The organism is Noviherbaspirillum malthae, from assembly GCF_015352985.1.
In the GTDB taxonomy this organism is placed as follows: domain Bacteria; phylum Pseudomonadota; class Gammaproteobacteria; order Burkholderiales; family Burkholderiaceae_D; genus Noviherbaspirillum; species Noviherbaspirillum malthae.
This window is the reverse complement of the sequence record NZ_JACYXF010000055.1, coordinates 1-44,198: the sequence shown is the minus strand read 5'-3', so window position 1 is coordinate 44,198 and position 44,198 is coordinate 1. Positions and strand designations below refer to the sequence as shown.

At 62.6% G+C, this 44,198-nt stretch carries 40 protein-coding genes and 1 pseudogene; 12 read left to right on the top strand and 29 right to left on the bottom strand.

The window, feature by feature from the left end; genetic code table 11:
- The first annotated feature begins 299 nt into the window (after window positions 1-299).
- Complete coding sequence (gene infA / locus IGW03_RS29530; protein WP_194726080.1) at window positions 300-518, top strand: translation initiation factor IF-1; 219 nt, start codon at window positions 300-302, stop codon at window positions 516-518.
- 141 nt (window positions 519-659) lie between these two features.
- Window positions 660-1,490: an NAD(+) synthase gene (gene nadE, locus IGW03_RS29525; RefSeq protein WP_194726073.1), complete on the top strand. Its 831-nt coding sequence runs from the start codon at window positions 660-662 to the stop codon at window positions 1,488-1,490.
- Between the two features lie 24 nt (window positions 1,491-1,514).
- On the opposite strand, the gene IGW03_RS29520 is transcribed toward nadE, so the two are convergent.
- The 5 genes from IGW03_RS29520 to IGW03_RS29500 are packed head-to-tail and all read right to left on the bottom strand — an operon-like array spanning window position 1,515 to window position 7,675.
- Window positions 1,515-2,327, bottom strand: a complete 813-nt coding sequence (locus IGW03_RS29520) for an enoyl-CoA hydratase (RefSeq protein ID WP_194726072.1) — start codon at window positions 2,325-2,327, stop codon at window positions 1,515-1,517.
- Between the two features lie 30 nt (window positions 2,328-2,357).
- Window positions 2,358-3,791, bottom strand: coding sequence for an aldehyde dehydrogenase family protein (locus IGW03_RS29515; protein WP_194726071.1), 1,434 nt, complete (start codon window positions 3,789-3,791; stop codon window positions 2,358-2,360).
- A gap of 42 nt (window positions 3,792-3,833) precedes the next feature.
- Window positions 3,834-4,595 (bottom strand): enoyl-CoA hydratase/isomerase family protein, encoded by a 762-nt coding sequence (locus tag IGW03_RS29510; RefSeq protein WP_194726070.1) that lies wholly within the window; start codon window positions 4,593-4,595, stop codon window positions 3,834-3,836.
- Complete coding sequence (locus IGW03_RS29505) at window positions 4,588-6,681, bottom strand: acetate--CoA ligase family protein (protein ID WP_228536184.1); 2,094 nt, start codon at window positions 6,679-6,681, stop codon at window positions 4,588-4,590. The genes IGW03_RS29510 and IGW03_RS29505 overlap by 8 nt, the downstream gene beginning before the upstream one ends.
- Window positions 6,682-6,691: 10 nt before the next feature.
- The gene (locus IGW03_RS29500; protein ID WP_194726068.1) at window positions 6,692-7,675 is read right to left on the bottom strand and encodes a Bug family tripartite tricarboxylate transporter substrate binding protein; all 984 of its coding nucleotides are present in this window, start codon (window positions 7,673-7,675) and stop codon (window positions 6,692-6,694) included.
- Window positions 7,676-7,813: 138 nt separating this feature from the next.
- On the opposite strand from IGW03_RS29500, the gene IGW03_RS29495 reads away from it, so the two are divergent.
- The gene (locus IGW03_RS29495) at window positions 7,814-8,731 is read left to right on the top strand and encodes a LysR family transcriptional regulator (RefSeq protein ID WP_194726067.1); all 918 of its coding nucleotides are present in this window, start codon (window positions 7,814-7,816) and stop codon (window positions 8,729-8,731) included.
- Here IGW03_RS29495 and IGW03_RS29490 read toward each other — a convergent pair.
- The gene (locus IGW03_RS29490; protein ID WP_194726066.1) at window positions 8,725-8,997 is read right to left on the bottom strand and encodes a nickel-binding protein; all 273 of its coding nucleotides are present in this window, start codon (window positions 8,995-8,997) and stop codon (window positions 8,725-8,727) included. The genes IGW03_RS29495 and IGW03_RS29490 overlap by 7 nt on opposite strands.
- A gap of 406 nt (window positions 8,998-9,403) precedes the next feature.
- On the opposite strand from IGW03_RS29490, the gene IGW03_RS29485 reads away from it, so the two are divergent.
- A complete protein-coding gene (locus IGW03_RS29485; protein ID WP_194726065.1) occupies window positions 9,404-9,688 on the top strand; it encodes a hypothetical protein in 285 nt (94 codons plus the stop codon).
- 84 nt (window positions 9,689-9,772) lie between these two features.
- Window positions 9,773-9,994 (top strand): hypothetical protein, encoded by a 222-nt coding sequence (locus IGW03_RS29480; protein ID WP_194726064.1) that lies wholly within the window; start codon window positions 9,773-9,775, stop codon window positions 9,992-9,994.
- Window positions 9,995-10,018: 24 nt separating this feature from the next.
- On the opposite strand, the gene IGW03_RS29475 is transcribed toward IGW03_RS29480, so the two are convergent.
- The gene (locus tag IGW03_RS29475) at window positions 10,019-11,137 is read right to left on the bottom strand and encodes a PepSY-associated TM helix domain-containing protein (protein ID WP_194726063.1); all 1,119 of its coding nucleotides are present in this window, start codon (window positions 11,135-11,137) and stop codon (window positions 10,019-10,021) included.
- A gap of 139 nt (window positions 11,138-11,276) precedes the next feature.
- Between IGW03_RS29475 and IGW03_RS29470 the strand changes: the two genes are divergently transcribed.
- The 4 genes from IGW03_RS29470 to IGW03_RS29455 all read left to right on the top strand — a co-directional run bounded on the left by IGW03_RS29470 (window position 11,277) and on the right by IGW03_RS29455 (window position 17,767).
- Window positions 11,277-13,370 carry a TonB-dependent siderophore receptor gene (locus IGW03_RS29470; RefSeq protein ID WP_194726062.1) on the top strand — a complete coding sequence of 698 codons (2,094 nt, stop codon included), beginning with the start codon at window positions 11,277-11,279 and terminating at the stop codon, window positions 13,368-13,370.
- Between the two features lie 399 nt (window positions 13,371-13,769).
- On the top strand, window positions 13,770-14,750 hold the full coding sequence (locus IGW03_RS29465; protein WP_194726061.1) for a Bug family tripartite tricarboxylate transporter substrate binding protein: 981 nt from the start codon (window positions 13,770-13,772) through the stop codon (window positions 14,748-14,750).
- On the top strand, window positions 14,747-16,264 hold the full coding sequence (locus IGW03_RS29460) for a class I adenylate-forming enzyme family protein (RefSeq protein ID WP_194726060.1): 1,518 nt from the start codon (window positions 14,747-14,749) through the stop codon (window positions 16,262-16,264). The genes IGW03_RS29465 and IGW03_RS29460 overlap by 4 nt, the downstream gene beginning before the upstream one ends.
- Before the next feature lie 249 nt (window positions 16,265-16,513).
- The gene (locus IGW03_RS29455; protein ID WP_194726059.1) at window positions 16,514-17,767 is read left to right on the top strand and encodes an MFS transporter; all 1,254 of its coding nucleotides are present in this window, start codon (window positions 16,514-16,516) and stop codon (window positions 17,765-17,767) included.
- A gap of 87 nt (window positions 17,768-17,854) precedes the next feature.
- Here the strand turns inward: IGW03_RS29455 and IGW03_RS29450 are convergent, their stop codons facing one another.
- The 6 genes from IGW03_RS29450 to IGW03_RS29425 all read right to left on the bottom strand — a co-directional run bounded on the left by IGW03_RS29450 (window position 17,855) and on the right by IGW03_RS29425 (window position 24,342).
- Window positions 17,855-18,871, bottom strand: a complete 1,017-nt coding sequence (locus IGW03_RS29450) for a tripartite tricarboxylate transporter substrate binding protein (protein ID WP_228536183.1) — start codon at window positions 18,869-18,871, stop codon at window positions 17,855-17,857.
- Window positions 18,872-18,944: 73 nt separating this feature from the next.
- Window positions 18,945-20,552 (bottom strand): class I adenylate-forming enzyme family protein, encoded by a 1,608-nt coding sequence (locus tag IGW03_RS29445; RefSeq protein ID WP_194726058.1) that lies wholly within the window; start codon window positions 20,550-20,552, stop codon window positions 18,945-18,947.
- Window positions 20,553-20,609: 57 nt separating this feature from the next.
- Window positions 20,610-21,065 (bottom strand): PaaI family thioesterase, encoded by a 456-nt coding sequence (locus IGW03_RS29440; protein ID WP_194726057.1) that lies wholly within the window; start codon window positions 21,063-21,065, stop codon window positions 20,610-20,612.
- A gap of 72 nt (window positions 21,066-21,137) precedes the next feature.
- Complete coding sequence (locus IGW03_RS29435) at window positions 21,138-22,277, bottom strand: acyl-CoA dehydrogenase family protein (RefSeq protein ID WP_194726056.1); 1,140 nt, start codon at window positions 22,275-22,277, stop codon at window positions 21,138-21,140.
- Window positions 22,278-22,297: 20 nt separating this feature from the next.
- Window positions 22,298-23,299 carry a Bug family tripartite tricarboxylate transporter substrate binding protein gene (locus tag IGW03_RS29430; RefSeq protein WP_194726055.1) on the bottom strand — a complete coding sequence of 334 codons (1,002 nt, stop codon included), beginning with the start codon at window positions 23,297-23,299 and terminating at the stop codon, window positions 22,298-22,300.
- A gap of 74 nt (window positions 23,300-23,373) precedes the next feature.
- Window positions 23,374-24,342, bottom strand: coding sequence for an NAD(P)H-dependent flavin oxidoreductase (locus IGW03_RS29425; RefSeq protein WP_194726054.1), 969 nt, complete (start codon window positions 24,340-24,342; stop codon window positions 23,374-23,376).
- Window positions 24,343-24,614: 272 nt separating this feature from the next.
- On the opposite strand from IGW03_RS29425, the gene IGW03_RS29420 reads away from it, so the two are divergent.
- Window positions 24,615-25,796: a CaiB/BaiF CoA transferase family protein gene (locus tag IGW03_RS29420; RefSeq protein ID WP_194726053.1), complete on the top strand. Its 1,182-nt coding sequence runs from the start codon at window positions 24,615-24,617 to the stop codon at window positions 25,794-25,796.
- Window positions 25,797-25,884: 88 nt separating this feature from the next.
- On the top strand, window positions 25,885-26,799 hold the full coding sequence (locus IGW03_RS29415) for a LysR substrate-binding domain-containing protein (protein WP_194726078.1): 915 nt from the start codon (window positions 25,885-25,887) through the stop codon (window positions 26,797-26,799).
- Window positions 26,800-27,127: 328 nt separating this feature from the next.
- On the opposite strand, the gene IGW03_RS29410 is transcribed toward IGW03_RS29415, so the two are convergent.
- The 14 genes from IGW03_RS29410 to IGW03_RS29345 all read right to left on the bottom strand — a co-directional run bounded on the left by IGW03_RS29410 (window position 27,128) and on the right by IGW03_RS29345 (window position 41,109).
- Window positions 27,128-27,568, bottom strand: coding sequence for a PaaI family thioesterase (locus IGW03_RS29410; protein WP_228536181.1), 441 nt, complete (start codon window positions 27,566-27,568; stop codon window positions 27,128-27,130).
- The gene (locus IGW03_RS29405; protein ID WP_194726052.1) at window positions 27,568-28,719 is read right to left on the bottom strand and encodes an acyl-CoA dehydrogenase family protein; all 1,152 of its coding nucleotides are present in this window, start codon (window positions 28,717-28,719) and stop codon (window positions 27,568-27,570) included. Before IGW03_RS29405 ends, IGW03_RS29410 begins: the two co-directional genes overlap by 1 nt.
- 40 nt (window positions 28,720-28,759) lie before the next feature.
- Window positions 28,760-29,938: a thiolase family protein gene (locus IGW03_RS29400; protein WP_194726051.1), complete on the bottom strand. Its 1,179-nt coding sequence runs from the start codon at window positions 29,936-29,938 to the stop codon at window positions 28,760-28,762.
- Complete coding sequence (locus tag IGW03_RS29395) at window positions 29,935-30,345, bottom strand: Zn-ribbon domain-containing OB-fold protein (protein WP_438943685.1); 411 nt, start codon at window positions 30,343-30,345, stop codon at window positions 29,935-29,937. The genes IGW03_RS29400 and IGW03_RS29395 overlap by 4 nt, the downstream gene beginning before the upstream one ends.
- Window positions 30,335-31,177, bottom strand: a complete 843-nt coding sequence (locus IGW03_RS29390; RefSeq protein ID WP_194726050.1) for an SDR family oxidoreductase — start codon at window positions 31,175-31,177, stop codon at window positions 30,335-30,337. The genes IGW03_RS29395 and IGW03_RS29390 overlap by 11 nt, the downstream gene beginning before the upstream one ends.
- Window positions 31,178-31,201: 24 nt before the next feature.
- The gene (locus IGW03_RS29385) at window positions 31,202-32,191 is read right to left on the bottom strand and encodes a Bug family tripartite tricarboxylate transporter substrate binding protein (protein ID WP_228536180.1); all 990 of its coding nucleotides are present in this window, start codon (window positions 32,189-32,191) and stop codon (window positions 31,202-31,204) included.
- 130 nt (window positions 32,192-32,321) lie between these two features.
- Window positions 32,322-33,989, bottom strand: a complete 1,668-nt coding sequence (locus IGW03_RS29380; protein WP_194726074.1) for a long-chain fatty acid--CoA ligase — start codon at window positions 33,987-33,989, stop codon at window positions 32,322-32,324.
- A gap of 131 nt (window positions 33,990-34,120) precedes the next feature.
- Window positions 34,121-35,278, bottom strand: coding sequence for an acyl-CoA dehydrogenase family protein (locus tag IGW03_RS29375; protein WP_194726049.1), 1,158 nt, complete (start codon window positions 35,276-35,278; stop codon window positions 34,121-34,123).
- 72 nt (window positions 35,279-35,350) lie between these two features.
- Window positions 35,351-36,175, bottom strand: coding sequence for an SDR family NAD(P)-dependent oxidoreductase (locus IGW03_RS29370; RefSeq protein ID WP_194726048.1), 825 nt, complete (start codon window positions 36,173-36,175; stop codon window positions 35,351-35,353).
- A gap of 32 nt (window positions 36,176-36,207) precedes the next feature.
- Window positions 36,208-36,627: a MaoC family dehydratase gene (locus IGW03_RS29365; protein WP_194726047.1), complete on the bottom strand. Its 420-nt coding sequence runs from the start codon at window positions 36,625-36,627 to the stop codon at window positions 36,208-36,210.
- Between the two features lie 19 nt (window positions 36,628-36,646).
- Complete coding sequence (locus tag IGW03_RS29360) at window positions 36,647-37,090, bottom strand: MaoC family dehydratase N-terminal domain-containing protein (protein ID WP_194726046.1); 444 nt, start codon at window positions 37,088-37,090, stop codon at window positions 36,647-36,649.
- A gap of 21 nt (window positions 37,091-37,111) precedes the next feature.
- The gene (locus tag IGW03_RS29355) at window positions 37,112-38,296 is read right to left on the bottom strand and encodes a lipid-transfer protein (RefSeq protein ID WP_194726045.1); all 1,185 of its coding nucleotides are present in this window, start codon (window positions 38,294-38,296) and stop codon (window positions 37,112-37,114) included.
- 282 nt (window positions 38,297-38,578) lie between these two features.
- Window positions 38,579-39,634, bottom strand: coding sequence for an AraC family transcriptional regulator (locus IGW03_RS29350; protein ID WP_194726044.1), 1,056 nt, complete (start codon window positions 39,632-39,634; stop codon window positions 38,579-38,581).
- 311 nt (window positions 39,635-39,945) lie between these two features.
- Window positions 39,946-41,109, bottom strand: coding sequence for a CaiB/BaiF CoA transferase family protein (locus IGW03_RS29345; RefSeq protein WP_194726043.1), 1,164 nt, complete (start codon window positions 41,107-41,109; stop codon window positions 39,946-39,948).
- Between the two features lie 245 nt (window positions 41,110-41,354).
- On the opposite strand from IGW03_RS29345, the gene IGW03_RS29340 reads away from it, so the two are divergent.
- Window positions 41,355-42,911 (top strand): acyl-CoA synthetase, encoded by a 1,557-nt coding sequence (locus tag IGW03_RS29340; protein WP_194726042.1) that lies wholly within the window; start codon window positions 41,355-41,357, stop codon window positions 42,909-42,911.
- A 63-nt stretch (window positions 42,912-42,974) separates the two neighbouring features.
- Here IGW03_RS29340 and IGW03_RS29335 read toward each other — a convergent pair whose 3' ends face one another.
- Both IGW03_RS29335 and IGW03_RS29330 read right to left on the bottom strand, forming a co-directional pair.
- Window positions 42,975-43,904, bottom strand: coding sequence for an electron transfer flavoprotein subunit alpha/FixB family protein (locus tag IGW03_RS29335; RefSeq protein ID WP_194726041.1), 930 nt, complete (start codon window positions 43,902-43,904; stop codon window positions 42,975-42,977).
- 168 nt (window positions 43,905-44,072) lie between these two features.
- Window positions 44,073-44,198, bottom strand: a pseudogene (locus IGW03_RS29330) (electron transfer flavoprotein subunit beta/FixA family protein); the annotation flags it as partial.

Here is a 44,198-nt window from a genome sequence, read left to right as displayed (position 1 = left end):
CCGCTGCCCGAGCCAACACTGCCGCCGCAGGCGAGTAAGACCGCAGTCGTGCGGTTGCCGATGAAAGCGGCCGCATGACATGCAATGATGTGACCAAGCCCGCAGCGCAATGCTGCGGGCTTTTTTGCCGGCTGAATGCCGAGCCATTCAAGGCGTTCACTTCGCAGGTACTGTCTTGCCGGAAGCAGCGGATGATTGATAAATCCCTTTCCGACCCCATCTCCCACACTGTAGATTCATTCGATTCACCATCGGAACGCAGGCTTTCTTCACTGCAATCCGCTCATCAAAGGACATCAATGGCAAAAGACGACGTTATTCAAATGCAAGGCAAAGTCCTCGAAAACCTTCCCAGCACAACCTTCAAGGTAGAACTGGAAAACGGGCACAAGGTGCTCGGTCACATCTCCGGAAAGATGCGCAAGAACTACATCAAGATCTTGCCCGGCGACAAAGTGACGGTGGAAATGACACCGTACGACCTCACCAAGGCCCGCATTGTCTTCCGAACGAAGTAGGAGGCCCGAATAGCTGTTGATGCTATTCAAATAAAGATGAATTAAGGCCGGCAAACCCCTCACCTTCCGGCACCACGCAGCACCCACGCCTGTCTCTGCAAATACCGTCATCGCTTATGTCTTACCTAGTGGAGGTTTTGCATGGACCAGGCTGGCTATACGCAGCAGCAGCGGCAAATCATAGCCGCCCTTGAAGTTTCCCATCAGTTCGACGTTCAATCGGAGATTGCCCGCCGCGTGGCCTTTCTGCGCGAACGATTGCAGTCCAGCGGCATGCGCACCCTGGTCCTCGGCATCAGCGGCGGAGTCGATTCCCTGACTGCGGGCCTGCTTGCCCAGCATGCGGCGCGCCAGGCCCGTGAACAGGGTCAGCAGGCGGAATTCATTGCGATGCGCCTGCCATACGGGGTGCAGCGCGACGAAGACGATGCGCAGCGCTCGCTTGACGTGATCGGTCCCGACAAGGTGCTCACCGTCGATATCAAACCCGCCAGCGATGCCATGCTCAATGCCATCAAGGCTTCAGGCCATGTATTTGAAAGCGCCGCCCAGGAAGACTTCGTGCTCGGCAATATCAAGGCGCGCCAGCGTATGATCGCCCAGTATGCGGTGGCAGGCGCCACGCGCGGTCTGGTGATCGGCACGGACCAGGCGGCCGAAGCCCTTATGGGATTTTTCACCAAGCACGGCGACGGCGCCGCAGACCTGACGCCCCTGACGGGCCTTACCAAGCGCCGGGTTCGCGCGGTGGCTGCCGCAATGGGAGCGCCCGATCCGCTAGTCTTCAAGGTGCCCACAGCCGATCTGGAAAATCTCGCGCCGCTTAAGCCGGATGAGGATGCCTTCGGCGTGAGTTACGAGACCATCGATGACTTCCTGGAGGGCAAGACGATTTCCGAGTCTGATGCCGAGATCATTCTTCGGCAATACCAGGCCACGGCTCACAAGCGCGCCTTGCCGGCGACTCCCTGAGTTTCAACGTGACGCCGAGTCCTTCTATTCCCCGGTGAACTCCGCCGGGCGCTTCTCCATGAAGTGCTGCACGCCTTCCTTGAAATCGGCGCTCAGGATGCTCAGGAACATCTCCTTGTTGGCATCGGCCACAGCTTCGCCAAGCGTCTGGTATGGAGCCTCCCACAGCTGACGCTTCATCACACGAATCGACCTCGGCGACACATTGTCTGCCAGGTCACGTGCATAGGCGAGAGCTTCATCGAGCAGCGCTTCAGGTTCGACGAGGCGGTTCACAAGCTGCATGCGCAGCGCCTCCTCGGCGGATACCTTGCGCGATGACATGAGCAGGTCGGCGGCATGGCCGGGGCCCACGACGCGCGGCAGTATCCAGGCAATGCCGTGTTCGGCGATCAGCCCGCGCTTGGCGAAGGCGGTACTGAATACGGCGCTGGAGCTGGCAAACCGGATGTCGCTGTAAAGAGCCATGATCAGTCCGAGGCCTGCGGCAGCGCCGTTGATGGCTGCGATGATCGGCTTGTGCACGGCGGGAAAGTAGGAGTAGCGCGTCTGGTAATCTGCTCGCCGGTTCATGTCGTAGGGCCGCATCCACTTTTGCGCACGGATATCGTCGGGAGGCAGCACCTCCAGCTCTTCCAGGTCCATGCCGGCGCAGAACGCGCGGCCCGCGCCTGTCAGTACGATGGCCCGCACCTGCGGGTCCTGCCCGGCCTGTTCCATCGCATCGCGAATCTCACGCTCCATGACCTTGGTCAGCGCATTCATGCGCTCCGGGCGGTTGAAGGTAATAAGGGCGACACGGTCGCGCACGGTATAAGTCAGCTGTTCGAAATTCATTGCAGTTTCCACTCGTGTTGGATGGACGGATCACGCGGCCAGTTGAATTGCGCGCGGTTCCAGGAATTCTTCGAATCCGAAGATGCCGTTCTCGCGTCCGATGCCGGACATGCCGAATCCGCCGAAGGGCGCCTCCGGATTGAACGGCGCACCGTTGATGTCCACCTGCCCGGCTCGCAGACGGCGCGCCACGGCAAGCGCATGCGCCTGATCGGTCGACCAGACCGCCGCGGCAAGCCCGTAAGGGGTGCCGTTAGCGATACGCACGGCCTCATCCTCGGTTTCGTAGGCGAGCACGCACAGGACCGGCCCGAAGACTTCTTCCTGCGCAATTCTGCTGTGCGCCTGCACGTTCCCGAGTATGGTGGGCGCCACAAACCAGCCATGGGTCGGAACGGCCTCATCGCCCGCAATGATTTCTGCGCCTTCTTCCAGCGCCGCAGCGATATGGTCCTTTACCCTCTGGCGCTGCTCCATGGATACCAGCGGACCGATACGGGTGGCCGGATCAAACGGGTCTCCCATGGCGAATGCACCGATGCCGTGCTTGAGCAGCGCGACGCATTCCGGATAGACCGCCGCAGGAACCAGCAGGCGCGAGATGGCGGTGCAGGTCTGGCCGCTGTTGAGAAAGCATGCGCTCAAGGCATGGCGCATCGCCAGTTTCAGATCCGCGTCCGGCAGCACGATGGAAGCCGACTTGCCGCCGAGCTCCAGCGCCAGCCGCTTGATGCCGTTCCCGGCCAGGCTCGCGACCCGCCGGCCCGCGGCAGTCGAACCGGTGAACGACACCATGTCGACCTCGGGATGATTGACGATCACCTCGCCGGTAATCCTTCCCTCTCCCATGACCATATTGAATACGCCGGGCGGAATGCCGGCCCGTTGGACGGCCTGTGCCAGCGCATAGGCGGCGGCCGGCGCCAGTTCCGAGGGCTTCAGTACCACCGTGCATCCTGCCGCGAGCGCGGGCGCCACCTTGGCGGTGATCTGGTGCAGCGGATAATTCCAAGGCGTAATGCAGGCGACGACGCCGACCGGCTCATGGGTCACGATGGAATGGCCGATCCGCTTTTCGAAATCGAAACGTTCAGCCATGTCCGCATAGGCGGACCATGCCGCCACCGGTGCCTGTACCTGGATGCGCTTCGACAGCTTGAGCGGCATGCCGACTTCGCGCGTGATGGCTTCCGCCAATCCGTCGATGTCCTTTGCCAATGCATCGCCCACTTTTCGGAGCAGTTGCGCGCGTTCGGCGGCGGGCATGCCGGACCAGGCCGGAAATGCATCTCTCGCCGCAAGTACTGCATCGCATGCCTCTTTCGTTCCCGCCAGGGCGACTTCGGCAAGCGGCTCGCCGCTGTACGAATCGGGAAGCGAAATGCCTGATACCGGATCGACGTCCTGCCACTTGCCCCGGATGTAAGCTTGTTTGTACTGTTTGTACTGTTTGTACTGTTGCATCGTCTTGTGATTTCTTTTGAAAGATAAGCGGAAATGAAAGGCTCAGGCCTTGCTGCGCGCATCGAGAAAGCGGCGCATGGCCTGCTGCGGCTCGCCCTGCGCATAACACTCCAGCTGCGCGCGGATGCCTGCGACGCAGGCTTCGTCGAACTGCGCCTGCGTCATGGCACGAAAGCGCTGCTTGGAAAGACGGACAGCCGTCGCAGGGAGTTGCGCCAGCTTGCTGGCCCGCTCAAAAGCGGCAGGGAATACATCGGCAGGCTCGGCCAGTTCCGTGACCAGTCCGATTTCATGGGCTCGCCTCCCGGTGATCAGCTCGCCGGACATGGAGAGCTGAACGTTATGCGTCATCCCGACATGCAAGGTCATCAGGTAGGAGCCGACGATGCTGGCCAGACCCGCCTTGACCTCCGGCTGCCCGATTCTCGTATCCGGCGCGATGATCCGCCAGTCCGCGCACAGCGCCACCTGGAAACCGGCGCCGGCGGCAACGCCGTTGATGGCGGCGACGCAGGGCTTGTCGAGATCGCGTACCGCCTGATACATCGCACGCTGCGCATTCAGCCAGGGCACCAGCGTCTGCCACTCGATCGTGCTGGCTTCATCCAGGTCCTGCCCGGCGCAGAAGGCCCTGTCGCCAGCGCCGGTAATGACGATGGCGCGCACGGCATCGCTGCGGTTGAGCGCGTCCAGCGCAGAGGACAACTGTTCCCGCAGCGCCTGGTTGACGGCATTCATGCGTTCCGGGCGATGCAGGGTGACGATGGCGACATCGTCGCGCCGCTCGGTCTGAATTTCATTCATGCTTGTTCTCCTCATCAAGTTCGACGACGGCATCCACCGCAAGCACGCCCTCGCCTCGGGCCAGCACCATCACCGGGTTGATGTCGATGGAGCGGATGCGCTCACGGTAACGGCAGGCGAAATCACCCAGTTTCACCGCCGCATCGGCAAAGGCAGCGAGATCGAGCGCCGGCCTGTCGCGATAGCCATCGAATAGCGGGGCAATGCGAAGCCGCTGCAAGCCTTCGAGCACCTCGTCGGCGGAAAACGGCGCAAGCAGGGAAATCACGTCGCGGCGCACCTCCACCAGCGTGCCGCCTTCGCCCAGCATGACAACAGGGCCGAAGACCGGATCGATCGATACGCCCAGCATGAGCTCATGCACGCCGCGCACCATCGGCGCGACCAGCACCTTGCCGCCCCTGCATCCCATTGCCTCGAATGCGCCCAGGCATGCACGCGCGGCGCGGCGCACATCCTGCGAAGTCTTCAGGTTCAGATGCACCAGGCCGTGTTCGCTCTTGTGGGGAACATCCGCCGCACATCCCTTGACCACGACAGGCCGGTCGAAATTCAGGAAAGCCGCCTCGGCCTCGTTTTCGTCAGCGCAGACCGCGTGGCTGATGACCGGTATGCCGGCCTGGCGCAGCAGAGAGAGGCTTTCGGCTTCTCCCAGCGTTCCGGCACCGCCGGGAATGCGGATGTCCGGAGCCTCAGCTTGCCTGTGCACCTCGGGCCTTCCATCCATCATTGCCTGATGCGTGGCGTACTGGTGGAGCGCCTTCACCGCATCGCTTTCGGTGCGGAAGACCGGTATGCCGTGCGCCTGGAATGCCTGCCGGACGGATTGCTGGGGCGCGCTGAGCGCCACTGGCTTGCTGTATTCCCGTGCGAATTCCGCGGTCGCCTTGGCCAATGCGGGCACATCGTATCCGGGGCCGGCCACCGGAATGCCGACCATGAGCATGTCGGCCTGCTCTTCCTGCGCAAGGATGTCGAGCACGCGCGGGAACATGCCGTCGTTGCCCATCAATGCGGCAGTCAGGTCGAGCGGGTTGCTCGGCGTGGCGAATCCGGGCAAGGCATCGCGCAGGCGTTCGCGTGTTTGTGCGGCCAATTCCGCCAACGGCAGGCCGACCTGTTCCGCCGCGTCGGCCGACATCACGCCGACCGCGCCGCTATGGCTGAGCACGACGGTGCGGCGCTCTCCGCACTTGGCGTCGCGCAGGTAGAGCGGTGCGGCCGTGACCATTTCCTGCAGGCTGTTGGCGCGCCATATGCCGCAACGGGCAAGGAAGGCATCGAGCGCGCCGTCATGGCCGATCATGGCACCGGTATGGGACGCGGCGGCGGCTGCACCCTTCTGGCTGGAGCCGCCTTTCAGCAGCACGATGCCGGCGCCGCGCGAACGGGCGATCTCCGCCGCTTCGGCAAGCATCTCTGGCCGGACCAGGGATTCGATATAGACGAGAATGAGCTTGATGGCGGGATCGGCGGCAATGGCCCTGGTCAGCTCGGGCACATCCATGTCGGCATCGTTGCCAGTGGCGCACAGGTAGCGCACGCCGAGGCCCATCTCGCGCAGCAATGCATATGGCATGACACTGGCGGCGCCGCTCTGGCTGACGATCGCGATCGGGCCGTCTTCCGGTTCGACTTCCATGAACATCGTGCTGAAGTTGAGCACCGCCCCGTTGGAGAAATTGGCGATGCCCTGGGCATTCGGCCCGATGATGCGCATGCCGCGCGCATTGGCATATTCCACCATGCGCTGCTGTGCGGCGCGGCCCTCGTCTCCGGTTTCGGCAAAGCCGGACGCCATGACGACCGCATTGGCGATGCCGGCATCGGCGCATTCCTTCACGGCCCGCACGGCATCGTCCCCGGCAACCGCGATGATGGCCGCATCGGGCACGCGGCCGATGCTGTCCAGCGTCGGATAGGCGCGGCGGCCCTGTATCTCGGTGCGTGCAGGATTCACCGGAAAGACCTCGCCCGTGAAACCGAACTTCGTCATGTAATGGATCGGGCGTCCGCCGACCTTGTTGGGATTGTCGGAAGCGCCGATGACGGCCACCGAAGCGGGTTGAAGCAGTGATGAGTTCATGTTCATGCGATCAGTCGATGGTGGCGCCGGATGCCTTGACGACCTTGCTCCATTTGGCGGTGTCCTGCTGGATCATGGCGGCGAATGCCTGCGATGTGCCTGGCAGCGGCTCGGCGCCGAGGGCGGCAAGCCTGGATTTGACGTCGGGGTCGGCAAGCATCTTGTTCAGCTGCGCATGGATGCGGCTGACGATGTCCGGCGGCGTGCCCTTGGGTGCCGCCACTCCGAACCAGATGGTGACCTCGTAGCCGCTGAGGCCAGATTCTGCGATGGTCGGAACGTTGGGCAAGGCGGTCGAGCGCGAGCGGCCCGTTACGCCGAGCGGCTTGACCTTGCCGGTGGAAATCTGCGGCACCTGGTTCGAGACCGTATCGAACATCATCGAAATCTGCCCGCCCAGCATGTCGGTAAAGGCGGCCGCCGATCCCTTGTACGGCACATGGGTGATATCGATGCCGGCAAGCGACTTGAACAATTCGCCCGAGATGTGATTGGAACTGCCGTTGCCGGCCGATCCATAGGTCAGCGTGCCCGGCTTCTGCTTGGCGAGGGTGATCAGATCCTTCACCGAATTGGCCGGAAAGGAGGACGAGACCACCAGTACGTTGGTCGTGGCGGCGACGGAACCGACAGGCTCGAAGGCCTTGACGGGATCAACCTTGAAACTCCGGTACAGGCTCGGATTGATCGCCATGGTGCCGGTCGTGGCAAAGAACAGGGTATAGCCGTCGGGCGCCGAGTTGGCCGCCGCTTCGGTGGCGATGGTGCCTCCCGCGCCGCCGCGGTTGTCGATCACGACCGCCTGGCCGAGCGACTGGGACAGATGCTGTCCCACCAGGCGCGCCATGCCGTCGGTAGGACCGCCGGCAGGGAACGGCACGACGAGCTTGATCGGCTTGTCGGGATAGGCGGCCCAAACGGGATTTACCGCAGCAAAGGAAAGAGCGGCCGCCAGCACCGCAAACATCGAATAGGACTTGGAACGCAGCTTCATGCTTGTCTCCTGAGTAGTTGTAATGGCGCATTACGGTTATCGCATTCTAGTTATTGGCGAAGCCATCCGATAGAGTAAAATCTGCGAAACCAGATATCACTTTCCTGGATAGCTTGCGAGGTCGTAGCCGGCATGACGATGGATCTGAAAAAACTTGAACTTTTCATGCTCGTCGCGGAACTGGGCTCGCTGTCGAGAGCGGCGAAGGCCGCCGACATGGCCCAGTCGCTGGTGAGCCGCAACATTGCGCAGCTGGAGCAGGAATGGGGAGACCGGCTGTTCCAGCGCACCGGGCGCGGCGTGGTCCTGTCGGATTTCGGCAGATTCGTGCAGCCCGAGGTGCGCGTGCTGCTGGACCAGGCCAGCCGCCTGCAAAGCGCGGTGAAGGAGGCGGCCGGCGTGCCGACCGGCACGGTCCATGTCGGCGTGCTGCCGTCGATGTCGCGCCGGCTGGTGACCCAGCTGTTCGAAGCCATGCAAAAGGCCGCGCCGGCGGTGCGGCTGCATTTCATCGAGGGTTTCAGCGGCTACCTCGATGAGCAGCTGCTGTCCGGGCGGCTCGATTTTGCGGTGATCAATCGCTACGGCCCGTCGCCGGACCGCGGCGAAGATGTGCTGGGGTATGTGGACACCTGCCTCATCGGCAGCAAGGACAGGCTGCCCTTCCAGGAAGCAGTGACCTTCCAGGAACTTTCCGACATGCCTCTCGTGCTGCCCGCCGCGCCGAACGGCTTGCGATCGATTCTCGACCAGACGAGCCGGCAGAAAGGCGTCGCGCTCAACATCGCACTCGAAGTCGATACCCTGTCGGCAATGAAGGATGTCGCGCTGAGCGGCGTCGCCTGCACGGTGCTGCCCCTGTTCGCCGTGAGCGACGAGGTCGCGGCCGGCAGGCTGTGCGCGGCGAAGATCGTCGATCCCGGAATACGGCGCACCATCACCTTAAGCATTACCAGGCAACGCCCCCTGTCGAGCGCGGCGAGGCTGGCGGTGTCGAAGATGCGTGCGCTTGCCACCGCCATGCTGAACCAGACGTCAGCCTCGATGCATCAGTGATGTGGATTCGGCAGGTCCAGCACTTCCTCGACCTTGTCGAAAGGCAGCGATGCCGCCCGGTTAACCCCTTCCACGGCCTGCCGGTCCTCTGCATCGAACAGGCAGGTGCAGCGCTGGTCCGCAGGATAGAAATTGCTGCGCAGGTAGGTCACCGGCGTGCCGTTTTCGGTCGCCTGCCGGCTCGCTTCGATGGCAGCCGCTTGTGCCGCGGCAAGCTGTTCCATGCTGATGCCGCTCAAGTGTCTTTGTACCGCAAAGGTGGTCATGGTGTCCTCCGTTTCGCAGGTGCGATGCGCGCGGAATGCTTCAGCGGCATCGGGATTTCATGCTTGCGCAGGCCGGAAATGCGGCATTGAGCGGGCTCAAGCGGAACGCAACACAGCAGATCATTGAGTACTGATCGCCAGCGCAGCCGGGATGTCGTTTTCCGGCTCACATTCGGCTGCGATCCGACAGGTCAATGTCGGCCTGAAACCGTCATTCAGCTGCCGGCATCATCTGCCGTTCTCGACAAGCCAATTCATCAATATCGCAAAACTCCCTTGTATTTCAAGGCTTTGCCGTGATTTCACCGGATGCCATCCTGCCTGGCACAGCCCCTGCTATATCTCCTTCAAGCGCGATGCAGCGCCCATCACCCAACCAAGCCATCACACTTTTAGGAGAATCACCATGAAAGCACTGACCATCAAAGACCTGTCCGTTTCCAAAGACCTCGGCGCCAAAGACATGAGCTCCGTGCGCGGCGGCCACGGTTTCCACCGGATGCCTGCCCTGTTCGCCAGCCCGCTGTTCAGCGTGGCCAAGAGCGAAATCAATTTCGATGCCGCCCAGTCGCTGGGACAGAGCCAGAACACGCTGGTCAACAACGGCAACAACGCCGCCTTCGTGCAGGGCATCAAGTCGGATGTCAACCCGACTCAGACCGGCAAGAACACGATCAACTTCATGTCCTGATTTTTGCAAGCAGGCGAGTGCAGGGACGGAGGCGGGTTTGTCTTCCGTCACCTGGGCCGCTTCCTTTCCTGCAGGAGAGACATCATGAGCAAGACCATCATTCACGATCTGAAGGCAGCCCGGGAGCTTGACTCCGGCGCAATGGCGAAGGTGCATGGGGGACGCTGGAAGCGCAACGGCGTCATTCCCGGCTATGAAGCGCCGACCGTCTATTACGACGACGGCGTCAATGTCCATACCAGCGATCCGTCGACCAGCAACGTCGGCTACGACTCGCCCTTCACTCCCATTCCCAAGCCGGTATAGCTCGGCGGTCCGGCGGTTGCGGGCTCAGCCCGCAACCGATTCACCCGCCCGCACGCGGCGTGCATTGACCGATGCTTTCGTGCGCGCCTTCCTGACCCAGAGCCACGCGCCCGAAAACGAGAGAAATGCAAGGCTCAATCCCACCAGCACCTGCAGCCACTGCGTTAAAGGACCGCCAACCACGCCGGTATGGAGAGGAAACAGCCAGCTCTGGATCTGCACGGCCCGGTTTGCTTCCAGCGCATTGTCGACGCGCAGCACTTCGCCGCTGTACCGGTTGAACCAGACGAAGGAGCGGCCGAACTGATGGATCTCGCCATCGAGACGCATGCGGACGCCGACTGCACCGCCTTCCTTCACCGGCAAGGTAATGCGTGTGACCTGGCCATCAGGGAACATCGACCGGGCCTGCCTCAGCATAGCATCGATGGATGCCTGCGGCGCCGATGCGGCAGGCACCTTTGGCTGCGGCTGCCGCGTTCCCTCGCCTGTAACTGCAATGAGCACCGGTTCGGTGATCAGATCGTAAAGCGCAAGGGCCGAACCCGTGAGCGCGGTCAGCGCGATCAAGACCGCGGCAATGGCGCCGCTGACCCGGTGCGCATCGAACCAGACCCTGAATGCCCCCGCTCCCCACTTGATCGAGAACGCCTGCTTCCATTTCGTACGCTTCGGCCACCAGAGATACACGCCGACCATGGTCAGCAGCAAGGCTCCGAGTCCGATCCAGCCCTGAATCTGCTTGCCTGTCTTGCCCGCGAAAAGATGGACATGGAAGTCGATCAGCAGCCCCGTGAGCGAGTCGTTGGGATGCCGCAGGCCAAGCACTTCGCCGGTATAGGGGTTGGCGTGCACGCGCAGGCCGCTCGGCTGGAACAGGACCTGCGCCGCCTCGGCAGGTGCCAGGGGCATGTAGACAAAAGCCGGTTTTTCGCCGGGATTGGCTTCTTTCGCATGGCGCAGGAGTGCATCGACCTGCATCTGCGCATTGGGCTGGGAATCGACGGTCAGGAGCCGGGGATGGAGATAGCTGTCGATGGCCTTGCTGAAGACGATCGCGCTTCCGGTCAACCCGCTTCCGAGCAGGAACAGGCACAGGACAAGGCCGAGATAGCGGTGAAGGAGTACCAGGATCTTTCGCATAGTCGCAAGGCGCAGCTGCGGGAAGGAAAAACGCAGGTGCACCGGAATGGTGAAAAGCTTTCGCTCGGAAGTAACAATTATAGTATGCTTCTGTAATGCGAATCACTCTCATTTACGTTCATTTACCCGAAAGGACATCATGCAGCCCCGCCTGACCCTGCTCGCCAGCGCTCTCTCCCTCGCCTTTTCCACGTCCCATGCCATTGCCCAGACGGCGGCCACCGAGACGGAAAGGGAACTCGGGACGGTGACGGTGTCGGCGGAGAGAACCGGCAGCTACAAGAGCAACAGCGTGCAGGTGGGGACTTTCCGGGACGTCGCGCCGCTGGACGTGCCGCAGACCAGCAATGTCGTCACCCGCGAGGTGCTCGATGCGCAGTCGGCCACGACACTGTTCGGCGCGCTGCGCAATACCGCCGGCGTGACACGCTCCCAGCTCAACGGTTCGACCTACGACAACATCGCCATCCGCGGCATCCTGGTCGAAAACCGCGGCAACTACCGCCTCAACGGCAGCCTGCCCATCATCAACCTGGTCGACATTCCGCTCGAGAACAAGGAGCGGGTCGAGGTTCTGAAGGGAGCGTCCTCCCTCTACTACGGCTTCGTGCCGCCGTCGGGCATCGTCAACCTCGTCACCAAGCGCGCCACCAAGGAGCCGGTGACCAGTTTCGCGGTCACCGCCAACGAGCATGGCGGGGCATCCGCTCACGCCGATATCGGCCGCCGCTTCGGCGAGCAGGAACAGTTCGGTGCGCGCATCAACCTCGTCACCGGCCGCGAGGATATCGGCGTGGAGCGATTCTCGGGAGACCGGCAGCTGGCGTCGGCAGCCTTCGACTGGAAGGCGACGAGGGACCTGTCGTTCAAGCTCGACCTCGAGCATTACCGCAAGGACGTCTCCGAACAGGCTGCGATCGCGCTGCTGCCCGCCTCGGGCGGCAGGATCGCCCTGCCGGCCATTCCGGATGCGAAGCGCAACCTTGCCGGCGAATGGCAGAAGTACGATGCCCAGGCGACCAATGTGCTGTTCCGCACCGACTATCGCCTCGGTGACAACTGGAGCCTGCTGCTGGAAGGCGGGCATGCGAAGACCGAGCGCGACCGCAACTTCTCCCAGTTTCAGAACTACGACCTGGCCACGGGCGCCGGCACCCTGCGCACCTTCTTCAATCGAGGACAGGAGTGGGAGAACACGAACTATCGGACCGAACTGATCGGCGTGCTGCCGGGCGGCTCGGTGACCCATGAGCTGACCTTCGGCTTCACGCGCAACAACCGCGACGCGGTGTCGATCTCGAACGGCACCTTCGATACGCCGCAGAACCTCTACAACCCGATCGATATCGCCGAGCGTGCGCCGACCGGAGCGCCCGTGGCCGCGCCGTCGTCCATCAAGGACCGCGGCTGGTATGCCCAGGACCGCCTGTCCTTCGGAGACCAGTGGCAGCTGACTGCCGGCGTGCGGTCGAGCCGCTACGAGAGCACCACGTCCACCACGCGCTACAGCGCGGACGAAGTCAATCCTGCCATTGCGCTGATGTACAAGCCGCTTTCCAATGTGTCCGTCTACGCCAGCTATATCGAAGGCGTTGAAGAGAGCGGCCAGGCGCCGGCGAACCGCGCCAATGCCGGCGAACTGCTGGCCCCGGCGGTTGCCAAGCAGAAGGAGATCGGCGTGAAGGCCGAGGTTGCCGGAGGCGTGCTGCTGCAGGCGGCCTATTTCGACATCGAGCGTCCTTCGACCGACATCGATGCGGCGAACCGTTTCGTGCTGAACGGCCTTGCGCAGTACAGGGGTGTGGAACTGGCCGCCTCGGGCGAGCTCACGAAGCAGCTTTCGCTGATTGGCTCGGCCCTGTTCATGGACGCCGAGCAGAAGAACGGCGCCAATGCCGCCACCTTCGGCAAGACACCGGAAAACACGCCGCGTCGCACCGGCAGCCTGTTCGCCGAATACCGCCTTGCGCAGGTGCCGGGCCTGGCGCTGAGCGGCGGCGTGTTCTACGTCGGCGAGCGGCCTGTGAACAACGCGAACCAGGCCTTCATCGGCGGTTACACGACCTATTCGCTCGGCGCCCGGTACACCACCAGGCTGGCAGGAAAGCGCACGACCTTCCAGGCGGTGGTGGACAATGTCACCGACAAGAATTACTGGAGCACCGCAGGCAACGGCTTCATCGGTGTCGGCAGCCCGAGGACATTGAAAGTGGCGGCCAAGATCGATTTCTAAGCTCCGGGCCCGGGCGGCGTTCCCTGCCACCCGGCACGAACCAGGCTAACCAAACGATTCAACACCCCGCATCCAGGTATTGTCCTCATTGCAGCACCTCCGACTTCCGTTTCCTCAAGTCATGTCATGAGGAAACGGAAAAGAACTCCCGTCCTGCCGCCGAGCGCGGCAAGACCGAAACCGGTCGCCTGCGTCCATGCGCCGCCTGTATCGATTCAGCTCTCGCAAACCTCCCCTTAATGAAATGTAAATTGTGACCGGCCTCGCCGCCCCTTATCCTCGTTGACAAGCTCGCCGGTCGGTCGCCGTGGCAAGAACACCAACACAGCCAGCAGGACGACGACGATCAAAGCCTCATGTCGAGGACACCCAAGCGGGCGTACAACAAGGAGACAAGGCATGCGAGCTAACAGGTTTGTCCGCATCATCCAATGTGCCGGCGCAGCATTGGCCGCCGCTTCAACCATCCTGGCCATGCCGGCGTCGGCGCAATCGCCTCAGCCGGTAAAGCTGCTCGTCGGGTATGCCGCAGGCGGGCCGGTCGACACGGCGGCGCGCCAGTTTGCCGTGGCGTTTTCAAAAGCGCTCGACATGCCGGTCATCGTCGAAAACCGCCCCGGGGTCTCCGGTGCGCTGGCCGGGGCGGCCGTCGCCAAATCCGAGCCGAATGCGCAGATGCTGTATTTCGCCGCCAGCCCGACCGTCACCATCACGCCTCATGTCGTGCGCAGCATGCCGTTCGACCCGCTCAAGGACCTGACGCCGGTGGCACCGATCGTCGCCTACGCCAATGTGCTGGTGGTCAACAAGGACCAGCCGTTCAAGACGATTCCCGAACTGATCGCCCATGCCAAGGCCAACCCCGGCCAGCTGGCGTTCGGCTCGGCCGGCATGGGAGCCTCCAACCATCTGAGCGGCGAACTGTTCGCACAGCGCACAGGCACCCGTCTCACCCATGTGCCGTACAAGGGGAATGCGCCGGCGATGACGGACGTGATCTCCGGACAGATTTCCATGATGTTCGACATCATCGGCACCGCGCGCAACTACATCAGCGCCGGGCGGGTCCGAGTGCTGGCGGTCACCTCTCCCGGGCGCAATGCGTCCTTGCCGGATGTGCCCTCGATGCAGGAAGCGGGCATCCCGGGCTACGACGTGCAAGGCTGGTACGCGCTGTATGCGCCCAACGGCCTGCCGGCCGACCGGCTTGCCCGCTACCAGGAAGCGTCGCGCAAGGCGCTCAACGATGAAGAATTGAAGCGCAAGCTCATCGAACAAGGCTACGACCTGTGGCAAGGCACGGGACAGGATGTCACCGACCGCGTCGCCAGGGAACTGGCCTTGTGGGCCACCGTTACGAAAGGAATGAAATTCGAATGACGAGCACTTCTGATAGCCGGCTTCATGACCTGTTCGACCGGCGGCTGGCGGCCGGTCCCGATCAGATTTTTCTTCTTGCGCCTGACGGACACTACAGCTTCACGCAACTGGCGCGCATGATCGATCTGCTCGAATCCGAACTGCGCGGCGCCGGCGTGGTGCCGGGCGACCGCGTGATGGCGGTGGCGGAAAACTGCCCGGAGCATGTGGCGCTGCTCATTGCCTGCAGCCGCATCGGCGCCTGGTCGTGCGGCGTCAATGCGCGCATGTCGGAAGGCGAAATCGGCGCCTTCCGGGAAAAGGCCGATCCGCGCATCGTGTATTTCACATCGCGCGTGTCCGATGCGGCGGCGGCGCATGCCTCTGCGGCCGGGGCGTCTGCCTCGATCCTCCCCGGCCTGGCCCGCAGCACGCCCAGGAGCGAAGCAAGGGCAGAGGAAGGCAGCATGGCGCGCGGGATTGCGGCCATCATCTTCACCTCCGGCACGACAGGCACGCCGAAGGGCGTGCTGGTGTCGCAGGCGGGCCTGACGCATTTCGGACGGATCTCTGCCGAATCCCGCCAGCTTACGCCCGCCGACCGCTCCTATGCCTATCTGCCGATGACGCATATCTTCGGCCTGGGTACCGTACTGGCCGCTTCACTGCATGCAGGCTCGGCGCTGGTGATGCGAAGCCGGTTCGACCCGGCCGATCTCTTTGCGGCGCTGGAGCATGAGGGGGTGACCAACCTGCAGGGGCCGCCGGCGATGTTCTCCCGCCTGCTCGCATGGCTGAATGCGCACGACATCGAACGCCCGGCCTGCCCTGCCCTGCGCTATCTGTACACGGGCGCCGCGCCGCTGGACATGACGCTCAAGCGCGAAATCGAACGGCGCTTCGGCCTGCCGCTTCATCACGGCTATGGTTTGTCGGAATACGCCGGCTCGGTCTGCCTGGTTCCGATGAACGAAAGGCGCGACGATACGGCCGCCGGCTACCAGGTGGAAGGCGGCGAGGTCATGATCGCGGGCGAAGACGGCAATCCGCTTCCCGACGGCGAGCGCGGCGAGATATGGATACGCGGAACCGGCCTGATGCCGGGCTATTTCCGCGATCCGCAAGCCACCGCCGCGGTGATGAAGCCCGGCGGCTGGTATGCCAGCGGCGACATCGGCACCATCGGTCCGGACGGAGCGCTGCACGTGGTAGGCCGCCTGAAGGAAATGATCATCCGTTCCGGGTTCAATGTGTATCCCGGCGAAGTGGAAGCGGTGCTGCAGGAATTCCCCGGCGTTCAGCGTGCGGCGGTGGTCGGCCGCAAGGAGCGTGACGGCAACGAGGAGATACTGGCCTTCGTCGAAACCGATGCCGGTGCGCGCATCGACCTGCAGGCGCTCGACCTTCATTTGAGTTCCCGCCTTGCCCCCTACAAGCGACCGGCGCGCGTCATCCGTCTCGACAGTCTGCCCATGACGCTCAGCGGCAAGGTGCTCAAGCGCAAGCTGATTGAAGACCACGTTCCGGCGGACTGACACGAGAGCGGTGGCGGTGGCGGTGCCGGCCTGGTCCGCACCGCCACCTTCGCCGCAGCTTTCCCCAAGATGCCGATCATGGCGTCTTCCACGGTGTCATTCACGGCACCGACACGCGTCCCTCACACATGACTTGAGTGCCTGCAGCAAGGTCGGCGGGCAGACCGGACGGAAATGCAGGATACTTCCCATACCGGTTGGATAAACTTTCCCGGCAAGCCGGGCTGCGGAAGTAGGAGACACAAGAAGATGGAGACGAGCGCGACTGCGAAAAAACGGTATTTCGGATGGAATATCGTGGCGGCGGCAACCTTGCTGACCTTGTTGACGGTGGGCATGCGCCTGGGCATCGGCCCGTTCTTTCTGCCGATGTCCAAGGACCTCGGCTTCAGCCGCAGCCTGCTTGCCGCCATCATCGCGATCGGCATGCTCTTCTACGGTCTGGCCATGCCCCTGGCCGGCTATCTGGTCAGCCGCTGGGGCACGCGCACCGTACTTCTTATGGGTACCGTAATCGTCGTGGCGTCCACCTTCTGGACGGTCATGGCAAGAACGCCGACGGCTTTCCTCCTGTCCTTCGGCGTGCTGCTCTCCGTGGGTCTGGCGTTCACCAGTCCGGTGGCGCTGACGCCGGTCATCAGCCGCTGGTTCACGCGCCAGCGCGGCACCGCGCTCTTCTTCCTGTCGACAGGTTCCATGGCCGGCATGGCTTTCATGACGCCGATCCTCACCTTCGCGATCGAAGCCTATGGCTGGCAAAACACGCTGCTCGGCTTCGCTGCGGCATTCGTGCTCGTCACGGTGCCGTCCGCCCTGCTGATCATCCGGGACAACGCCCCGCCCGACACCGACCTCTTGCCCGGCCAGATCGCGACGAAGAATGCGGCAGCCGAGCCTGCCGATACGCTCGCCTTCGGCGATGCGGTGAAAACCGCCCCTTTCTGGAAAATCTTCGCCGGCCTGTTCGCCTGCGGCTTCAGCATGAATCTGCTGGGCACGCACGGCGTGCCGATGCTGATGGATCATGGCTTCGATGCAATGACGAGCTCGTCTGGCATCGGTATCATCGGCCTGGTCGCAATCGTCGGCACCATGGTCCTCGGACGCCTCTCCGACAAGCTGCCCCGCCGCAATATCCTGTTTGCGATTTACTTCATCCGCGGCCTCGGCTTCTTCGCCTTGCTGCTGGTAGGCACGCACTGGGAGCTCTATATCGCCGCTGCGATCGGCGGCCTGGTATGGGCCGGAAGCATCGCCACCTCTTCCGCCATTCTTGCCGATGTCTACGGCGTGCGGCTCGTCGGCGTGCTGTACGGGTGGGCTTATCTCGGCCACCAGATCGGCGCAATGATCAGCTCGTGGCTGGGAGGCTGGGGCTATGAAGCCTACGGCACCCACTGGATCGCCTTTGGCGCGTCGGGCATCCTGCTGCTGATGGCCGCCTTCCTCTCGCTGCGCCTGCCGAACCGCGGCTTCACGCTGCGGCAGATGCAGCCGGCTTGATGTCTTAAAAGACGTCTTCCAAAACGAAACGAGGCGCCGCGCGCCTCGTTTTTCCCTCTTCAACTACAGCGTTACCGCAACGTTCCCTCAGTTCAGCTTGATGTTGAGCTGCTGGACGGTACGTCTCTCCCGCTCATACTGCTCGGCGGCGAACTTGGTGTATTCCTCGCTGCTGAGATACACCTGCTCGAGGTCGATGACTTCCAGCGACTTCTGATACGCCGGTTCCTGCGTCGCCTTCTTGAAGGCATCATGCAGCACCTTCACGACCTTCGGGTCCATGCCTTTCGGACCGACGATGCCGACCTGGGAACTGGCCGTCACGTCGTAACCCAATTCCTTGAGCGTGGGCACGTCCTTGAAGCGCGGGAAGCGGCTTTCGCCGACGATGGCCAGAGGACGCAGCTTGCCGGTCGTCACGTACTGGCCCCAGCCGGGATCGAGCACCGCATCCAGCTCGCCGCCCATCAGCGCGGTCAGCTCTTCGGCGCCGCCCTTGTAGGGTACGAAGGTCATCTCGGCGCCTGCGGCCTTGCCCAGCTTTTCCATCGCGATATGGCCGGAGGACGCAATGCCGACGGCGCCGTAGTTCACCTTGCGCGGATTGGCCTTGGCATAGGCCAGGAATTCCTCCAGGGTCTTCCATTTCGCGTCGGCCCGCACCACGATGCCGTAGCGGTAATTGGTCAGGCCCATGATGTAGGTGAAGTCCTTCACCGGATCATAGGGAGTCTTCTGCAGATGCGGCATGCGGAAAATGTTCGCCGCCACCATGGCGATCACATGACCGTCAGGGGCGGCCGACTGCGCCATCACCGATGCGGCCAGCGTCGCGCCCGCACCCGGCTTGTTGACGGGGATGACCTGCTGGCCGAGCTCCTTGCTGGCGGCTGCCAGCAGTATGCGCAGCGATGCATCGGTCGGGCCGCCGGGCGGGAAGGGAATCCAGAACTCGATCGGCCGGGTCGGGAACTGTCCCGCTGCGAACGCCGTCGGCGCCAGCATCAGGGCAGCAGTAGTGGCAGCGGCAGCGGCGATCCCGCGCAGCAGTCTCGGTTTCAGGCTTTGCAGCCGTTGAAGGCATGTCCGGAATCTTTGCATCATCGTCTCCTTGTTTATAGGTTCGCCTGGCGGCGCGGAATGCTTGTTGTCTTTTACGAATCCTTGAAGCGAAACCTCAGGCAGCCTGCTTTGCTTCACGCTTCGCCGACTCGAGATAGCGGTCGCGCAGTTCGCGCTTGAGCACCTTGCCGATGGCGCTGCGGGGCAGCACGTCCACGAGCTCCACGGCGGACAGCCGCTGCATTTTTCCAAGCCTTTCATTGGCCCAGGACAGAATCGCCGTGCTGTCTGCGCTTTCGTCCGCATCCTCGCGGCAGACGACGAACGCCACAGGCGTTTCACCCCAGCGCTCCGAGGCCACGCCCACCACCGCGGCATCTTCCACGGCCGTATGCTCACGCAGCACGGCTTCGAGGTCGCTCGGATAGATGTTGAAGCCTCCGGAGATGATCATGTCCTTCTTGCGGTCCATCAGCGTCAGGAAACCGTCGGCATCGAAGCGGCCGATATCGCCGGTGCGGATGAAGCGCACGCCGGCTGCATCATGCCACTCCGCCTCGGCCGTCTTCTGCGGCTGCTTGTGATAGCCGGTCATCATGCCGCCCGAGCGCCCGACGATTTCGCCGGTTTCACCTGCAGGAAGTTCCACGCCCTGTTCGTCGATCACCCTGAATTCGCTGCCCGGCGTAGGCTGGCCGACGGTATGCAGCTTGCCGGGATGCAGATGGGCGAACAGCTGGCAGCTGCCGCCGCCTTCGGTCATGCCGTACAGTTCCACCAGTCCACCCGGCCAGCGTGCAAGCACATCCTGCTTCAATGCGGAGCTGCAGGGTGCGCTGGTGCAGAACTTCATTCGATAGGAAGACAGGTCGTAACGGCCGAAATCCGGCACGGCCATCAGCCGCTGGTACTGTACCGGGACCAGCATCGTGTGCGTGACCCGGTGCCGCTGTGCAAGTTCAAGATAGGTGCGGGCGTCGAACTTTTCCATCAGCAGCACGCTTCCTCCCATGCCCAGGGTGGAAAAGAAACTGACGAGCGTGGTATTCGAGTAGAGCGGCGTGGATAGCAGCGTGACGGCATTCGCGCTGTATTCCAGCCCCACCGAGCGCTGCAGTTGAGCCCAGCGCAGCGAACATGGCTGCACGATGCCTTTCGGCACGCCGGTGGTGCCCGAGGAATAGATGATATTGAATGCGGTGCCGGGCAGGATTTCCGCCTTCGCCGGCACTGTGCCCGGCGCGTCCAGCCATGCCTGCAGACCCGAAGCATTCTTGCCGGCGTCGGCAGTGCCATCGATGGAGATGACGCGGACCGGAAGGCGCGGCAGCACGGACTGCAGTGCGGCAGCCGAATCCCCGTCGACGAACAGCAGCCTGGCATCCGAATCCCGGATCATTCCGGCCAGCGCTTCCGGCGCGCTGGAAGGCGGCAAGGGTGCGACGGCAACGCCGGCGCGCAGGCTGCCGAGGTATACCATCGCGTATTCGATGGAGGTGCCGGCGCAAATCGCGATGCTGTCTCCCGGCCCGAGGCCGTCGCGCTGAAGCGTGGCGGCGATGCGGTCCATCATCGAGTCCAGGCCGAGGTAATCAATCTTCTCGTCACCGAGAATGAATGCCGGATGCGTCGGGCGGTGTGCGGCATGCAGCCGGATCAGATCGCTCAAGGTTCCAAAACTTTGCGCAAGCAGCGCGTGGACTTCCTTTTCGTAGCTTGTCATGCCAGGCCTTTTCAGGATACTCGATGGTGGTGGATGAACGGAGAAAGGAAGAATGCCTCAATCCGCTGCTTCGGATGCCTGCCTGCCGCCCGGCTTCTTGCGCCGGTATTTGAAGCTGCCAATGGCCTTTGCCACCAGATTGCCGGCATCATCCAGTATTTCGCCTTCGCAGAAGCAGACCGAGGAGCCGCCGCCGGTCGCATGGCCGCGCACATGCAGCCTCCCTGCCCCCGGCCCGATGAAATTGATGGACATGTCCAGCGTCACGATGCCCATCGTGAATTCGACCCGCGACAGCGCCGCGCTTGCCAGCGCAGCATCGAACAGGGCCATGATCACGCCGCCGTGGGCGACGCCGTACACGTTCTTGATGTGCGGGTAGTCATTCTGGATGAAGTAGGCATGTCCGCCGGCCGATTCCACCAGTTCCGGCCCCAGGAATTTCAGGAAAGGATTCCGATTGACCGGATCATGGAGCACTTCCAATGTGGCTTTGTCGACTATGCTGTTCATCTTCATTCGTCTCTTCGTTGATCGGCAGCCGAATCTGCGGCTGGTTAAGCATTCGCCACGCGTCTTGCCGTCTCACAATCCGCGCGCGACGATTTCCTTCATGATTTCATTGCTGCCGCCGTAGATCCTGCCGACGCGTGCATCGATCCACGCACCGCCGATCTCGTATTCCGACATGAAGCCGTAGCCGCCATGCAATTGCAGGAAATCGTCGAGCAGCCGGTTCTGCATCTCCGAGCCGTTGAGCTTGGCCATTGCCGCGCGCTCCGGCGTCAGCTCGCCACGCAGGTGGCGCGCAAGGCAGTCATCGACAAAAGTGCGCAGCATCGTCAACTGCGCCTTGGCCTCGGCCAGCTTGAAGCGCGTGTTCTGGTAGTCGAACACGGACTGTCCGAAAGCCTTTCTGCCCCGCGTATATTCGATGGTGCGTTCCAGGAAGGCTTCGATGGATGCCGCCGCACGGATGCCGATGATCAGGCGTTCCTGGGCAAGTTCATGCATCAGATAGCCGAAGCCGCGGTTTTCATCGCCAATCAGGTTTGCAACCGGCACGCGCGCATTCTCGAAAAAGAGTTCCGCGGTATCCTGCCCGCGCAGGCCGATCTTCTTCAGCCGCTTGCCGCGGCTGAAGCCGGGTGTTTCAGCTTCGACGCAGATCAGCGAAATCCCTTTTGCTCCGCGCTCGAGATCGGTCTTGGCGACGACGATGACAAGACCGGCGTTGTGGCCGTTGGAAATGAAGGTCTTTTGCCCGTTCAGGATGAAATGATCGCCTTCGCGCCGCGCAGTGGTCCGCACCGCCTTGACGTCGCTGCCGGCGCCAGGCTCGGTCATGGCGATGGCGCCGATCATGTCCCCGCGCGCCATTTTCGGCAGCCAGCGCTGCTTCTGCTCCTCGGTCCCGTAGGCGTGCAGGTAGGGAGAGACGATTTCGGAATGCACGCTGAAACCGAGCGCACTGGCATTGACGCGTGCCAGCTCTTCGATGACGATTGCGGAGTGCCCGAAGTCGCCGCCCTGACCGTACGGTTCCGGCAGCATGCAGTTGAGCAGGCCTTCCGCTCCGGCCTTGCGCCACAGCGACGTCGGCACGATGCCCTGCTCTTCCCAATCCGCATGAAACGGCTTGATCTCGCGCTCGACGAAGCGTCTGACCTGCTCCCGGAACGCTTCATGATCTTCACGGAAGGGAGCTCGCAGCATGTTGTCCATTGTCCGGCTCGTCCTTCGCTTCAGTTTTCGATCCTGATGTTGGCCTGCTTCACCGCACGGGAAAATGTCTCCGCATCCGCTTTCATCGATGCGCCCAGCTCCTCCGGCGAACTGCCCACCGCCGTCATGCCGAGTTCCTCGATGCGTGCCCTGTTCTCGGGTATGCGCAGCACGGCAGCACCGGCATCGGAGACCTTCTTCACGATGTCCCTGGGCGTGCCGGCCGGCGCCATCATTAGGAAGTAGCCTACCAGCTCCATGCCCTTGTAACCCTTCTCGGCGAAGGTCGGCACCTCGGGCAGATAACTGACGCGCTGCGTGCCGCTGGACGCGAGGATGCGGACCTTGCCGCTTCTTGCATGCGGCCGTATGGTGCTGGCATCGACGAAGCCGGCGGGGATCTGTCCGCCTAGCAGATCGTTGACCAGCGGCGCTGCACCCTTATAGGCGACATGTACCATGTCGAGCCCGGCCTGGCGGTTGAGCGTTTCGCCGCCGACGTGGGCTGTCGAACCCTGGCCATAGGAACCGTAACTGAATTTCTTCGGATTCTTGCGCACCAGTTCGACGAACTCTTCCAGCGTATTGGCGGGGGTCGATGCCGGCACCACCAGCAGATTGGGTGTGCGCGTGAGCATCGATACCGGCACCAGGTCCTGGTTTACATCGTAGGGAATCTTTTCGTACAGATAAGGTGCATAGACGATAGTGGAGATCGTCAGCAGCAGCGTGTGGCCGTCGGGCGCCGACTTGGCGACCATGCCGTTGCCTATCCAGCCGTTCGCGCCGGGCTTGTTCTCGACGATGACGGGCTGTTTCCAGGTGTCGGTGAATTTCTGGCCTATCATCCTCGCCAGCATGTCGGTCGCGCCGCCGGCCGGGTAAGGCACCACGATCCTCATCGGCTTGGAAGGAAAATTCGCCGCGGATGCCGCTTCGGCCTGTGCATGTGCAGAACCAGCCGCCGATATCAAGAGTGATGCCGCTGCAATGCTGGCCAACCATTGTGATGCCGTTTTCATTGTCGTCTCCTTGGCTTGTCGTTATTTGCCACTCGTGTGGTACGGCAAGGACTCTCCGGTCCTGTTATGTCTGCTTATGCCGCCAACGCACTCATCCGCTGCCTTGCCTCTTCGTATTCTTCCTTCATGCGTCCGATGACCGTTGCCGCAGGCTCGACAGCGCCGATGTTCCCGACGCCCTGGCCGGCACCCCAGATTTCCTTCCAGCTCTTGGGCTTGTTGTGGCGATTGTCGAAATTCATTTTCGAGGGATCGGCGGACGGCAGGTTGTCGGGATCGAGGCCGTTCCGCGCAATGCTGGGCTTCAGGTAATTGCCTGGCACGCCGGTAAAGTAAGGCGTATAGACGATATCGGCGGCGCTCGACTCGACCACCATGCTCTTGTACTCGTCGCTGGCATTGGCTTCCCGGGTGGCGATGAAGCGCGTACCGATATAAGCCAGGTCGCAGCCCATGGCCTGTGCAGCGAAGATGCCGCTGCCGTTGGTGATGGAACCGGACAGCGCCAGCGTGCCGCCGTAGAACGAACGTATCTCGTTGACCAGCGCAAACGGGCTGAGAACGCCCGCATGTCCGCCGGCGCCGGCACACACCAGGATCAGGCCGTCCACGCCGGCCTCGATGGCCTTCCTCGCATGCCTGACATTGGTGACGTCGTGCAGCACGATGCCGCCGTAACCGTGTACCTTGTCCACCAAGGACGCGGGCGAGCGCAGCGAGGTGATGATGATCGGCACCTTGTGCTCGATGCAGACTTCCATGTCGGCGTCGACCCGGCTGTTGGACTGATGCACAATCTGGTTGACCGCAAAGGGTGCCGCCTTCTTTCCCGGATGAGCCGCCTCGAAGTCGGCAATGCCCTGCTTGATGCGGACGATCCATTTGCCGAGGTCTTCCTGCGGACGTGCATTCAGCGCCGGAAAGGACCCGACGATGCCGGCACAGCACTGCGCGATGACGAGGTCGGGATTGGAAATGATGAAAAGCGGCGAAGCGATGACCGGGAGGCCGAGCTTTCCGTCGAGTGCCTTGGGTAATGGCATGGGTCTCCTCACATACACACTATTCTCTGAATTCCGGCTGACGCGTTTGCCGGGTCCGCTTATGGTGCTGATTAACATGCTGATTGCCGTGCTGATGTAACGCAGGTTAAAGGCTGATGGCACCCCGGTTCAATGGCGGCGTTTTTCAATTTGATTGGCAAAAATTCTCAAACTGCAGACGGCGCCGGATTTGCATCAATCTTTTTGCCAGGCGTCTTTCCAAGCGCGGAGAAGTTCTCTAAGATCAAATGCAAACGACGAGGAGACGCAACATGAGTGGACCGCTGGAAGGTGTGCGAGTCATCGATTTGTCCGCGGTCGTGTCAGGGCCGATGGCCGCCGGCATGCTTGCCGACCAGGGCGCCGACGTGATCAAGATCGAGCCGCCCGGCGGCGACATGAGCCGCCGCGTCGGCCCCGCCAAGGGCGATATCTCTGCCTTGTTCATGGCGATCAATCGCGGCAAGCGTTCGATGGTGCTGGACTTGAAAACAGATCGCGCCCGCAACATCCTGAAAAAAATGGTCATGCAGACCGATGTCCTGGTCGAGAATTTCCGGCCGGGAACCATGGCCCGCCTCGGGCTGGACTACGAGCAGCTGAAGGAAATGAACCCCGGCCTGGTCTACCTTTCCATTTCCGGCTTCGGACAGGACGGACCCTATGCGCATGCGCGGGTGTACGACTATGTGATCCAGGCGGCATCGGGTTTTGCCGACGCCCACGGCGATCCGGCAAGCGGCGATCCGGGCCTGCTTCCGACCCTGCTGTGCGACAAGCTGACCGCCCTCACCGCCTCGCAAGCAATCTGCGCGGCACTGCTTGCCCGCCACAGGCATGGCCAGGGACAGAAGATCGAACTCTCCATGCTGGATGCGAGCATTGCCTTCCTCTGGCCGGAAGCCATGTACAACCACGGCTTTCTCGACGAGCCGCCCGCGCCCGTTCCGGAATTCGGCGCCAACCAGAAAGCATGGAAATGCCGTGACGGCTGGTTCACCGCCATGACGCCGCAAAACGACGAATTCGCCGCCCTCTGCCAGGGCTTCGACCGTCCGGACCTCGTTGGCGATCCGCGCTTTGCCACGATGGAAGCGCGCCGCCGCCACTACCGCGAGCTTCGCGAGATCCTCGAACCGATTGCGCTGGAAAAGGACGTGAACGAATTCGTCAATCTGCTTGTACGCGAAGGCGCACCGGTCGGACGCGTCAACGTCCGCAGCGGCCTGTGCGCAGATCCGCAGGTGCGGCACAATGCGACCGTCTCGCGCTACAGGATGCAGGACCTCGGCGAAGTGCAGCTGCCGCGCGCTGCCGCGCTCTTCGGCACGACGCCCAATCCTGACTGCCTGCAGGCGCCACACCTTGGCCAGCACAGCCGCGAACTGCTGCGCGAGCTCGGCATGCGCGATGACGAGATCGATGCGCTGATCGAATCCGGCGCGGCGGCCTGAACGTACTGCAGCCGTTTCCCTTGCGCGGACGCGGATTGCATTTCCGATACAATGACCGGGCCCGCCCTAACGATTCCATGCCATGGCAATTCATTTCGACCTCATCGACCTGCGCCTGTTCGTCTACATCGCCGAAGAGAACAGCCTGACCCGCGCCGCGGTGCGGGCCCACATGTCGCTGCCAGCCGCAAGCATCCGCATCAAGAACCTGGAAGACTCGATCGGCACCAAGCTGATCAACCGCGACGCGCAAGGCATCACCCTGCGTCCGCCCGGCCAGGCGCTGCTGCAGCATGCGCGTCTGGTGCTGGCCCAGCTGGAAAACCTGCGCGGCGACATGCAGGAATACGCGCAGGGCATCAAGGGGCATGTGCGCATCTTTGCCAACACCACGGCGACGGCGGAATTCCTGCCGGCCGTGCTGCGCAGCTTTCTCGTCAGCCACCCGGACGTGAACATCGATCTCCGCGAGCACCTGAGCAATGATGTGGTGCGTGCCATCAATGAAGGCATCGCGGATATCGGGGTAGCCGCCGGCAGCGTGCGTACCGAGGGACTGCAGGTCATTCCCTATCGCAACGACAGGCTGGTGGTTGCGACTGCGACCGGCCATCCGCTGGCCGCCCGCGACGACATCAATTTTTCAGACACGCTCGAATACGAATACATCGGCCTTTACGAAGGCAGCGTCATCCATTCTTTCGTGCACCAGGCCGCCGGCCCGCTGAGCAAGTCGCTCAAGACGCGCATCCAGGTCAGCAATTTCGATTCGGTATGCCGGATGATTGAAGCCAATGTCGGCATCGGCATCCTCCCCGAGTCGGCGGCGCGCCGGCATGCGAAGAGTCTTGATCTGAAGATACTGCGTTTGAATGATGAATGGGCTACGCGGAATCTGATTATCTGCGTGAGGGATCTTGATGCGCTGCCGGGGTTTGCGCGGGAGCTGGTTGAGCTGCTGGTGGCGGATGGGGATGCTACGCGGGGTGGGAACGCCGAATAGCGGGTCTTTTAAACAAGCTCTGGTCTAAATAAGCGAGTTTGCTAAGGTAGTTAGGTTCTCACTGCTCGAAGACTCCCTCCCCTTCAAGGGGAGGGTTGGGGTGGGGATGGGGTTAGCGCACGTCACTGAACCCCATCCCCCTCCTAACCTCCACCTCGCCGCTTGCAAGCGGCTCCGACTACGCAGGCGCAAGGCATGCCTTGCGAAACCCCTGCTACGTCCCCCTTGAAAGGGGAGGAACGTTCTTTATCTTTTTGAGTCTTCCCCGTTCCCGACTCAATGAAACTGAGCTAACAAAAAACGCTATCTTAATTTTTGCATGGCGACCTTATTTAAGAAACTTCATCGTCGCCACCCCAGTCGCCACCAGCAACTCCCCATCAAGCCAAACCTCCGCCCGCGAAAAGAATATCGACTTCCCACGCCGCTCCACCACTCCAACCGCAGTCAGCATCCCGCCCACCCCATTGGCGAGAAAATTCGTCGTCAGCGACAGCGTCACCGCATGCAGCTTGACGCCCTCTTCCGCCGAATACAACCCGGCATAACCGGTAGCCGCATCGAGAAGCGCACAGATCGTCCCGCCATGCACCACTCCGCTGCGATTGAGCATATGCGGCAGCACCGGCAACGCCATCTCCACCCTGCCTTCCGACCATGCCGTGATGCGCATGCCCATATGCTCCAGCGCCGGATTATCCAGCGGAAAATCCGGCTCGTCTGCACCAGCCGGCATCACGACGTCGGCAAGCATGTGCGGCACCGCCATCAGCCGCATTCCTTGATCATGTTGCGGGCGATGACGATCTGCTGGATCTGGGTCGATCCTTCATAGATGCGGAACAGGCGCACATCGCGGTAGAAGCGCTCGATGCCGTACTCCGACATATAGCCGGCGCCGCCGAAAATCTGCACCGCACGGTCAGCAACCCGGCCGCACATCTCCGTCGCGAACATCTTGCAACACGATGCCTCGGTGCTGACGTTCTCGCCGCGGTCGCGCCGCTGGGCGGCATCGATCACCATGCACCTGGCTGCGTACACTTCCGCCTTGCTGTCTGCCAGCATCGCCTGGACCAGCTGGAAATCCGCAATGCGCTGGCCGAACTGCTTGCGTTCGACCGCATATTTCAGCGCATCATCGAGCATGCGCTCTGCCACGCCGACGGCGATCGCGGCAATGTGAATGCGTCCCTTTTCCAGCACCTTCATTGCCGTCTTGAATCCCTTGCCTTCCACGCCGCCGATGATATTCCTTGCCGGCACCCGGCAGTTCTCGAAGATCACGTCGGCGGTGTGCGCACCGCGGTGCCCCATCTTCTTGTCGTACTTGCCGATGGTGATGCCCGGCGTATCGGCTTCGACGATGAAGGCCGAAACGCCGCCTGCGCCCTTGTCCTGCGGATTGGTGCGCGCCATCAGGGTGAAGATGCCGGCATGCGGCGCGTTGGTGATGTAGCGCTTGGTGCCGTTGACGATATAGTCGTCGCCGTCGCGGATGGCGGTGGTGCGCAGGGATGCCGCATCCGATCCCGCCTCCGGCTCGGTCAGTGCGAACGATGCGATGATCTCGCCGGTCGCCAGGCGCGGCAGATATTTTTCCTTCTGTTCGGACGTGCCGTCCATCAGGATGCCCTGCGAGCCGATGCCGACCGTGGTGCCGAACAGCGAGCGGAAGGCCGGCGAGGTCTGGCCCATCTCGAACATGATCAGGCTTTCCTCTTCCATGGTCAGCCCGAGGCCGCCATAGTTTTCGGGAATCGTCAGACCGAACAGGCCGATCTCCTTCATGTCGCGCACGATGTCTTCCGGAATCTCGTCCGTTTCGGCGACGGTCTCCTCGGCCGGCACCAGCCGCTCGCGTACGAAGCGGCTCACGGTGGCCTGCAGCGTGTTCATTGTTTCCTGGTCGCGGATCATGATTTCACCTTCCCTGTCTCTCGTTCATTCCGAAAATTTCTTAAAGCGTTTCCTGCGTGCCGAGGATAGCCGTAGCCTGGCTCGACAGCGTACCGCCGTTGCCGTGCGCCAGCGCGATCTTCGCGTCACGGACCTGGCGCTCCCCGCACTCCCCGCGCAGCTGCCGCACCGATTCGATGATGGTGAACACGCCGTACATTCCCGGGTGAACGCAGGACAGGCCGCCGCCGTTGGTGTTGACCGGCAGCCGACCGCCGGGCGCGATCCCGCCGTTTTCCACAAAGGCCGCCGCCTCGCCCTTCTTGCAAAAGCCAAGGTCTTCGAGGAACAGCAGCGTGTTGATGGTAAAGGCATCGTAGAGCTCCACCACGTCGACATCCTTCGCTGTCAGCCCCGCCATCTCGTAGGCCGCCTTGCCGGATTGCGTCGCCGCGGTCACGGTCAGGTCATGCATCGATGACACCTGGCGGTTCCATACCGCCGTGCCGTTGCCAAGCACATACACAGGCTTCTTCTGCAGGTCCCGCGCGCGGTCGGCGCGCACCAGCACATAGGCACCGGCGCCGTCGCTCACCATGCAGCAGTCGCGCACCGACAGCGGGTCTGACACCATGCGCGATTCGAGCACCTGTTCTATCGTCAGCGGATCCCGCATGAAGGCTTCCGGGTTGAGGCGTGCCCAGCCGCGCGCCGCCACCGCCACTTCGGCGAGGTGGCGCCGGGTGGCGCCGAATTCGTGCATGTAGCGCGATGCCACCAGCGCATAGGCCGACAGCGGCAGCATCGGCTCATAAGCCATTTCGTAGGGCTGGGGATCGAGGAAGCGGCGGCTGGCCACCACTTCCTTGCGACCGAAAGTGGCGCTGCGCTGGGCGCTGCCGTAGCACACCAGCACCGCATTGCATTGCCCGGATTGCAAGGCATGGATCGCGGGAAGAAGATGGGCTACAAAGCTGGATCCGCCGAGCATGGTGCTGTCGATGTAATTCGGCCGGATGCCGAGATATTCGATGACCGGCATCGCCCACATGGTGGCGCTCGCGCTGGCCGTACAGATGCCGTCGATGTCGCTCATCTTCAGGCCGGCATCGGCCACCGCTGCCGCTGCGGCGCGGGCCAGCAATTCCATGTCGGTAAAGCCCGGCGCCTCGCCGCAGCCGAAGGTGGCGACGCCGGCAATCGCGGCAGCGCCGCGCAGTTCACGCAATGAGGCGCTCATGGCCGTCCTCCATCATTGTTCAACGGGTCAAACAGCACGATTCCCTTTCCCTGACTGACCTGCACGCGCGCGCGTACCCGATCGCCTATCCTCACCGGCCCTCCGCCCTCGACGCGGCTCATCATCCGCACACCCTCGTCCAGATCGATCAGCGACACGTTGTAATCACCGCCCGCATCGGGCTTGCGGCGCACCGTGGTCACCGCATGCACGGTGCCGGTGCCGGCCGGCGCGACCCACTTGAGTGCCACACCGCCGCAGTGCGGGCAGAGTTCGCGCGGGTAGAACACATGCCGCCGGCAGTCGCTGCAATGCTGAATCATGAAGGCTCCGTCATCGAGCCGCTTCTGGTATGCGGCTTCCACGCCGCTCTCATTCATCCCTGGCCTGCCGTCATCATGCGCCATGCTCTGCTCCTGTGCGCGCAGCCGTCCGTGCCGCTACGCTTGCCTTGTAGGTTTCCCGATAATCCCTGCCGCCCAGCAGGGAGCTGCCGCCGTCGACCGGAATGACCGCTCCGGTCACGAAGCTGGCCAGACCGGACGACAGGACCAGCGCCATGTCGGCCACTTCCTTGCGGGTGCCCATCCTGCCCAGCGGAATCGTTTCTTCCATCGCCCTGCGGGTTTCCTCGGTCGGGGCGAGACGCCGTATGCCCTCGGTGTCGCCGATGGGACCGGGGACGATGGAATTGACGCGGATGCCGTCGCCGCCCCATTCGATCGCCAGCACCCTCGTCAGCATGTCGACGCCCGCCTTGGCCGCGCAGGCATGCGCCTGGAAAATGGTGGGGTTGAAGGACTGCGGCGCGGAAATGTTGATGACCGACGCGCCGGGCTTGCGCAGGTACTGGTGCGCCTGGCGCAGCACGTTGAAGGTGCCCAGCAGGTCGATGTCGACCACGGTCTTGAACGCGTTCGGCGACATGTCGAGTGCCGGCGAGACGAAGTTGCCGGCGGCGCCCGACACCAGCACGTCGAAGTCGCCGAGACGCGCATGGGCTGCTTCCAGTGCGGCAACGACGGCGGCAGGATCGCGCACGTCGCCGGCGAATCCGCACGCGATCCCGCCATGCCGCGAGAGATGTGCGGCGGCGGTGTCGACCCGGTCCTGTGAACGGCTCATGATGGCAACTTTGGCGCCGCGCTGCGCAAACGCATCGGCGATACCGAGATTGATGCCGCTGCTGCCTCCCGCAATGAATACGGCGCGGTCCTTGAACTCCAGAATCTCCTGCATGGGGACTTGCTCCTGTATATGGAATTACTCGATGGCGATTTTCGATTCCTTGATGACATTGCCCCAGATGGCCGAATCGCTCTTCATGATCTGGCTGAACTCGTCGGCCTTCTCTCCGCCGGCCTGCAGGCCGAGCGCCTCGATCCTGGCGGTGCCTTCGGGGCTGCGCACCATCTTCGAAATGTCTTCCGACAGCCGGTTGACAATCTCCTTGGGCGTGGCCGCAGGTACGAAGACGCCGAACCAGCCGTAGGGCTCGAAGGACTTGTATCCGAGTTCGGTCATGGTGGGCACGTCCGGAAGGATCTTGAAGCGCTGGGCGCCGGTCACGGCCAGCACCTTCACCTTGCCAGAACCGAGATGGCTGCGTATCGAGGCGACGTCGACGAAGGCGGAAGTCACCTGGCCGCCGAGCAGGTCGGCCACCAGCGGCGCCGCGCCCTTGTAGGGCACATGCATCAGGTCGGTGCCGGTCTGCGCCTTGAGCATCTCGCCGTGGATATGCGACGAGGTCGCGTTGCCGTAGGAGCCGTAGTTGTACTTGCCGGGATTGGCCTTCACCAGCGCGAGGAATTCCTTGAGGTTGCTGGCGGGATTGGACGCCGGCACCACGAACAGGTCGGCCGAGCGGGCCAGCAGGGCGACCGGCTGGAAAGCCTTGAAGGGATCGAACGGCATCTTCGCGTACAGGAAAGGCGCCTGGATCATCGCGGTGATGCCGATCAGTACGGTATGTCCGTCAGGCGCCGACTTGGCGACCATGTCGCTGCCGATGTTGCCGCTGGCGCCGGGTCGGTTGTCGACGATCACCGTCTGCTTCAGCGCGCTTTCCAGATGGTTCGCGGTCATCCTTCCGAGGGTATCGGTCGCGCCGCCTGCAGGATAAGGCACGACCACCTTGATCGTCTTTTCCGGATAGCTCTTCACGCCCTGGGCATGAACCGCCCCCAGCGAAAGCATGAGCGTGCCGATCAGCACGCTTGCACGGGCGAATTTGCCGTTCATCAATGTCATTGCCGTCTCCATGTCGTTGTTTGTTTTGGGCCGCCGTTGTGGCGCCGTCGATTCATGTATGCCACTGCAATATCGCCCATCCCTGCACGCTCGACAATTTGCATTTGCGGAAGCACCGCTTTGGCTGGAATTAATGCACGCCGCTTTCCCGTTCCTGCAGCTCCCGCCAGAGGATCTTTCCAGTGCTGGACTTGGGCAGGCTGTCGACGAATTCGATCGAGCGCGGCACCTTGTAGGCCGCCATCTGCTCGCGGCACCAGGAAATGATGTCGTCTTCCCCGATGCTGCCGCGGCTTTCCGGCTTGATCACCAGCACCGCCTTGACCGCTTCGCCGCGCCGCTCGTCCGGCGTGCTGATGATGCAGGCCTCGTGCACGCAGGGATGGGAATACATCATGTTCTCGACCTCGGCCGGCCATACCTTGTAGCCGGACACGTTGATCATGCGTTTCAATCGGTCGCACATGAAGAAATAGCCTTCCTCGTCCACGTATCCAAGATCGCCGGTACGGATAAAGTTCTTGCCGTCGAGTTCCACGAATACCTGCGCGGTGGCGCGTTCGTTGTTCCAGTAGCCTTTCATCAGCTGCGGGCCGTGGGTGATGATTTCCCCCACTTCGCCCGGCGCCATTTCCTTGAGCGTCGCCGGATCGACAATGCGCGAGTCGACGCCGAAGAGCGGCATGCCCAGGCATTGCCGCTTCGGGCGGTACAGCGGATTGGTATGCGTGCCCGAGGCGGTCTCGGTCATGCCGTAGCCTTCGATGTATTCGAGGCCGAATTTTTCCCGCAGCAGCGTGGCGACCGCTTCCGGCATCGCCGCGCCGCCGCCGGTGATCAGGCTCAGGCTCGACAGGTCGTAGCGGTCGATGTCGGGATTGGCGAAGAAATCGAGCAGCATCGCCGGCGGCGCCGCCCAGACGGTGCCGCGGTAGCGGCTGATCAGCGAGGCCGCATTGTCACGGTCCCAGCGCGTGAGCAGCAGCGCGGTCGAGCCGAGAAGTATCGGAATGTTCATACCGTTCTGCATGCCCAGCAGATGGAAGGCAGGCGCGACGCTGACGAATACCGACGCCGGAGACAGCTGGCGCCATACCTGGGTGAAGGCCATCACCGCCATCACGCTGCCATGGGTATGCACACAGCCCTTGGGCAGGCCGGTGGTGCCGGAGGTATAGGGCAGCAGGCAGAAATCGTCCTTGCCGGCAAGATGTTCGCCCGGCACGCAGGCTGCGGCAAGCGCATCGTTCCACCGCACCACGCCCTTGCCTTCAATGCCGAGATCCGGCTGCAGCAAGGGTTCGGGCACCGACATGCCGGTCTTCTCGCGCAGGAAGTCGCCGTAGCGGAGCACCAGCACATGCCCGAGTCCGCCGAGTCCATCGTCGCGCATGCAGGGCGCGACCGACTTGTAGAGCTCCTGGGCCACGATGGCGGCCTTTGCGCCGGAGTCGGAGACGTAGTGTTCCAGTTCGCGGGCGGTGCTCATCGCATTGACCGGAACGACCACCGCATCCGCGCGCAGGATGGCATAGTAGGCAATCACGAATTGCGGACAGTTCTGGCTCATCAGCAGAACCCGGTCGCCCTTGCCTATGCCCATGCGCTGCTGAAGGTAACCCGCCAGCGCGTCGGCCTTTTCCTTCAGTTCGGCATAGGTGACGATGGTGTCGTAGAAGACGATCGCCGGCTTTTCGGGATACCTGCGCGCCGCCGCTTCCAGGTTGTAGTAGAGGCTGGTCTCGGGCACCTCCAGCGTCCTGGGGAAGCCCTTCGGCCAAAATCGATGATGCAGCATAGACACGATAGAGTCTCCAGTTACCGTGCATTCTCGTCATCGGCCTGCCATCCCAAAGGGCTACGGCAAGCCTGCCAGTGAATCTGCTACTTGTCTGTTACTGCCTGCAGCCGGAGCTGCAGCCGCGTTTGTCATTCACGCTCGATGGCCCGTGCAATCACTTCCTTCATGATCTCATTGGAACCGCCGTAAATCTTTCCGACGCGGCAATCCGCATACATGCGCGCAATCGGATATTCGAGCATGTAGCCGTAGCCGCCATGAAGCTGCAGGCATTCATCGATCACCTGGCAGTTCATCTGCGTGGTCCACCATTTCGCCATCGCCGCCGTCTGCACGTCCAGCTTTCCCGCCATCAGCTGCACGACGCATTGGTCGACGAAGGTCTGAGCGATGGTGGCCGTGGTTTTGCATTCGGCCAGCTTGAAGCGGGTGTTCTGCAGTGCAATCAGCGGCTTGCCGAAGGCTTCGCGCTGGCGCACATAATCCGCGGTCTCCTGCACCGCCCGCTGCATGACGGCCACCGCGCCGATGGCGATCAGCAGGCGTTCCTGAGGCAGTTGCTCCATCAGCTGTGCAAAGCCTCGTCCCTCTTCCTGCCCGAGCAGATTTTCCGCCGGCACGCGCACGTCATCGAAGAACAGCTCGACCGTATCCTGCCCGCGCTGGCCGATCTTTTCCAGGAATCGGCCGCGCCTAAAGCCCTTGAGATCGCGTGTTTCCAGCATCAGCAGCGAGACGCCGCGCCCCTTTGCCTGCGGATCGGTCTTGACTGCCACGCAAATGAGGTCCGCATGGTAGCCGTTGGTGATGAAGGTCTTGCCGCCGTTGATTACATACTCATTGCCATCACGGATGGCAGTGGTCTTGATGCTCTGCAGATCGGAACCAGCCGAAGGCTCGGTCATGGCAATGGCACCGACCATCTCGCCGCTCGCCATCTTCGGCAGCCAGCGGTGCTTCTGTTCCTCGGTGCCGTAGCGCAGGATGTAATGCGCCAGGATGCCGCTGTGCACGTTCAGGCTGAAGCTGTTCGACAATGCGCGGTTCTGCTCGATGCAGATCACCGCCTCGTGGAGAAAATCACCGCCGCCGCCGCCGTATTCCTCGGGGATGCTGGCACACAGCATGCCGATCTCGCCGGCCTTGCGCCACACCTCGCGGTCGGGATGATGCTGGGCCCGCCATTTGTCTTCGTGGGGAACGACTTCATTTTCGAAGAACCTGCGGATATTGTCCCGGAAGAGTTCCAGGTCCGGGGTCATCCATGGGAAAGTAGAGATGCTCATGCAAGTGGCCGGGTTGACTGGTTTCGGTTTCGCCCCGGCTATGCCGGGGCGGATGCCATCGGAACGCGTGACTTACGGGCGTCCGCCGCCGCAGACCAGCACCTGGCCGCTGACATAGTTGGACTCGGGAATGCAGAACATGAACACCGCGCCGGCGGCCTCCTCCGGGGTGCCCGCGCGGCCTACCGGAATCAGCGCTTCCGCATTCTTCAGCACCTGCGGATTGACGCCGACCTTGATCTTGCGGCCTTCGATGTCGATGCTGGCATCCGCGTCCGCCGCGGCTTCGGTCAGACGGGTCTTGATCAGGCCGAATGCGACGCTGTTGACGTTCACCTTGTAACGGCCCCACTCCTTGGCCAGCGCCTTGGTCAGGCCGTTGATGCCCGCCTTGGCTGCCGCGTAGTTGGCCTGCCCTGCATTGCCCATGACGCCGGAGGTCGAGGAGATGTTGACCACCTTGCGGAAGACTTCCTGGCCGGCTTCGGCTTCCTGCTTCGCCGCGCTGCGAATGAAGTCCGACGCGGCGCGCAGGATCCGGAAAGGCGCGGTCAGATGCACCTGCATGATCGCATCCCACTGCTCGTCGGTCATCTTCTGGATAACGTTGTCCCAGGTGTAGCCGGCGTTGTTGACGATGATGTCGAGTCCGCCGAAACCATCGACAGCCGTGGCAACGAAGCGGCTGCCGAAATCGGCATCGGTCACGCTGCCCACGCAGGCGATCGCCTTGCCGCCGGCTGCGCGGATGACTTCCACGGTTTCTTCCGCCGGTGCGGCGTCGAGATCGTTGACCACCACGCTCGCGCCTTCGCTGGCGAGCTTGAGTGCGATTTCACGGCCGATGCCGCGGCCGGAGCCGGATACGATTGCCACCTTGCCTTCGAGTTTCTTCATGATGTCTCCTGATCCTGTATGAGCTGTATTGGTTATGCGAGGGCGACGACGGCATCGCCCTTGAGCTTGATTTCACCGTTCTGGTTGACGGTCGTCAGCTCTATCCGTATCCGCTTCTCGCCATCCTGCTCGAACTTTTCCACTACCTTGCCGCTGCAGGTCACCGCATCGTCCACATGCGTGATGGCGGCAAAGCGCACGCCGTAGCTGCGCAGGCGCTCCTGGGGCGCATAGTTGGTCAGCAGGCGGCCGAGATAAGCCATGGACAGCATGCCGTGCGCAAACACATCCGGCATGCCGGCCTTGCGGGCGAAATCGATGTCCACGTGGATAGGGTTGTGGTCCCCGGACGCGCCGCAATACAGCGCGAGCGCTTGCCGGCTGATCGGCGCGGTGGTGTACGGGGTGATTTCATCTCCCACCCGCACGGCGTCGAATGTCATTCTGTCCATTGTCGTCCCTTTTGCAGACTTACACGTTGCGCACCACGGTCACCCCGCGCAGTTCGGCGACAAGCGCGCCGTCCTGATTGGTCACCCGCGTATCGCGCACCACGAATTCAAGCGCACCGTTCTTCTTGTCGTAGATATCGGAGATGCGCTGCTCGAAGCTCAGGCGGTCACCGGCATAGGCCATCGCGTGATAGGTAAAGCTCTGCTCGCCGTGCAGCACCTTGCCGATATCGATGCCCAGCAGTTCCCGCACCGCAGCAGGATTGGGCGCATCCATTTCAAGGCAGAAAAGAAACGTCGGCGGCACCGGCAGCGCCGGATGACCGGCCTCGCGCGCGGCCGCCTCGTCGGTGTAGACCGGGTCGGCCTGGCCGATGGCCTTGGAGAAGAAGCGCAGGCGCCCCTTCTCGACATCCACCGTGTAGCGCGGCATCACATGCCCGATATGGCTCCTGTCGATCATGATTTCGCCTCCCTATTCCGCTTACGCCGCCTGATACATGGTGACCACGCAAGCACCGCCGAGGCCGAGGTTGTGCTGCAGCGCGATGCGTGCACCTTCCACCTGGCGCTGGTCGGCCTGTCCGCGCAGCTGCCATACGAGTTCCGCGCACTGGGCCAGACCGGTGGCGCCAAGCGGATGCCCCTTCGACAAAAGACCGCCCGATGGATTGGTCACAACCTTGCCGCCGTAGGTATTGTCGCCGTCGAGAATGAATTTCTCCGCGGTGCCTTCAGCCGTCAGGCCGAGTCCTTCATAGGTGATCAGTTCATTGGCGGTGAAGCAGTCGTGCAGTTCGACCACGTCCACGTCCTCGGGACCCACTCCTGCGGCTTCATAAACCCTGCCTGCAGCCGCAGCGGTCATGTCGTAGCCGACCACACGGCGCATGTCGCCGGAATGGAAGGTGCTGGGGGTGTCGGTCGTCATGGCTTGCGCGGCAATGAACACGCGTGTATCCAGTCCATGCTTCTTCGCAAATTCTTCCGACGCCAGGATGGCGGCGGCCGAACCGCAGGTCGGCGGGCAGCATTGCAGGCGAGTAAGCGGATCGAACACTTTGGGCGCCGCCATGACTTCGTCGAGCGTCACGGTCTGGCGGAAGATTGCCAGCGGATTGCGCGCGGCATGCTGGCGTGCTTTGACCGAAATGCGGGCGAAGGTCTCGGCCTTGGTGCCGAAGCGTTCCATGTGTGCGCGTCCCGCGCCGCCGAAGAATTGCGCGGCGCGCGGCGTGCCGTCCTGGTAACCCTGCACTTCCGTCATCGAGTCGATGAAGCGCGACATCGGCGAGGGGCGGTCGTCATAGGCGCCCTTCAGCGCGCCGGGATTCATCTGGTCGAAGCCGAGCACCAGCACGCATTCCGCCGCGCCGCTTTCGATCGCCTGGCGTCCGAGGAACAATGCGGAAGACCCGCTGGAGCAGTTGTTGTTGACGTTGAAAACCGGAATGCCGCTCAGGCCCACGCCGTACACCGCCGCCTGGCCGGAGGTGGAGTCGCCGTAGACATAGCCGCAATAGGCTTGCTCGACGAGATTGAAATCCATGCGCGCATCTTCGAGCGCCTGCTTCGCGGCGCGTGCGCCCATGACGTGATAAGGCTCGCTTGCGCCAGGCTTGGTGAACGGGATCATGCCCACACCGACTACATGTACTTTTCGGCTCACTGCGGATTCTCCTCTCGAAATTGATCTGGTGTCGCGATATGCGTAGAGTGCCTGCGTGCGCCAGGGCGAACAATGGCGTACGGCGACAAAATGCATTGGCTAAAAATCTCAGCCCGTCGCTTGTACGAAGAATGCAGACGGCATGACGGTCGCAGGCATGGTCATGCCGGCGATGGAAGAATGCTGGAAGTTAACGATTGGAAGCACGGCCGCTGCCGTTGCTACTGCTTACTTGCGATCACATGCCGTTACATCGGCACCGGCGCGCACGGAAGCGTTGAATCAGAGTTCGGCGGACGACGTTCCGGCATGCCGGCCGGCCGGAGCATGCAGACGCGTATTGCGGTATTCGCCGGGGGCGACGCCGGTCCATTTCTTGAAGGCGCGGTGGAAGGTGCTCGGCTCGGAAAAGCCGACCATGTTGGCGATTTCGATCAGCGTCAGGTCCGGCCGCGACAGGTACTCGATCGCCGCATCGCGCCGCAGATCATCCTTGATCGCCTGATAGCCCTGGCCTTCGTCCTGCAGGCGCCGCCGCAAGGTCTGCGGCGTCACGCCGAGCGATTTGCTCACCTCCTCCAGCGAAAGCATCTCGCCTTCGAGATGGCGCCGCAGGATGCGCCTGATGCGTTCGGTCACATTCGCATGATCACGATATTTCACCAGCAGGCTGGCCGGCGCCTGCTCCAGGAATTCCTCGACGCTCTGCGCATTCTGCACGACCGGGAGATCGAGCCATCGTTTTTCGAACCGGAATCCCACCTGGTTGTCCTGATAGCGCACAGGCGCCTGGAAAACCTTGAACGCATCGGAGGACAGGTTTTCGTCCAGATTGCAGTAATCCACCCATTGCAGCGGTATGCGCCTGGCCACCATCCAGCAGGCGAGACCGAAGGTAAAGAACATGAAGGTGCGCTCGACGTAGCGCAGTTTCGCATTCCGCTCGGCGCGCGCCTGGAGAACGACGTGTGCGATGTCGCCTTCGATGCGCAGGCGCGGCACAATGTCCTGGAGGACCAAATGATAGAAGCGGAAACCCTCGACAAGCACTTCATGCAGCGTACGGCAATGGACCAGCGCGCGGCAGTTGCGCGCGAAAGTGCCTATCTTTACGGGATGCGAGCAAAGGCCCCAGAGCTCGTCCTGGGTGACGCGGGTCAGGGTACGGATGAGCGAGGTGTATTGCGACTGGGATACGCGCGACAACGGTGAGTCAAGCAGCGCCGGCGAGATATCCGAGCGGCGCAGAATGTCGGCAACGTCTCTTCCCTGCTCGCGCACGCCCTGCAGTATCTGCTCGACCTGGGCAATCGCAATGGTGTTGTGGGTAACCGTCATGTTCGTCGAAAACCTGGGCAACCGTTTTTGCTTTGGAAACCACAGTGTATACGATCGCCCGGCACATGGCTGCATGGCAAGTTCTTTCCTGGGCTATACCGGGAGCATTCTCCTGGAGCACTTCCGGCAGAATCTGTGCAGGACTGCTTTCCTGCATCTGGAAAGCCAAGGATTGCCGAAATGCCGAAGTAGAACAATTCGTTTTTTGCAAAGCGAGCGTTCAGCGCTGATTAAGTGCAGGTCGTGTGACCGGCATCCGATGCAATGGAGAAATCGTTCTTCAATGCAATTCGTTCGCCGCAAAACGGGGTTCAGAGTACTGCCCGGCTTTCCCTCATCGATACGATGCTTTCTTCCGAATAACCGGCTTCGCGCAGGACTTCCAGCGTATGTTCGCCGGGGGCCGGCGCCTGCCGTTCCACTGCAAAGCGGAAGCCGCTCATCTTCACGGGAAAGCCGACGTGCGTGAGCGGCCCAAGCTGCGGATGGGTGGTTTCATGCACCATGTCGCGCGCACGGAAGTGCGCATGCTGCAGGGTTTCCTCCAGCTTCAGCACGGGCGTGACGCAGCAGTCCGCATCCTTCAGTTTCTCCTGCCACTCCTCGAGAGTGAGAGAAGCCACGATGGCGGCGACTTCCCTGCGTACTTGCTGCGACTGCTCCGGCGCGGCATGGCGGTCGAAGGATTTCAGGTCCGGCCTGCCGATGACCTCGCAGAACTGTTCCCAGAACTTCGGCTCCAGCGCGGCCACCGCCAGCACCCGGCCATCGCGCGTGCGGTACGGCGAGTAATTGTGGAGGCCGCCGGATATGCTGTCTGCGCCGGCGGGGCGGGCCCGTCCCTCGCTGTTGACCCGGGCCAGCGGCAGCACGGCATGCGCGAGCGTGCCGTCGCTGATGGCGACGTCGAGGTAGCGGCCGCGTCCGGTACGGGCGGAATCGAACAGCGCCGCCAGGATGCCCATCACGGAAGTCAGCGTGCCGCCCATGAGATCGGCAATCGGCAGGTTGGACAGCGCAAGTGTCGACTCGCCGCTGCCGACCTGGTCCGCCGCGCCGGCATAGCCTGCGTAATTCATGTCGTGGCCGGCGAGATCGCGGAATGGCCCGGTCTGCCCGTAACCCGTGATGCTGCAATACACGATGCCCGGATTGATCGCCGAGACGTGCTGATACCCGATGCCCAGCCTGTCGACAATGCCGGGGCGGAAGCCTTCCACGATGATGTCGGCAGTCCTGGCCAGTTCCAGGAAGACCTGCACTGCAGCCGGCTGCTTGAGGTCGAGGCGGATGCCGCGCTTGTTGCGGTTGACCAGCGCCTTGACCGGGGCGGCGGTGTAATCGCCGGCGCCCGTATCTTCGATCTTGATCACATCCGCGCCCATGTCGGCCAGATGCTGGGTGCACACCGGCCCGGGCAGCAATCGGGTCAGGTCAAGAACTTTCACGCCTTGCAGCGGCGGCCGGTTCGTCATGCTTGTCTCCCTTTCTATACGCACTGGATGCATCGATTCTATGGGTGCATGCGGATGCGGCCAATGGCAGGATGCTTGAATTGCCGATGGCATAAATGCTCAGCGAGGCCGCCGCTGGCAACTTTGGCCAATGGCGTTGGAAAGAAACGCCATTGCAGCGGCCCTCTACGCGGGCCATTATTCCTGCATCCGGCGGACCATCACCTGCGAAAGCAAGGATCGCAAAACAAAAGGAGACCACAGGCATGTACCTGACACAGGGATTGCACCGATCGCTGCAGAACCATCCTGAACGCATCGCCACCATCTTCGGGGAAAGACAGCAGTCGTTCCGGCGGATGGCGGACCGGGTGGCTCGCATGGCGGGCGCGCTCAAGCGCCTTGGCGTCGGCCGCGGCGACCGGGTCGCGATGCTGGCATTGAATTCGGATCGCTATGTCGAGTATTTCCAGGCGGTCTGGTGGGCCGGCGCGGCAGCCAATCCGGTCAACACGCGCTGGAGCGTCAATGAGATTGCCTATTCTCTGAAAGACTGCGGCAGTCATGTATTGATCGTGGACGACCAGTTTCTGCCGATGGTCGATGCGATCCGCGAGCAGGCTCCCTGCGTGCGGACCGTCATCCATGCAGGCGATGCCCCCGCTCCGCAGGGCATGCCCGCCTGGGAAGACCTGATTTCATCCAATAAGCCCGAGCCGGATGCGATGTCGGATGGCATGGATCTGGCCGCCGTCATGTATACCGGAGGCACCACCGGCTTTCCCAAGGGGGTGATGCTCAGCCATGACAACTTCTGGATATCGTCGATCGCCCGCATGGCGGAGATGGGCGGCCAGCCGGGCTGCGTCTCTCTCATCGCCACGCCGCTCTTCCATGTCGGCGGCGCGGGCCGCCTCGCCGGCCAGTCCATCAGCGGCAACACCATCGTCATCCTGCCCTCGTTCACGCCCGAGTCCGTGCTGCAGGCGGTAGAGCAGCATGGCATTACCGATTTGATGCTCGTGCCGACCATGCTGCAGATGCTGCTCGATCATCCGCAGTTCGAGCGCAGCAAGATGGCGACCGTCAGGCGCATCAGTTATGGCGCATCTCCAATCCCTCTGCCATTGCTGGAACGCACCCTCGACCTGTTTCCCGGCGTGGAATTCGCAAGCGCCTTCGGCATGACGGAAACGGCGGCATCGGTATGCGGCAACCCGCCGGCCAACCACGGCCCTGAGGCGAGGAAGAGCGGCCTGGTGCGCTCGGTCGGCCGCGCCGGCTTCGCCTGCGAAATCAAGGTGGTCGACGCCGAGAACCGCGAGCTGCCGCGCGGCACGGTCGGTGAAATCATCATTCGCGGCGGCTGCGTGATGCTCGGCTACTGGAACAAGCCGGAAGAAACCGCCGCCGCCTTGCGCGACGGCTGGCTGCACAGCGGCGACGGCGGCTATATCGATGACGATGGCCATCTCTACATCGTCGACCGCATCAAGGACATGATCGTGACCGGGGGCGAGAACGTGTACTCTGCCGAAGTCGAAAACGTGCTTGCCCGCCATCCTGCAGTGTCGGTGTGCGCTGTGATCGGCATACCCAGCCAGCAATGGGGAGAGGCCGTGCATGCGGTGGTGGTGCTCAAGCCCGGCATGCAGGCCGGCGAGGACGAACTGCGCATGCACTGCCGTAGCTGGCTTGCGGGTTACAAGTCGCCGAAGAGCATCGAGTTCCGCGACGCGATGCCGCTGTCGGCCGCCGGCAAGGTGGTCAAGACCAGGCTGCGCGAGCCCTACTGGCGCGGCATGGCAAGCAATGTGAATTGAAGGGGTTGTTCAAGGCAGTACGCTTGATGAAGCGTACTGCCTTTTTGTATTGCGCATCAGCCCTCAGCCCAGTTCCTTGGTCAGCTGCGGGACGAGTTCGAACAGGTCGCCGACGATGCCGTAATCCGCCACCGAGAAGATCGGCGCTTCCGGATCCTTGTTGATCGCCACGATTGTCTTCGAATCCTTCATGCCCGCCAGGTGCTGGATCGCGCCCGAGATGCCCACCGCGATGTACAGCTGCGGCGCCACGATCTTGCCGGTCTGGCCCACCTGCCAGTCGTTCGGCACGAAGCCCGCATCCACCGCCGCGCGCGAGGCGCCCATCGCTGCGCCCAGCTTGTCGGCCAGCGGCTCGAGGATCTTGAAGTTGTCGCCAGAGCCCATGCCGCGGCCACCGGAGACGATCACCTTGGCGGCGGTCAGCTCGGGGCGGTCGGACTTGGCCACTTCGCGCGACACGAACGCGGACTTGCCGGAATCGGCTACCGCAGTGATGGTTTCCACTGCGGCGCTGCCGCCTGTGGCTGCGGCATCGAAGCCGGTGCCGCGCACGGTGATGACCTTGACCGGATCGGCCGACTGCACGGTGGCAATCGCATTGCCGGCATAGATCGGACGCTCGAAGGTATCGGGCGAGACCACCCTGGTGATTTCCGAGACCTGGCTCACGTCCAGCTTGGCGGCCACGCGCGGCAGGATGTTCTTGCCGTAGGCAGTGGCCGGAGCGAGGATGTGCGAGTAGGAGGAGGCGATGGCCAGCGCCTGCTCGGCGACGTTTTCGGCCAGACCGTCGGCGAAGTGCGGCGCATCGGCAACCAGCACCTTGGATACGCCGGCGATTTTCGACGCGGCTTCGGCGGCTGCGCCGCAGTTGGCGCCGGCAACCAGCATATGGACGTCGCCGCCGCAGGCAGCCGCCGCGGTGACGGTATTGAGGGTGCTGCCCTTCAGGGAAGCGTTGTCGTGTTCAGCAATGACGAGTGCGGTCATGGTGGAATTCCGTATTTGAAAGAGTGGGGTCCTGTTCGCATTCAATGAATCCCCTCTCCCGCAAGCGGGAGAGGGGCCAGGGGTGAGGGCGGTGTTAAAACCGCAGTAGGCATTGCAATCCCCCTCATCCCCGACCCTTCTCCCGCCTGCGGGAGAAGGGAGCAGGACTTAGATAACCTTCGCTTCGTTCTTGAGCTTGGAAACCAGCTCTTCCACGCTCTTGACCACGATGCCGGCCGAGCGCTTCGGCGGCTCGGACACTTTCAGCGTCTTCAGGCGCGGCGCCACGTCCAC

Coding starts and splice junctions, on each gene's coding strand:
- infA (WP_194726080.1), top strand. CDS start 300: ATGGCAAAAGACGACGTTATTCAAATGCAAGGCAAAGTCCTCGAAAAC.
- nadE (WP_194726073.1), top strand. CDS start 660: ATGGACCAGGCTGGCTATACGCAGCAGCAGCGGCAAATCATAGCCGCC.
- IGW03_RS29520 (WP_194726072.1), bottom strand. CDS start 2,327: ATGAATTTCGAACAGCTGACTTATACCGTGCGCGACCGTGTCGCCCTT.
- IGW03_RS29515 (WP_194726071.1), bottom strand. CDS start 3,791: ATGCAACAGTACAAACAGTACAAACAGTACAAACAAGCTTACATCCGG.
- IGW03_RS29510 (WP_194726070.1), bottom strand. CDS start 4,595: ATGAATGAAATTCAGACCGAGCGGCGCGACGATGTCGCCATCGTCACC.
- IGW03_RS29505 (WP_228536184.1), bottom strand. CDS start 6,681: ATGAACTCATCACTGCTTCAACCCGCTTCGGTGGCCGTCATCGGCGCT.
- IGW03_RS29500 (WP_194726068.1), bottom strand. CDS start 7,675: ATGAAGCTGCGTTCCAAGTCCTATTCGATGTTTGCGGTGCTGGCGGCC.
- IGW03_RS29495 (WP_194726067.1), top strand. CDS start 7,814: ATGGATCTGAAAAAACTTGAACTTTTCATGCTCGTCGCGGAACTGGGC.
- IGW03_RS29490 (WP_194726066.1), bottom strand. CDS start 8,997: ATGACCACCTTTGCGGTACAAAGACACTTGAGCGGCATCAGCATGGAA.
- IGW03_RS29485 (WP_194726065.1), top strand. CDS start 9,404: ATGAAAGCACTGACCATCAAAGACCTGTCCGTTTCCAAAGACCTCGGC.
- IGW03_RS29480 (WP_194726064.1), top strand. CDS start 9,773: ATGAGCAAGACCATCATTCACGATCTGAAGGCAGCCCGGGAGCTTGAC.
- IGW03_RS29475 (WP_194726063.1), bottom strand. CDS start 11,137: ATGCGAAAGATCCTGGTACTCCTTCACCGCTATCTCGGCCTTGTCCTG.
- IGW03_RS29470 (WP_194726062.1), top strand. CDS start 11,277: ATGCAGCCCCGCCTGACCCTGCTCGCCAGCGCTCTCTCCCTCGCCTTT.
- IGW03_RS29465 (WP_194726061.1), top strand. CDS start 13,770: ATGCGAGCTAACAGGTTTGTCCGCATCATCCAATGTGCCGGCGCAGCA.
- IGW03_RS29460 (WP_194726060.1), top strand. CDS start 14,747: ATGACGAGCACTTCTGATAGCCGGCTTCATGACCTGTTCGACCGGCGG.
- IGW03_RS29455 (WP_194726059.1), top strand. CDS start 16,514: ATGGAGACGAGCGCGACTGCGAAAAAACGGTATTTCGGATGGAATATC.
- IGW03_RS29450 (WP_228536183.1), bottom strand. CDS start 18,871: ATGATGCAAAGATTCCGGACATGCCTTCAACGGCTGCAAAGCCTGAAA.
- IGW03_RS29445 (WP_194726058.1), bottom strand. CDS start 20,552: ATGACAAGCTACGAAAAGGAAGTCCACGCGCTGCTTGCGCAAAGTTTT.
- IGW03_RS29440 (WP_194726057.1), bottom strand. CDS start 21,065: ATGAACAGCATAGTCGACAAAGCCACATTGGAAGTGCTCCATGATCCG.
- IGW03_RS29435 (WP_194726056.1), bottom strand. CDS start 22,277: ATGGACAACATGCTGCGAGCTCCCTTCCGTGAAGATCATGAAGCGTTC.
- IGW03_RS29430 (WP_194726055.1), bottom strand. CDS start 23,299: ATGAAAACGGCATCACAATGGTTGGCCAGCATTGCAGCGGCATCACTC.
- IGW03_RS29425 (WP_194726054.1), bottom strand. CDS start 24,342: ATGCCATTACCCAAGGCACTCGACGGAAAGCTCGGCCTCCCGGTCATC.
- IGW03_RS29420 (WP_194726053.1), top strand. CDS start 24,615: ATGAGTGGACCGCTGGAAGGTGTGCGAGTCATCGATTTGTCCGCGGTC.
- IGW03_RS29410 (WP_228536181.1), bottom strand. CDS start 27,568: ATGGCGGTGCCGCACATGCTTGCCGACGTCGTGATGCCGGCTGGTGCA.
- IGW03_RS29405 (WP_194726052.1), bottom strand. CDS start 28,719: ATGATCCGCGACCAGGAAACAATGAACACGCTGCAGGCCACCGTGAGC.
- IGW03_RS29400 (WP_194726051.1), bottom strand. CDS start 29,938: ATGAGCGCCTCATTGCGTGAACTGCGCGGCGCTGCCGCGATTGCCGGC.
- IGW03_RS29395 (WP_438943685.1), bottom strand. CDS start 30,345: ATGGCGCATGATGACGGCAGGCCAGGGATGAATGAGAGCGGCGTGGAA.
- IGW03_RS29390 (WP_194726050.1), bottom strand. CDS start 31,177: ATGCAGGAGATTCTGGAGTTCAAGGACCGCGCCGTATTCATTGCGGGA.
- IGW03_RS29385 (WP_228536180.1), bottom strand. CDS start 32,191: ATGACATTGATGAACGGCAAATTCGCCCGTGCAAGCGTGCTGATCGGC.
- IGW03_RS29380 (WP_194726074.1), bottom strand. CDS start 33,989: ATGCTGCATCATCGATTTTGGCCGAAGGGCTTCCCCAGGACGCTGGAG.
- IGW03_RS29375 (WP_194726049.1), bottom strand. CDS start 35,278: ATGAGCATCTCTACTTTCCCATGGATGACCCCGGACCTGGAACTCTTC.
- IGW03_RS29370 (WP_194726048.1), bottom strand. CDS start 36,175: ATGAAGAAACTCGAAGGCAAGGTGGCAATCGTATCCGGCTCCGGCCGC.
- IGW03_RS29365 (WP_194726047.1), bottom strand. CDS start 36,627: ATGGACAGAATGACATTCGACGCCGTGCGGGTGGGAGATGAAATCACC.
- IGW03_RS29360 (WP_194726046.1), bottom strand. CDS start 37,090: ATGATCGACAGGAGCCATATCGGGCATGTGATGCCGCGCTACACGGTG.
- IGW03_RS29350 (WP_194726044.1), bottom strand. CDS start 39,634: ATGACGGTTACCCACAACACCATTGCGATTGCCCAGGTCGAGCAGATA.
- IGW03_RS29345 (WP_194726043.1), bottom strand. CDS start 41,109: ATGACGAACCGGCCGCCGCTGCAAGGCGTGAAAGTTCTTGACCTGACC.
- IGW03_RS29340 (WP_194726042.1), top strand. CDS start 41,355: ATGTACCTGACACAGGGATTGCACCGATCGCTGCAGAACCATCCTGAA.
- IGW03_RS29335 (WP_194726041.1), bottom strand. CDS start 43,904: ATGACCGCACTCGTCATTGCTGAACACGACAACGCTTCCCTGAAGGGC.